Source organism: Neorhizobium sp. T25_27 (assembly GCF_002968565.1).
GTDB lineage: Bacteria > Pseudomonadota > Alphaproteobacteria > Rhizobiales > Rhizobiaceae > Neorhizobium > Neorhizobium tomejilense.
In genome coordinates this window covers 1-55685 of record NZ_PVBJ01000013.1, presented here as the reverse complement: position 1 = coordinate 55685, position 55685 = coordinate 1, and the positions used below count along the sequence as shown (strand labels likewise).

Below are 55685 nucleotides of genomic sequence, written 5' to 3'. Positions count from 1 at the left end.
CCATCAGCCAGCTTCGTGCGGACGGTGCCAGGATGGACCGCAACCAGCACGGCCTGTGGATGCGGGCGGACAAGTTCGAGAGAGGCCGTGCGAACAATCTGATTGATTGAGCGCCGATTTGCGCAAGTCTAGGCGCCGTCGCAGATCAAACCCTGGCCGAGCAGTTGAAATACCCTCCATGTCGCCCGGGTCAAAGGGACCGAAGCAACCCCACCGTCATCACGTTTTGAAATGAACAGAAACTCAAATGACTTCCTTTTTCCGCGCCGCCGCGGTCTTGTGACAATCAAAGGTCGCTCGAGTCTCGCTCGGCGACATGTAACCAAAGAGCGAACGTATGGAAAACCCGGTCGCATTGAACCACCTGTCCGAAAATACCGTCTTCCGAAAGGGCGACGTTTTCGTCCTATTCGGTGAGCTTTTCGGACGCGGATATGCCACAGGCTTGCTGGACGAAGCCCGCAAGGCTGGCATGGACATCGTCGGCATGACCGTTGGACGGCGCGACGAGAACAACTTCTTGCGTCCGCTTAACGCCGAGGAGTTGTCAGCGGCCGAGTCCCGGCTGGGTGGCAGGATCATCAACATTCCCTTGATGGCAGGTTTCGATCTCGACGCGCCCGAAGGCGGTCCGACGCCGACCGATCTGCTTGCTGCAATGACGCTCGAGAACTGGCAGCAGGAAAAGCTTGACGGGGATTACGTCTCGCAATGCCGGGCGATTGCCACCAAGCGGTTCACAACACCACTTTTCGAGGTCATGGCCATCCTCGATGGCATGATTGTGGGCGGCCGGAATGTATTCTTTGCCCACACGATGGCTGGAGGCATCCCGAAGGCGAAGATATTTCTCGTCGTCGCCAATCGAATCTACAAGGGACGCGGAAGCCGTCATATCTCGTCGCAGGCGCTGCTCGACAGCGATATGGGCAAGCTCATCCTCAGAATTTCGATGACGTCTCCGCAAACACCTACCGACACCTCATCGACTTTAGTGCGGCCATCCGTGAGCGTGTCGAGGCATCAGGTGGGCAGGTCCGGTATACGGCCTACGGCTACCACGGATCGGCAGTTCTCATCGACGGGAGCTATCGCTGGCAGACCTACACGAATTATACCCAGGGCTACGCCAAGATGGCGCTTGAGCGTATCGCGGAGGATGCGTGGGCCACGGGTGTAAAGGCTACGGTCTATAGCTGTCCCGAAATCCGCACGAATTCCTCCGACGTATTCACCGGGATTGAGCTGCCGCTGATCCCGCTGCTGCTTGCGTTAAGGAAGGAGAACGGCGGGCGATGGGCAGAGGAGCAGTGGCTGGCATGCCAGCGCCTTCTGGCGGACGGCGTCACCATGGATGATGTCTTCCGCAAAATCACCGCCATGCAGGCCAGCGACGTCATGCGCCCGTTTTACGATTTCTCGGCGTGGCCGATGGCAAATAGCCAGGCACAGGCCGATCTGACTATCGGCACGTCCAATGAAATCACCGCGATGCACCGTGGCACCAAGGTAATGATCAGCGACCATTTGAGCGGCCTCGTGGTCGAGGCGACCGGGCAGCTTATTTTTGGCGAATCCTCGAACCCATCGGGGCCTGTCCAGTGAGGACGCGTGTGGAGCGATGGGGCCGGAGAATGCGGCAGCAGCGATTGCTTGCATTCTGGAAAGAGCGAATTTCATCAATTCTGCTGGAGGGTATCTAAGAGATCTGACGCGGCGTACCGAGCTCGGGGAGTTCTCGCTTGGTCCGATGATAATGGCATTGCTGAAGGTAAACGGCCAGGTTGGCCTAAAGGCTGGATAGCCGTTTGAGCTCTGATTAAAGGGCGGCATCTCGGGCAAGTCGCTTTAAATCTGCTCAAGCGCTGAGTGGTCAGCTGACCACGGAGCTAACTAGCTGAAAAGGAACGATTATTGACAGACGAAGCTTTTATCTCCAGCCCGGAACCAAGGGAGGAGGTAGAGCTAGTGCAGGTCCCCGGGATTTGTTTGGAATGATGCGAAAACTCATTGACCTGGCAAACGCGCTGCTCGGGCACGGCAGAAGATAGGAGCCGCCCTTGCCTTGACCAGCAAGGATACTCCAGCTTCGTCAGTTGGAATGGCATCTTTTTTTCCTTTAAAGAGGGCCTGCCGGAGATTGGCCCGACCGCCGCGGATGAAAGCGCGGCCGGTCCATGCCCCGGACTGCCGTGCCACTTTTTTCGAATACAGCGAGGGCCGTACCCGAACCTTGATCAGTTGAAAGAGTGAGGTCAGTCTGTAATAACCGAAAGATGACCATAGCAATGCGAGCGTACGGCAGCGGCAACATCGTCCTTAGTGCTCGAACCAGCCCGGCCCAAGTGATTGGAACCATCTGGGGGCCATGTCATCGGGCGCGGTGGGGTAGGGGCTAGCACAGGATAGCTCCAGCTTTCTTGTCGCGACAGAAAATCGTCTTTCTCCGGTCCTTGCGTGAGGCGTTCCGTGTCATCCTATTTCTTGAAACAGCCCAATGGGAACCTTGCCGTTTTTACGACGGATGGGAGCAGATTTACGTTTTGCGGTATGACCGAAGCGGAAGCACTGGACTATGGTTTGAGCCGTTGGGGTACCGAAGCTGCACCGATGATCGCATCAGGCCTTGAAGATCGGTCTGTTACAGGATCTGACGACGCGGGCGATGGGCTTTCCCGATGGCGCTCGGCGCTGACGGATATCGCCGCGAAACACGGCATTGATGGCGTTCGGAACGCCTTGGCGCACGTAGGGATGCCTGAAGCCGACATCCCTCAGTCAGCACTCGATGCAGCGCTTGAAGCGGCGAGGCCATCAAGCCCATAACAGAAGTCCACAGCCAAGCCTTGGCTTGTCCAGTCCTCTTCTCAACGCCAGCAAATTGGCAGACGTTGCACCACGCGTTGAAGAGTTCTCCGGGATTAGGAGCGTCGAGGCTCTGGCGCCAGATCTTTGGGTCGGGCCGTGATCAGCTTGAAGCACCTCAGGATGGCAACCATTGCCGTCTGAGCGGCGTTCGAGATGCAGGCAATGGAGGACGCTTACGACGAGTGAGAAACGCAGGCGAACGAGAATCCATTTTGGGAGTTGGATAAAACAGGACGAAGGAACCCTAAATGTGCCGTCCGCGCTCACGAAGCCGTAGGAAGGCACGCATTTGGTCTAGCTTCGGTTCCTTGGGTCGAACCGACCTTGTTCGGCTTTATGAACGTACTCGGCGGTTCACCAGCCCGCCCTTTAGGGGCCTGAGAAACTGCCACGCGGAAATGGCGGTTTGGGAATCCCGGAGATGACGGCATAGTCGATGCAAGCCGATCAATTGCGGCTCCTGACAGTGCTATCTCTCTGGAGCCTAGTTGACCGCGACCGGTGAGGTGTATTTGCGACCGTCGTCGCCTGCTTGGTTGGAAGGCGATCAAGCCATGGCTCGCTGTTGGCGCCCTGATGGGGCCTTGATCACCCACCAGCGCTGGCAGGCTGTTCGGAGGTGCCGGTCGCTTTCCCGGGCGCTGACCTTAAATCCGCCAGCCGTTTACGGGCGGCGCCACGCGAAGCCTCGACGCCTTTTGGAAAGCCGCTGCGGTCTTCATAGTTGCGAACCTGGCGCTGTCGCCTGGTATGGCGGGCGTAGCTTACGCCCGTTGCGATGATGTCGAGAAAGGTGACACCGGCGACCATAGCCAGCGCCAACGCGGCGTTGTCCCGCTTGCGGTTGTCAGGCCGCAGAGCCGTGGCCAGGGTTGCGATGTCCAGTGCGTCCCCGGCTATCCGGCTTGCAAGCCCTGCCTGCTTGTCCACCGACAGCGTCATAAAGCCAGAGCCGATTTCACGCGCGCCGAAGGCTCGAACAAGGTTTTCCTTGCCGCGCATTCCGAGTGCAGTCGTGATCTTTCCAGCCGCAAAGATCTCGGCCAGGCCGAGACCGATGCTGAACCAGCCAAGATTGCGCGCCAGCCGATCGGAGGAGCTGAGCGAACTGCGGCCTGGGCGCAGCACCTTCGGATCACCTTCCGAGCGGATCATGTTGGTGAGAAAAGACATGTTCAAACCCTACCGTTACGGTTTCAGAACAACCTTGATGCAGCTGTCCTGCTTGTCGCGGAACACCTTGTACATTTCCGGACCCTCTTCGAGCCCGACGGTGTGGGTGATGACGAAGGACGGATCGATCTGGCCGTCCTCGATGCGGCGCAACAGGTCGTCGGTCCAGCGCTTCACATGGGTCTGGCCCATGCGGAAGGTAAGGCCCTTGTTCATGGCCATGCCCATCGGAATCTTGTCCACGAGACCGCTATAGACGCCTGGAACCGAGATGATGCCGCCCGGGCGGCAGACATAGATCATCTCGCGCAGAACATGCGGACGGTCGTTCTCCAACATCACGACCTGCTTGGCGCGATCCAGGAGGGTATCAGGCTGACGCATCGAGACATGGCTTTCGAGCCCCACCGCATCGATGCATTTTTCCGGTCCTTTGCCATCGGTCAGCTCGTTCAACCGCTCGACGACGCTTTCGTCCTTGAAGTTGATGGTGATCGCGCCGCCAGCTTCTGTCATGGAAAGACGCTCGGGAATGCAATCGATCGCAACCACCTGCCTGGCACCCAGAAGCACGGCGCTGCGGATCGTCATCTGCCCGACCGGACCGCAGCCCCAGACAACCACCGTGTCCGTGGGCTCGATGTCGCACTGGGCAGCAGCCTGCCAGCCTGTCGGGAAAATATCGCCGAGGAAAAGCACTTGCTCATCTGTGAGGCTGTCGGGAACCTTGATATGCGTCTTGTCCGCGAACGGCACCCTCAGATATTCGGCCTGACCGCCAGGGTAGCCGCCGGTCAGATGCGTGTAGCCGAAGAGGCCGGCGGTGGTGTGGCCGAACGCCTTGTCGGCCAAATCCTTCTTGCGGTTAGTGCGCTCGCAGACAGAAAAGTTGCCGCGCTTGCACTGGTCGCATTCGCCGCAGGTGATGGTGAAGGGGACGACGATCCGATCGCCCTTCTTGAGGCTGCCGTTGATCTCCGAGCCCGTCTCGACCACTTCGCCCATCATCTCGTGCCCCATGATGTCACCCGGCATCATGGCCGGGATGAAATTGTGAAACAGGTGAAGGTCGGAGCCGCAGATTGCGCAGCTCGTCACCTTCATGATCGCATCGCGCGGATGCTCGATTTCGGGGTCAGATACGGTATCGCACCGGATGTCTTCCTTTCCGTGCCAGACTAAAGCGCGCATCGGTCTCTCCTATCTGCAGTCCTTCTTCAGCAAGTGAAGCGGCCCCGGATGATTGCGAGAGTGAATCCAGTACTGGGCTGCTCTCCGCCGGATCAGCGAACAAGACACGGCCGCGAAGGTTCCGCGGCGGGCGGTGATTGTGGGAAGGCCCCCGACGGAGAGACGACATCCTCGTGCCGTTTATGGCTGCTGCGGTGGTCGTGAGGTCGATGCTGAATATAGTAAAACCCTGACAGCTGTCAGGGTTTTGGCGATGAACACTGCTTGAGGTGGCTGATGTCGAAGCAATCCTATTCCGGTCGAATGCCGCTGATACTCTGCAAATAAAGGAGGCGGACGTAAAGGTAGGAGCGTCTTGCGACGTCAGAGTCCGCGAAGGTCCAACGCGAGCGGCGATCCATCCTGGCCAAGCCCGTTGCCGGGTCCGACGTCTCAATAAGGCAGATACCTCAGAGGATCTTTATTAGAGCTGCGGCTTGGTTAAAAGCACCGGCTCGCGACGCCGTCCATCGTGAGGCGGTGATCCCGTCAAACCGCTCGCGCAAGATCATCATTCCACACGATGAGCTCGCCTACATCAATCGCAACCGCATCGAGCGCTGCTTCAACAGAATGAGCACTTCCGCCGCTTCGCGACGCGCTACGACCGCAGAACCATTCACTTCCAAGGATTCGTCTATCTCGTCGCAACTATAATTTGGTTGCGATGACTGTCGGTTCGTCCTAGTGCCCGAGAAGGGGAGTGGCTTCACCTCCGCAGCAGGAAAGCGTGGTCGTCCTAGGACTGGTGACGTCAGCCCGGAAGCTCCGTATAGCACCTGAATACGGCAGGTCGCCACCGACATATTCGGAGCGAATGCCTGTAAATCTTTGCCAGCAGATTTGATCGAGCAAGGAACCCCACGAGCGGTTCTTGTGGCCGATCTGCCCAAACCGGCCTTGCAAAGGTCTGACGCCTGCCTTGCGGCACGGACGTATCGATCGTATCGCAGATCGACCGCAAATGGCTCGGGTCACACCGATCAACCTCGACAGAGATCATGTGAGGGGGCCGTCGCGAGACGTTCGGCAGCCGCACGCTAACAGGAGAGGGCAGGGGTGAATGCGCGCCGCAAATCGGGGGGCCTGGTGCGGTGGAGGATCACGCTGTTCGCCGGACGAGCATCCTGCTATCGGTCAAGCAAAAGGCGGCCGGCGGCCGAGAGCGACATCGCGGTCACGTCGTTTGGGAGAGGAAAGGCCTCTCCACCGGGATAGACAACGATGCGTTTTTGCGGCTGGAGATCTTCGCAAGCGAGGTAAAAACCCTTTTCGAGCTTGGGCGACAGACTTCGCTTGATCTCTATTGCCCAGGGCCTTTGGCCTGGAGGGGTCAGCAGCAGATCGATTTCGGCGCCGGCCGCTGTACGGTAGAAGTTGGCCGCTGTGCCGTCTGGCGATGTGGCGATCAGTGTTTCGATCACGAAGCCTTCCCAACTGGAGCCGACGATTGGATGTCCGAGCAATTGTTCGGCGCTTCCAAGTCCAAGAAGCGCATGAGCAATGCCGCTGTCCCTTACATAGACTTTTGGTGATTTGACCAGCCGCTTACCAACATTGGCATGCCAAGGTTCGAGGCGGCGCACGAGAAGCAGGTCGACGAGTAGATCGAGATAGGAAGCAACGGTCTTGCCATCGACTCCAAGGGAACGGGCGAGTTCGGCTGCGTTGAGGAGTCCGGACTGGTGGTGTGACAGCATGGTCCAGAACCGTCTCAGCGTTTCGGCGGGAATGCGCGGCCCCAGAAGCGGAATATCTCGTTCGAGATAGGTGCGAATGAAATCCTGCCTCCAGCGCATGCTCCCACGGTCACTGGAAGCAAGGAAACTATCGGGAAAGCCGCCTCGCAGCCAAAGCGTATCGAGGGCGTCTGCCGACACTTCCAATGCGTCGACAGGCTGCATTTCAAGATAGGCTATGCGGCCGGCGAGCGTCTCACCAGACTGTTTCAGAAGATCGATGGAAGCCGAACCGAGCAGCAGGAACTGGCCAGCGCGGCGTCCGGCCCTCCGGTTGCGATCGATCAAGCCACGTAGGGCTTGGAATACGTTCGGCAAACGGTGAACCTCATCGAGAATGACTAGCTTGTCGTCATGACTTGCTAGGTAAAGCTCCGGTTCCGACAGCTTAGCTCGATCGGTCTCCGATTCCAAATCGAGATAGATGGAGGGGCGAGTTTTGCCGATATCGATGGCCAGCGTCGTCTTACCGACCTGACGAGGGCCGAGCAGGGCGACAGCAGCGCTGTCGTCAAGGAGATCCAGAAGTTTGGTTTCAATTCTGCGTTCAATCATCCTTGCAATTATGGATCTGCGCTCCAGAATTGCAAGGGATTTTTCACCAGTGGGATAAACCGCGTTGCCCTGCCGCTACGCCGTGTTGCGTTGTTGCAGTACCTAATGCTTGCTGCACCGAGCGATGCCGTGACGGCTCCATCACCTCAGGGAGCGGAATGCCCCGATTGGCGGCTTCCGTGAAGCGTATGGCGGGAGTCGTCGATGGCCAGAATGCCGGCGACCCGCTCTACATCCCGATGGCCAGGGATTTCGACGGTTCCGTCGCCTTCCAGGCCGCGCTCGATCTGGTGCTCAAGGGGCGCGAGCAGCCAAACGGTTATACCGAGCCGGTCCTGCATTGCCGCCGGATCGAGCTGAAACCTAGAACTGCCGAGTAGTAGATCTTAACAACGGCAGACGAGACCGGAAAAAGCAACATCTGCAGGGAGCCGCGCCTCTACAACGGGTCTTGAAAAAACGAGCGGTGGCACGCTCGTTCCACATCGTGAAAAATCTGGATCGACCATCTGCACGCAAAGCAATCTACGGAATAATGACGAACTCCCAATCTTGTTCACTTGCAAGATGCGCGGCCGATTGGTCGAAGGTTGAGCGGACCTAGCGGAATAGCTGTAGAACCTTCCTTCAAGCGTGCCCGCTCTATCGAAGCCGGTCTTTAACTACCCGCTCCCTGGAGGACGAATTATGCTGAGGATCAACCGAGTGAGCCTGGACGACGCCCGCGTCCTTATCGCTGGCGCACGGGCAAAAGCGGAGCAGATCAGGGTGCCGATGTGCATAGCGGTCACTGACGAATCGGGACAACTCGTTGCCTTTGAGCGAATGGATGGAGGCAAGGTTGCCAGCACGGTCATCGCGCAGGACAAGGCCTTCACGGCAGCAGGCGCCAGAAGAACAACTGAAAGTTACGGATTTGCCAGTCAGCCCGGAACTCCCGCTTATGGCATTAATTCGGCAATTGGCGGTCGTCTTGTCGTGGTGGCCGGCGGCCTTCCAATAATCGTCGGCGGCGAAGTTGTGGGCGGCATCGGCCTGAGTTCCGGCACACCTGCGGAAGATAGCGCGTGCGCGCAAGCTGGTGTCGATTTATTTGAGAAGCTGACCAAATCGTTTGCTTTCGACCAGTTGTCACTCTGATGTGCCGACAAAGCGCGCTCAGCGGAACCTCAATGGCGCGCACGACACGGAGATCGCCACCCAACGTTAGGATGCCAAACACGCGCTATTTTTGCGCTTGGGTCGCGCAAAAAGTTCCATAATATCTCTTACGCGACTTTGCATAGCTCACGATGTATCGCTGGCTATATTCTTCTTTGGCTTGGCACCCGCTGGGCTCCTGGTGACCGGCTAAGTCCGGGGCCGACCGGAGGATATCACTTCACCTCTCCGGCCCTCTCGTGAATCCAAAGCTATTTCTATCGGTATCGACCGCGCGCATCAGACGCGCGGTCAGCGGTCTTCGGGCTTGAAGCTGAGTCCAGTCTCACCATTGGGGCCGGAGGTAAAATGTACTCCCGCTCTTTCAAAAGCAGATCTAATTGCCCTGAGGTTTGCCGACGTTATCGATGGGATGCCGTTGTGGGTCTCCGCTCGGCTGATTGTAGCGACTCCGAGCCCTGAGGCCATCGCGAGCTCTTTCGCACTCCAGCGAGTGAACGCGCGGGCAGCTCTAATCTGCGCCCCGGTGATTTCTATTTTATCATCTGATTTCAAATTGATCATCTTCAGTTTTGGTGGTATCTAGAAGACGCGTGCCGGAAGGCACGCGGCTTGCGGCTGCACTCGGTGCTCTAACACTAAGTGCAGCCTGACCACGTCTAGCTGTCGGGAGCTTGGATCATGGCTGATTCTGAGAATAGCAGAACTTTGTCTGCAATCACCCGCCGAAAATTACCCTGGGCAGAACTGCGGGCGATCCTCACGGACTTCGTTTTGATCGGAGGCGGCCCCAATGGCCTCTTCCGGGAATAGGGATGCCTCCCCCGAGACCACGCGCAGAAACTTCCTTGCACGCGCTGCGGCTTCGATCGCAGCCGCGCCCGCCCCGGCAGGTGCAATGGTGCGGACGGAGAGATCGGAGCAAGGCGATCCGGTGGTATCACTTTGGAGAGATTGGATGGCCGCTCATAGGCTTTGCGGGGAAGCCTGCCGCCGGCAGCAAAAGCTCGAGAGTGAGTTGCTCCGGCAATTCAGAAGTTTCCCCCGCACGAAAGTCCCGTTCTCCGAAGACTGTGGTTTCATCTGGGCCTATTCCGGTCGGGAGATCAACCGTCTCCTGCCGAACGCGGATCAGGATGAAATGCGGCGGCAAGCAAGGACCGCATTGGCGGCCCGCCGGAGCGAATGGAAGAAGGCGGACAAGCGGGTCGGATATACGAGAGCAAAGAAAGCCGAGGAGGAAATCGCTGATGTCGAGGAGGCTTTGGCAAAGGAATTGTGGAATGCGGTGCCTCAATCTGTCGCCGGCGTCGCGGTGAAGCTGCATTCCCTCCTGGAAATGGAGGATCCAGGCTCTGCCCTCCAGGAAGCGCCGTGGCCGGAGCTTCGCACGATCCTGGCCGATCTTGTGCGGATTTGTACAGGTCCGAATGCGATCTGAGTTTGCGCTGGCCAGCTCACAAACGACCTCTCAATCCTGTCGATATATCGGCTATAGCCGTCAGATGATCTCGGAGGAAGCTGCGAGCGGAGGCAAGGGCTGGTCGAGGTCGCGGCGCTTGGTTAAGCGACTTAAGTGCTCATATCAGGGTTTGCGGCGAATATAGGCTTAATCGCCGCAGAACATGCGGCGATTAGCGTTGTGTCACGCGGCGCGGGATTGGCCACATATATCCATGAGCGAAAGGACTGGCCGCAGTTGCGTTGGGACGAGGCGCGCCTTGCGAGATTACTCGGCGAGGCCAGGCACCGGCAGGGCCGGTTTATCGGGCGCATGGAAGCGCTTGGGTTCGATCTGTGAACGGAGGCGGTCCTTGCGACGCTTACGCAGGATGTTCTCAAATCCAGCGAGATTGAAGGTGAAATCCTCGACAAAGAGCAGGTTCGATCATCCATCGCGCGCCGCCTCGGGATCGACATCTGCGGGCTCGCACCCACGACCGCAACGTTGAAGGCGTGGTCGAGCTGATGCTTGATGCCACGCAAAACTTCGCGAAACCCTTGACCGATGATCGGATATTCGCGTGGCATGCAGCGCTCTTCCCGACAGGCCGGAGCGGCATGACAAAGATCGTTGTCGGCGCGTGGAGGGACGAGCGTGCTGGGCGCTATGCAGGTGATCTCAGGCCCGATCGGGCGCGAGCGCGTTCAATTCGAAGCGCCCGGTGCGGGGAGACTCGATGCAGAGATGGCAGGATTTCTTGAATGGTTCGAGAAAGACACGCCGCTCGATCCCGTCGTGAAAGCAGCACTCGCCCACCTCTGGTTCGTCACGATCCACCCGTTCGAAGACGGCAACGGCCGAATCGCACGCGCGATCGCGGACTTGGCACTAGGGCGCTCCGAGCGAAGTCCTCAGCGCTTCTACAGCATGTCCGCGCAAATTCGCGTCGAACGCAAAGCGTACTACGACATTCTGGAGGTGACCCAGAAAGGCGATCTCGACATCACACCTTGGCTAGAATGGTTCCTGGCTTGCCTGGGCCGCGCGATCGGCGGCGCGGAAGACGTGCTCGCAAATATTCTAGGAAAGGCGCGCTTGTGGGAGGCGATCAGGGGCGAGACGCTGAACGAACGGCAACGCCTTGTGCTCAACAAGCTTCTGGATGGCTTTGGAGGCAAGCTCACTTCATCAAAGTGGGCCAAGGTCACCAATTCCTCACCCGACACAGCGCTTCGCGACATAAGCGATCTCCTCCGCCGTGGCATCCTGGTACGGGACGAGGCAGGCGGACGCAGCACAAGCTATTCGCTAAGGCCGATCGAGTAGGGACGTTCGGGCCCCCCAAAAAACTCCCGTATCCGCTCAGCGAGTGTGGCTCTGTGTGGGCGATGGTTTTCCATCATGGTTTTGCCTTGCCGTGGATGTACGAGGTGGCTGGTATAGTCATCGGCGATCACTCCTTTGCCGGGCCAGATCGACTGGAAATAGGAGGCAGGCCGTCTCCTGACCGAGGCTGGCCCAGACGTCAGTAAAAACGTGTCTTAGGCCATGAGGACCTCACGCGGCAGGCGTTGCGATCGGGGCGCTTACGACGGCTTCGTTCGCAATATTGTCTGCAAGCGGAGCAGCAAGGGTCAGCTACCGTACGCAGGGTCGGGGACCGGAACTTAAGGAAAGAAGCCAGTGTTAGACAGGCCGAATGTTAACGCGCCATTGCCGTTCCTTAGAGGACGAAGACTCAGCAATGACCAGGCTTCGTCAATAAAAAAAGGCTCGCTGCGAACGAGCCTGTTTTGAGTTGGGCATCTCGGCTAGGGGTAGAACCGTTATTGATGCTCTAGCAATCCAAAGCGACAACTGAAGAGAATGTTCCTTCTCTTTCAGGAACGTCCCCGTTTGTCCCGAAGCTGCCCCACGGTGCGACCCTCTGCGTATGTCGGATGCTCAAAGCGACTGCTAACACGCGGCGAACAACTTATGGATATCCGCAGAACACACACTGTAGGATAGGAAGCCTTCGATGGGCCGGTCCACTTGATATGCTGGAAGGTGAGCGCTTCACGAGCGCCGACCACAAGACCGACATCAGGTCGATGCTTTGTCAATCCGCCATCCGTGTTTTCTGATGGCCAAGCGCAAGGTCGGTCCGGCCGCGCTTCCTTCACTCAGTTCGTCGCCTTCTTCCGCGGTGCGAGTTCGCTCTCGATCAGGATCGTCACCTCATCGCTGACCACCGGCACGTGAAGGCTGAGGCCCCATTCGCTGCGTTTGATCCTGGCAATAGCGGAAAAGCCGAGCTTCGGTACCTTGTCCATCGGGTGTTCGGCCATTGAGCCATTGAACGTCACGTCGAGCGTCGCCGGTCGGGTCTGGCCGCGAAAGGTGAGGTTGCCGGTCACCTGCCCCTTATTCTCGGCAGTCACTTTAACCTCAGTCGATACGAAACTGATCGGCTGCGCCGCCAGAAAGTTCACGTCGCTGCCGATCTTCTTGTCGAAATCCTCCACGTGGGGAAACGGGAAATCGGTGCTTACCGAGGTCGGATCGATACTGGCCGACACCTTTGAAGCCGCAGGGTTCTCCGCATCCCAGAGGAGCTCGGCGCTCATCTTGGTGAACCTTGCGTATAGTTCGACAGCCCAAAATGACCGACTTTCCAGGTGACGCTCGAATGGGCAGGGTCGGACACGTAGGTTCCGGAAGGCGCAGGTGCCTGCTTGCTCTCTGGAAAGGCAGGCGTGGTGAGCAACGCCGAAAGCGCGAGAAGATACAGGTATTTCATAAGGATGGCCTTTCTTGTTGAAGGAGGTGATTCGATGGTTGAAGTATTCAAGCCGCCGCCTGAACCGGGCTAAGCTTGAGGAGCTGGCGGATCCCCTCCTCCTCGGCGGTGAAATCGCCGGTCGTGATCGCCCCGAAGGCTACCGCCGCAGCCTCCGTCTTCGCCGGCGCATGCGGCAGGGCGTCCGCCCCTTGCAGACGGAAGGAGATCGGCGAGAGCGGTCCGAACAGCAGCGCCCGTTCGAGATCCGGCCAGATCGTCAGGTCCGGCTCCACACCGGCATTGCGGGCGAAGGTGAGTGCTGCCACATGCATCGGCAGGCTGAGCGGTCCCGAGCGGGTGGCGCGGCAACGTTCGACCCCGGCAAGCATCGCCGCCCGCGCCGGGAGCGGCTGCTTGCTTTCGAAGCACTGAGCAACCCAGCGCGCCTGCAATTCGAGAACCGGAAAGACAGGCCCGACCAGATCGAACAGGCCGAGGAAGGCGAGCCCCGGCAGGTCCGGGTGAAAAGTGTGATCGTGAAGATCGGCACCATAGCCGTCGAGACGGATCGTCCGGATGATATCCTCCGAAAGCCAGGGCATCGACAGGCGGTAGCCCGTGCCGAACAATATGGCGTCCACATTGGCGCTCGTCCCGTCGCGGAACCAGGCGGTGTGACCGTCAATCCGCTCGATCCAGGGCTTCACATCGATGCGCCCCTCTGCCACCGCCGGCAGAAAACCCTGTGACTGGGAGATGCCCGCCACAAAGGCATTGCCTTCCGGCCTTCGTGCGCCGAATTGTTCGGGAGAACCGGCTACTTTCAGGACCTTCACGGTCAGCCCTTCGGCCAGCATGTCAGGCGGTAACACGCTTTCCATCAGCACGGCAGCCCGATTGAACATCACGTGGTCCGTCGGCACCCCGGCAATGATCTTCGGCAGGATATAGCGTTGCCGGCGGCTGGTGGAGACCACCTGCGCCGCACCACCGAGCGCGATGTCAGAGGCAATCTCCAGCGCACTGATCGAGCAGCCCGCGACGAGCACCCTGCGCCCACGATAACGCTCCGGGCCGTTATACTGGGCGGTATGGGCGGCGCCGAGAGTTCCGGCGAAACCATCGAGCCCCGGTACGGCTGGCAGGTCGGGCACGTTCTGCCGTCCGGTCGCGATGACAACCCGCTGGAAGATCTCGCAACGTTCCTCGCCATCTTCTGCCGAACGGATCAGCCAGCCATTGCCAGCCCGCTCCAGCCGCTCGACCCGCGTCTTCAGTCTCAGATGCGGCAGCAGGCCAAAGGTGAACGCATATCGCTCAAGGTAATCGAGCATCTCCTCCTGCCGCAGATAGGCAGCGCTTCCGGAGGCGTGGTCGAGATCGGAAAAGGCGGTCATCACGCGGCTGGTATTGGTGCGCATGCCGGGCCAGATGGCGCTGGCCGCCGAGGCGGAATTCCATTGGCCACCGAGGCGGGACGAGGCCTCGAAGATGACGGGTACCAGCCCGCGGGCAATGAGGAAGCGCGCGGCGACGAGGCCGGCGGGACCGGCGCCAATCACGGCGACGGCGTTTTCAGGCGTTTTGACATGGTTCTTGGTGGACATCGGCTTGCTCCTTGTTCGATGGGAGCGCTTTAGCCAGTTCCGCGAATGTCGTTTCCTAAAAGCTCATTAAGTCGCGCGGGGGGAATCCTAAAATCTGCCTAACTGCGCTATGAACCTGTCCAAGGGGGAAACGCTCGATGTTCGGGGACGAAATCGCAGGCTTCATAGAAAGCCCGGTGATGCAGATCATCGGCAGTTCGAACGCTGCCCGCCGGCCGGAGATCGGCCGAGCCGTAGGCGCCTGGGTGTCCTCCGGCGGCGATACGATCGGCCTCGTGACCTCAGCCTGGCAATGGCCCGAAACCGTCGCCAATCTGCGCGAAAACGGGCGAATTGCCGTCACTTTCGCCCGGCCTTCGGATTACGTGTCCTATCAACTGAAGGGACAGGCCACCATTCGTCCCGCCGAACCGGACGAGGTGGAGCGTTCTTCCCAGTACATCGTCGCGATCGTCTCGGCCCAGATGAGACTTGGCCTGTTGCCGGAACTGATCATGCCGGTGCTTTCGAACCGCGATCCGATGCTGATCACGATGCGCGTCGCCTCGGTCTTCGTCCAGACGCCCGGCTCGCGCGCCGGGGAACGTATCTGGAGCACGACCCCATGACGCCGACGTCGACCAGGCTGACCTTGGCTGATCTCGAAGCCTGTTTCGAGGGCGTGATCCCCTCGATCATCTCGACGGCGGATGCCGACGGGCTGCCGAACATTTCCTATCTCTCGCATGTCGCCCTGGTCGACGATCGGCATGTGGCACTCTCCAACCAGTTCTTCGCCAAGACCGCCGCCAACATCCGCCTGAACCCGCATGCGATGCTGCTTCTGGTGGATGCACGCAATTCTGCGCAATACCGGCTGGAACTGGTCTTCGCCCATACCCTCGAAGCAGGATCGCTGTTCGAGCACGTCGCGCTGCAGATCGACGCCAGCAGCGCCCAGGTCGGCATGGCGGGCATCATGAAGCTGCGCAATCTTGATGTCTTCCGGGTCGTGAGCATTGAGGCGATCCCCTCCCAGGTCCAGACCGCCGAACTCCCACAGTCAAAACGGAACCGGTTGATTGGCGCTGCCAGGATTGCCGAGGCGATCGCCGCGGAAACCGACGCGGACGGCATCATCGATGCCATGCTTGAGGGCCTGCGTACGGAGTTCGGTTTCGAGCATGGCTTGTTGCTGCAACTTTATGAAGAGCGCAACCAGCTCATTACCATCGGTAGCATGGGCTATGTCCCGTCCGGCATCGGCTCGGATATTCCTGTCGACGAAGGTGTGATCGGCGCAGCCGCCGCCGGTGGGCGCCTCGTCAAGCTGAGCGACATGAGCCGCATCCGCCGCTTCGGCGCCGCAGTGCGCGGCTCCTCCGCCGACGAAAACCGCACGCGGGCAATCCCGCTCCCCGGCATGCCGGACGCGATGAGCCAGATCGCCGTGCCGCTCGTCGCCGCCGGCTCGGTGCGCGGCGTCCTCTTCCTCGAAAGCCGCGACCGCATCGCCTTCACCAGTGACGACGAGGCGGCTCTTTCGATGATTGCCAGGCAGGCAGCCATGGCACTGGCCCTGAGCGAAAAGCTCTCGCTCGAAACCGAACCGCAAGGCTCGGTCCGGATCCAATCGCCGGCGTCTGAAAAGGCGGTTCAGGTCGTCCACCATCGCTTCGATGACAGCGTTTTCATCGACGGCGATTACGTCATCAAGGGGGTCGCGGGCAGGCTGCTCGCCTCGATGCTGGAACAGCACCAGCAAAGCGGTCGGCTGGAATTCACCAACCGCGAAATCCGGCTCGATGCGGCACTGAAACTGCCCGACTTCAAGGATAATCTGGAAACGCGGCTGCTGCTTCTCCGCCGGCGGTTGGAGGAGAAGCGGCTTCCAATCCGGCTGACCCGCCTCGGCCGCGGCCGCATAGGCCTTCTCATCGAAGGTCGGCTACGGTTGAGCAAAGACGTTGTATGAAGGGCTTGGAGGATTGAAAGTTCGACCTCTCCCTGCCTGCAGGAATTCGGGGATGGATCCAGAACGTCTCCGACGGCTGGCGTGCTGCGGGCGGCAGGCAAGTCACAGACCGCTGCCTCACGCTACTGAACAGTCCTGCCATTCTCATGGTGATCGGCGAGGTTGGCGCGATCACGGGACAACTCTGCGCGGCCGAGAATGAGATGATCTTCAGAACTCCCCGGCACTGCATTGAACCCGCCGTCGAGTTCATTCAAGCTGCCCCTCTCGGAGCTTCTTTGTCTCGGCTGCCCTACTGGTGCCGCTGGCGCGCCTGTTGTTCAGACTGTGTCTCAGCCGTCATGTTAGCCAAGATGATGATGTACTCATCCGCAGCGTCGGCGAGGATCAGTGCGATTTCTTGCCGGCTGAGCCCCTCCTGCTGAAGGCGCTCGATCATCTCCAGCATCGCGGCTTCGACCCTGAAGCGGTGCGCAGGTGGAGGTTCGTATGGTTCATCGGGTGTCTGAGTTCGCATGTCCATGATCTTTTCCCCATGTCAGGGGAGCATCGCACACCGTTCGTTGTCCGCAAGCATATGCTTAAGTAACAGTTAACGCGAACGCCCGGAGGCTGCCCAAGTCTGACCAGACTTGATCTGTACCTGGATCGGGCGTTTCCGGAAGACCAGCGAGGAGGAGACCTCGTGGAGTGGCTCACTGGTGAACGGTGACGGGCGTCCTCCTTGGTGGGTAGCCACGAAAGCTGCCTTGACGATGCGATCTCCTGTCACACTTAGAAGGGCCGGGGATCGCACGATAGCAAGCAATCCTGAGCAAAGACCTCCTCTTGAGGAACATCGCACTCCTCTCCCGGTTGATGGTGTGGAGGAACCACGATGATCAGGACACTCGACAGTCACCCGCTTCCCTCGGTCGAATTTTGGGGTTCGGACACAGTGACTAGCCTTCCGGTGACGACCTTTCGCGGGCTGATCTGGCCGCTCCCACGGCGGTCCTGATGTGAACGAAACGGTCGAGACGGCGCTTTTAGTCACGGTCGTCCTCGCCATGCTCGCCTACGGCGCATGGTGGCGATAAGAGCGGCCACCGCCAGCTTTGACATTCACCAGGTTCATCCTTTGATCGCCAGCTGCATATTGATGATTTTCAGGCTTCCGGCTGACCAGGAAACTGATTTGGGCATATACAAGCACATCTCCCAGGAGATGTGGCAAACCCAAGGCCCGGCATGCATCGATTGGCCGGGCTTCTTTCGCGTTACCGCCCTTCATAAGCAGGCGGAACAAGCAGCGCACGTACACAGCATATCCACAGAACATACCCTCCTTTCCATGACAGCCTGTGAATAATGCGGCCCATTCACCGGGGACGCTGGCGCAGTGAATTGGGCGATGGGTCTAGGCCGACACTCCCGTCCCATTCCAACGCCACTGTCTTCGATATCGTGGCTGATCTGCCGGAACCTCTGCCGATGATCGCAGTTCTTCATCTCGCCAAATGATGGAGTTTCCATGGACATCTCTAGCACCCACAGCATCATATCGGACAGACCCGCGCAGTCCGCCGGGAGCCTCCTCAGCGCCCGACTGTCAAAAGGTTACAGCGTGAGCAAACTCGCTATCGCGACCGGCCTGACCGAGACCGAGATCAGGCTCGCGGAAGAAGGGCGAATGCAGAAGCCCGACTACATCCGCCGTATCAAATCGGCGCTCGCGTAGAGCGCGGAGTATCAATGGACGACTTTCGCTCGGAATTCTTCGATACGATCCAGGACCTCTGCGATATCGCGGAAGGTGCCGCGCAATTTGACCAAGCTGTATGGAAAGCCGAGTACCTCACCCGATCTGGCCACTGGTACAATTATTATGGGATCGTCAGAGGCGGGAAGGCAGCGTCGATCGGTCACGACTACGATTGTCGTACGGGCATTTCGCATGACGCCGACGCTCACACTTTCGTATTCACGCTCCTCGACTTCGCGACCAATGACGCGATTGCCTCGTATTGCGGCGGACGCTATGCCGCGACGGACATTATGGAGGAGGTTGAGACCTCGGGACTGCGGTCGTCGGAGGTTCTCCGGATCGGCGTCGAGGTGCGCGAGCGGTTGGCATGTGGTCGCGCCGTGATGACGGTGACTGATTTCGCGTTCGTCGGTCTGCTCCAGGATATACGGGAAGGTCTCAAGCCGCGGTGCCTTTCATCGCGGGAACAGGTTTCGCCGAAATGGTGCCGGGGGCGGCGCTTCATCGGAAGCGCTCCTCAGTTCGTCGGCAATGGCTGAACCGGTAGTTCTAGTCGTGAACCTCCGCCCAGTGGGGATATGTCACGTAGGCCGTGAGCGCTCCCTCCCCCTCCGTCGTAATCGTCACCGCCTCCCCCTTGGGCATGTAGACGATCTCGCCCGGACCCGCCGTGACGGTGCCGGCTCCCGTCGAGACCACTAGCCGTCCTTCCAGAACGATCATGACGTCATCGACTGCTATGGTTTCTGTGAGGGTCTGACCCGGTGCGTACCGGCCGTAGCCGATGGTGATCGGCCCGCCGTTCTTCTCGTCGACCAGGTTTCCAACAAATATATCGGCATCCTGTCCTGGAGACCTCACCAGGTTCGCGTCCGCGACATTGAATTTTTGGACTTTCATCGCTTTCTCCCGTTTTTGACGGAGGTAGCGCGGCTGCCAAGGATGCCAAGACCGACACCAGCACGGAGACACGCATGTCGCCGAAGGGGTGCCTTGTTCCAACACCGGCCAGAGACGGTTTCATAGGGATCGGGGTAACGAGGACCATCCACGGCCTCTACAAGACGATCGACGACGTCATGTAACCCTCGAGCGAGATGGTTTCTGGTTCATCAGGATGCCTCATGCGGAACCACAGCCAAGATCGCTCGTTTATCGCCGAGATCAAGGAGACCAGACATGGCCAGCGGACCACTCAAAGCGCTTCTCGCCGTCCTCGCGGTTGCGGGATACCAGAACCGCGACCGGATCGCCGAAATCCTAAAAGGCGTTGCCGAGCGCCAACGGACGTCGTCGGGTGGAGCGAGACAGGGAAGCGCGGCGAATGCTGCCCCGGGATCGGATGGCGGCATCGAAGACATTCTTAGCAGGTTGCGGACAGGCGGACTTGGAAGCTTGGTCAGTGGCGGCAGCATCGGGTCGATACTTAACGGCGGCTTGAGCGACCTCCTCGACCAATTCCGTCAGGCCGGGCAGGAGAAGAAAGCTGAGTCGTGGGTCAAGCCCGGGGCGAACGATCCGATCAATAACAGCGAGCTCGCTTCAGCGCTGGGACCAGATGTCCTGCGAGACATCGCCACGCGAACCGGCATGTCGGAAGAGGAAATCTTAAAGCGCCTCTCCGAGAACCTGCCCAATGCAGTCGACGGCCTTACACCGGACGGAACGGTTCCGCCCGCGTCCGCTACTTGACCCTGACGTAGGTTCAGCAAACCAGTCTTGTCGGCGACTTCCTCAAGCGGCAGGAGCGAGGACCAGGTTATCGATCGGCACTTGCCGCCAGCCGCGTGGCGACCCACAATGCGAGCGCACAGAAGCTGAAGGTTCCTCCCAGCAAGCAGACTCCCAGCCAGCCGAACCATCCGTAGGCGGACGTACCCGCGATCGCCCCGATGGCGCTGCCGATGGAGTAGAAAATCATGTAGCCGCCGATCAGCTGACCGCTGCGTTTTTGATTCAGAGCCACGACGACGCTGAGATTGGTGACGTGGACGGCTTGGACTCCCAGGTCGAGCAACAGCACGCCTGCCAGCATCAGCGGAATGGAAGACGGAAGGAGAGCGATCAGCCCCCAGGATGCCAACAAGAGCACCAGAGAGACCCCGCTCGTCCATTTGCCATGGCCGCGATCAGCAAGTCTTCCGGCATAGGTCGCCGCAATCGCTCCGGCCAGTCCGACAAGGCCGAATAGACCAATCCTGGTATGCGAATAGGAAAACGGCGATGCACTGAGCGGCAGGACCAAGGCTGTCCAGAACGTGCTGAAGGACGCGAAGATGAGGAGCGCGAGGCCTCCTCTAAGAAGCAGGACCGGTTCGCGCAGGAACGTGCGCGGGATAGAGATCAGCGCGTCGACATAAGTTCCGGAACCTGGCCCTGCGGAATGCTTGGGCAGCACAGAATTCAGGACTCCGACCATGACGACCATGGATAGCGCAGAGGCCATATACACCGCCCGCCATCCGCCGACATCAGCAACCACACCGGCTACCGAACGCGCAGCCAGGATGCCGGTGACGACGCCGCTGGTGACCATGCCGACGACCCTGCCCCGCTGGGCCGCCGTAGCCAGGGCCGCCGCATGGGCGACAAGTATCTGCACCAGGACCGCCAGCAGCCCCACAACGGCCATGCCAAGGAGAAGGATCATTTTCGACCTTGCAGTCGCCACGACCACGAGAGCGATAGCCGCCAGCAGTCCTTGGACCTTGATGAGACTTCGCCGATCCACAAGGTCGCTGATCGGCACGATGAAGATCAAGCCCAACCCATAGCCGACCTGGGTCAGCGTCACGATGAGACCGATGGCGGCTGGCGAAATGGCAAGGTCCTTCGCCATGAGGTCAAGCAATGGCTGGGCATAATACACGTTGGCCACGCTGAGGCCCGCCGCCGCCGCCATGACGAGTGACTGTAATCCCGACAAGCCGTCTCTTTGCGTCTCTTGAGCAAAACGGGTTGACCTGGCCTCCATTGGGTTCCTCGTGTTCTCGTTCCAATTCCTTGTTGAGACCACTTGGCTTGGTTTGATTCCAGTTCTAAGTTAGAACCAGTTCACGTGGACGGAGATGGGCGATGGTGAAACGTGTCAGCCAGTGGAATGCTGGATGCCCGGTAGCCCGCACGCTCGATGTAATCGGCGACTGGTGGTCCCTGCTGATCATCCGGGACGCCTTCGACGGCTCGCGCCGGTTTGGCGAGTTTCAGTCAGGACTGGGCATAGGCAAAGCGGTGCTGGCGACCCGATTGCGCGACCTGGTGGAACGGGGGATTTTCGAAACCGCGCCAGCCTCAGATGGGACCGCCTATCGGGAATACGTTCTCACGGCGAAGGGGCGCGGCTTGTTCCCGGTGATCGTATCGCTCCGTCAATGGGGTGAGGACCACCTGTTCGCTCCTGACGAAAAGCGGTCTTTACTCGTGGACCGGGAGAAAGGCGCACCGATCGCACAGCTTGAAGTTCGATCGAGGGATGGTCGCTCTCTTGCTTGGTTCGACACTCAGGTGCTGGCGGAAAGCAGTTGTTTGCCGGGGAGCAGATGATCGCCTACAGCGCTATCCTGCCATGACGACTTACGGCCAAAACGGGCATCGAGATTCGCCTTGGGGAACGGCTGCTTTGGGCCTCCTTGTCAGCCAGATGATGCATCTCCCTCGCAGGAAAGTCCCTTACTCGGAACACTGTGGTTTCCTTTGGGCCTATTGCGGTCGGGAGATCGACCGTCTTTTGGCGAGCTGATCAGGATGAAATGCGGCGGCAAGCAAGGGCTGCACTGGCGGCCCGCCGGAGCGAATGGAAGACGGCGGACAAGCGGGTGGGATATACCAGGGCGAAAAAAGCCGAGGAGGAAATCGCAGATGTCGAGGAGGCGTTGGCAAAGGAATTATGGAGCACGGCTCCTCAATCTGTCGCTGGCGTCGCGGTGAAGCTGCATTCCCTCCTGGAAATGGAGGATCCACGCTCTGCCCAAGAGGAAGCGCCGTGGCCGGAGCTTCGTACGATCCTTGCCGATCTTGTGCGTATTTGTGCAGATCCGCATCCGATCTGAGCGGGCGCACGCCAACTCCCAACCGTGCTCTCGGCCACTCGATATATCGTCTCTACATCATTGATATCGTTTGCTATATGTCCGTTCTGCGCTCACCCTTCCTTGATATTGGGAGGGCACAATGACGAAAGACAGTCGGACCTCTGTAGCCAAGCCACGATCGATGCGGAATACCCAACGTATGATCGAAAGCGCCGACCCTATCTTTGCTCTTGCGTTTGATGCAGGTGTGATTGGATTGAGCGCGAAGTCGGTTGAACGACGCCTCGTTCATGTTAAGGACCGGCAGGGCGGCACCCGCGAAGTCGTCGACTTTGTCCGCTGTTCGTACCTCGGTCTGGACAATCACCCAGCCATCATCGCAGGGGCCATCGAAGCGATCGCGGATTATGGCTCTCTCCACTGGTCCTGCGCACGCACGCGCCTCAATTTTGGGCTGCTCTCGGACCTTGAGGAAAACCTTTCCGATCTGTTTCAGGCGCATGTCATCACGTTCTCGACAGTGCTTGCCGCCAATCTGAGTGCCATGCCGATCCTGGCTTCCGGATACCTGACCGGAGGTGAGAAACCGCTTGTCGTCTTCGACCGGCTGGTCCACGCGACGCTGGCGGTCCACAAGCCGCTCGTCGCTGCCGAGACCACGGTGCTCACCATCGATCACAATGATGTCGATATGCTCGAGCAGATCTGTCGGGCAAACCCGATCGTGGCCTTTGTCTGCGATGGTCTCTATTCCATGGGAGGCGCAGCCCCGATCGAGGAACTGCTCAGGCTGCAACGGCAATACGGATTATTCCTCTACATCGATGATGCCCACGGCATATCGCTTTTCGGTTTCCGAGGGGAAGGCTATGCCCGATTGTCCATCGGCGAGGAATTTGGCGATCGCACCATCATTGCCGCGTCGCTTGGCAAGGGTTTTGGCGCCTCAGGCGCACTGCTCATGCTCGGGTCGCAACGCCAGGAAGACCTCTTTCGGCGGTTCGCGCTGGCATTCGCCTTTTCGGTCCCCGTTAATCTTGCCGGCGTCGGGGGCGCGATCGCATCGGCCAATCTTCACCGCACCCAGGAGCTCCTCGATCGCCAGATTGCATTGGGAGAGCGGATCAAACAGTTCGATGCCATGATCGAAACCGAGCAGACTTCCCTGCCCTTTCCGATCCGCACCATCATGCTCGGAGACGAGCGTGCAGCTATTTCAGCGGCGCACCAGTTGCTCGACCGTGGCCTCTATACGTCCGCGATCTTTTTCCCGACGGTGGCCGAGGGAAGAGCGGGTCTACGCGTTTGCCCGACGGCCAGCCATCTTGCCGCAGAAGTCGATTGGTTAGGCCGCGAACTTAGGTCCATTATCGACGGACCTGCGGCCGACGGATCGGGACCGCGTCCATGCTGATCACCGACGTCTCCGCGGCAGCAAACCGGCGGGCGCGACGCGTCATGCCCATGGGAAATACACGAAGCTCAGCATTTGCCACGCCATATCCTATCTATCTTGCATCAGGTGAGGGAGCCTATGTCACGGACGTGGATGGCAACCGCTATCTCGACTTCCAGAACAACTTCACCGCGCTGATCCACGGTTATGGTCATGCCGACGTTACAAGCGCATTGCTGGCGCAATCGATGAAGGGCTTGAGCTTTGCGAACCCAACATTTCCCGAGATCGAACTCGCGGAGCTTCTCTGCGACCGGGTAGCGCATTTCGAGCAAGTGCGCTTCACCAACACCGGTTCCGAAGCGGTGATGATGGCCATCAAGGCGGCAAGGGCTTTGACCGGCCGGACGCTGGTGGCAAAATGCGAGGGCGCGTATCACGGGAACTACGACGCAGTCGAAATCAACGTCTCCGCGCCGCCAATCCGCTGGACCGATGGCTGTGGGGGCTGCAGCCTTGAGCACGACGGAATAGCCGCTTCGGTCGCGCAGCAGACGGTCGTGATCCCATTCAACGACATCGAAAATTGCGATCGCATCCTCTCCGCTGTCGGATGCGATCTCGCTGCCGTGCTGATCGACCCCCTGCCCTCTCGTGCCGGCCTCGTTCAGATCACTCCGGAATATCTTGCCTATCTGAGACGATGGACGTCAGCCCGATCCGCTCTTCTGATCTCCGACGAGGTGTTGAGCTTCAGGCTCGGATACACCGGGGCCTTCGGCGAAAGCTCGATCAAGCCCGATATAACCGCCTTCGGCAAAATCATCGGCGGCGGTCTTCCCATCGGTGCGGTCGCGGGCGGCAGCGATGTGATGAAGGTCTTTGCGCCATTGGGCAAACGACCGCATGTGGCGCATTCAGGCACGTTCACGGCCAATCCGATGACCATGGTTGCGGGCCTGGCTGCGATGGCCGCGATGACGAAGGACGAGTTTCACCGCGTCAATCAACTCGGTGAGGACGCGCGACGCGTGCTCGCCGATGCGTTTCGAAGCGCGGGCGTGACCGGCGCGGTCACCGGCGCCGGATCGCTGTTTCGCATCTTCATCGGTGCCCGCGAAATCTCAAGTTATGCCGACGCCCATCTCGCCTCGCGCCATTCAGCTACGCTCGGCGACGTTATCACGCACATGCGCGATCGCGGCGTTCTGATTTCGCAAGTCGGCCTTGGGGCGATTTCGACTCCGATGACGGCGACGGACATCGGCATGCTTGCTGCAGTCTTCGCAGACGCCCTGCGCGCGGTGGTCGTGAGAGCCCATGCGAGAAAAGAGGCCGCAGCCGATGAACCTTGAAACCGAACGGCTGTTCATGCGGCCGGTGACCGCCCGCGATGGCGTCGCGCTACACCGCCTCCATACAGATCCGCTTGTCGTAAAACTTATCATGCAGGGCAAACCGCTGACGCGGACCGAATCCGACGCTCGTCTCGATCTCTATCTCGATGAGTGGAATCGCTATGGCTATGGCTTCTGGATGCTCTATCTCCGTGAACCGAACGGTGACCTGACCTTCGTTGGTCGCGCCGGACTGCGCCGATATGACGAAAGTGATGTCGAGGTTGGTGTCTGCCTGTTCGGGTTTTCCTCCGGTAAGGGGATCGCCGGAGAAAGTCTTGAAGCCGCGATCGAGTTCGGCTTTCGACGCCTTCCTTTGCGCCGGCTGGTTTGCGTCGTCAGGCCGACGAACATCCGGTCTCAGAAGGCCATGCTGCGGCTGGGATTTTCGTTCGTCGGCATGACTGAACATCTTGGGACGGTCTTTCGCTTCTATGAGCTGCAGCGACCCGGCGAGTTTCCGATGCCTTCATCTTAGCGGCATTGCTGCGGAGTTAATCAGCAGGTCAAAGGTTCGAACCCTCGGCCGCGCCGGAATGGCCACTTTCCTTCACTCCTCGCGCATCGCCCGAGACACCTGGTCGAGAAGCGGCTTGGTGAGATAAGAAAGCGCGCTGCGGTCGCCGGTCTGGATGAACGCTTCTACGGGCATGCCGGCAACGAGTGTGAGGCTGCCGAGGCGCCTGATCTCCTCTGCAGGTATACGGACCCGTGCCGTGTACCTGGACTTGCCTGCTAGCGGATTGTGGATCAGGTCCGCTGCGACATTCGCGATAGTTCACAAGCCTGCTGACTCCGATCGCGTTGGCAGCAGCACTGATCCTGTCAGCCGTGCTGCCTAAGTACCGATAGGTCCCGGGGAAATACGTAACAGCCACACTCAACCATTTCAATTCTATAGATTCTGCACGAGATAGTGCGACCAAAATGAACCGGCGACAGATATCAAGCATATAACTATATATCCATTGCGTGGATATCTTTTACTAAGTGAATACTTCCATAGTGATATCAAAACATACATAAAAACAACATATACGTGGGGCATAATGATAAACGAATAATCTATCGCTGCTTTTATCCTAGAATAAACCTCTAGCATCGCCGGCGTCAGATAGAATAGCAGGTAGGCGCTGATAAGGATAAACGCTACTGAGGCGGAGATCGACATCATCATAAGCCCCCGGTCCCGCATATGATAAGATCTTGCGATTGTCGCGATCGTAACGGCTGAACTGATCACTATGTATGGAAGATACCCCAGGGCTAGTATTGCGGATTCCATAAAGTCTCTCACTTGAGGCTTCAGCAGGTGGATAACACCTATTGGTGGCTTGTTAGCAATTTCACCCAAGTTGAAAAGCGATGGCCAATAGTTAGAGAAATCCTAGGAGCGTCCCGTAGTCCGATCGTTGCTTTTCGATGTTTGCAATGTGACTTTCTGCACTACGCGCTTTTTGGTCCCACTGCGCCAATCCTGCCAGCTAAGATCCGCTCACCATGGGATCCAAACTCCTTATATTAGCTGAGTTTTCGCATGCAAAATTCAGTGAGTGAAATCAAAATTATTACAGTTATTCCAGATGCTCCGAAGACTCGGCTGCACAATTTTGACTTCGTCCGAAGGAATTCTGGGCATTTCGGGTCGTTTACATCAATATTTACCCAATATACTCCTGACGACTTTACGCCATACTGCTTTGCTTCTTCAGAAAAGCTCGTGTTTTTCCACTTCAAGTATAGGCCGAAAGGGACCCAAATACCGAGAATTATAACTTGGATATTCGAAAGCGTCTCAGTGATCATTCGAGAACCCGATCGGAAATAAGGATCACTTTCGACTTTGACGGCGCAAACCGTCTTCGATATCGTCGCAAAACCGCTGGTCGCGTGACTTGTGCGACGTTGTTCTTGGATGAGTCGGCGTCTCTATCTCCTTGGATGCCATTTTTGAGCCTCATAATCTGGATTAGTTTTTGAAACTTACTTAGTACCGATAAGATATTCAACCGCAAATAGTAAGCAGACGGCGGTTATGCTCGCCCAAACTGTCATGAGTTGTGCGTGGCGAACCCTCTGCCGAAAGCTAGGGGGGCAACGCGGATCCATAATGTCGATGAAAAAGTAGCCACCGCCAAAGACCCTTATCCCATAACGCCTAGCCTCCGCCGCATGCTTGTAATTCCTAAGGATTACGAAGAATCCATAGGCCATCCATGAAAAAAATATGAACATAAACAGATACAAACCAATTGGCTGCATTCGAAATACAACTGTTTTTTACATAATTACTTATAGGTGTATCTACAATAGACCCTATATTCGAACAGATGGGCGCCCACAAGAAGCACGCCCGACGGAAATCGTATCATTACTGCTTGATGGGCATTTATAGTTTTCACGAGGTTTTCGGGACTCGCTCTGGGAGATTCAGCCAGCGGTGTGATAATGCAATGGTTTTTCCAGTCCTCGCAAGTGAAAGTTCGCAACTTTAAGGATTATTCGCTGAGAAGGATCGATGCGACACCCAGACGTTATTCGGTTTGGTATTGGCAGGGGGACCAAGACAATAATCTCTACAGGAAGAATAGGGCTTGGCGGATTACCCTAGCGTGAAGAGCTTCGGCATTGCCGCGATCTGCTTCTATAAATTCCCCACAGGTATTGGACCGTTGAGAAGCCGACGCCTCGGTTCGTCTAGCATTGCGTCATTGCAGACCGTCACGGAATGCTCCTGCTGGTCAGCACCCGGCCATAGACCTGCATCATGAACAGAGGGCCGACCAGCATCAAGAGATTGGTCACGGCACTGACTGCCGTCACACTGAGGGATGCCTTGCGGGCTTTACGCAAGGCTGCGGCGGCCAAAGGCCGGCGCGAGTTCGATGGATACCCCTTCGGGTCATTGACAAAATGATATCCGCTATCTGCGCAGCCAGTGACGACGATACTGCCGTCTTCTTGCTGTCCGGGTTTTGTCTTAAGAATACGCGGATCGTGAACAAAGCGGTCCCGTTCCACAGCACACTGTAATATGCCGTGTCTGCACCCGTTCCGAACGTCCGTAGAAGGTCGCCATTGAATCTCACGGCGCTGATAACAGAACCATCATCGAGAGTAGGCGGCGCGTCGAATGCCGCCCCTGTCGCCACTGGTCGGTCGGGTTCGACCCAGGCTGCGTCCGCGAGAGGAGAGCCCACGCCCCCTCCTCTCGCACTCTCTTCGCGCCCGATATGATGCAGAAAGCATCGGCGACATGGGTATAGCGGGCATTGGTCCGCGGAGAGACGCGTGCGGGGTCCGATGGTAGAAAGTGAGTCTGTCAAAGTTTGACATCTATTGCCATCTGTTGAAGCTTGTCCGATACTGGACGACAACGAAAGGAACCCCCATGCCGAACGTCGCGCTTGGAACTCACTACGAGGCATTTGTGAAAAAGCAGCTGGAATCCGGCCGCTATAACAACGCCAGTGAGGTTGTCCGCGCGGGTCTGCGGCTACTGGAAGACCATGAGACGGCGCGTGAGCGGTGGCTCAATGAAGAAATCCCGCGGCGTTATGAAGAGCTGATGCAGAATCCGTCCACAGGCATCCCGGCCAAAACCGTGCGTGCCCGATTTGAGGCCAAGCGTCGACAACATGCGGCGGAAGCCAAGTAGGACATGGCCTACCGGATTATCTACCATCCCAAGGCGGAAGCGTAACTCGACAAGCTTTAGGCCGATATAGCCGTGGACGCGGGTACACCCATCGCTGGAGAGTATGTCGACGCTGTGATCACATACATCGAAGGGCTCGAGACCTTTCCTGAGCGTGGCACCGTGCGGGAAAGCGCCATCCCCGGCCTGCGGATCATCGGCTACCGGCGCAACGTCAGCATTGCATTTTCGGTCCGCGGCGATGAGGTGGTCATTCTCGGCGTGTTCGCGCGCGGCCGTGACATCAATGACGAGATTCTTGAGGAACGTAATCAATAGCGGGGTCTGGTCGGCCAACCGAACAGCCCAGGCTACTTCTGCCCTGAAATTTGCCAAACCGCTGACGCGGGCCGAATCCGATCTTCGTCTCGCTAGAAGCGTACAGGCGGGGTCGAGTGGCATTCGGATGAAATGGAAGAACGAGCTGACGAATGTGGGACGAGCGGATTGTCACCCGTTTGGTCGCCCGGGCTCAACGCCGCCGGATCGGGATCCCCATATGGCGTTCATATTCCTGCTCTGGAACGCCATATGATCCACCAGCGATGTCCTCCAGCTTTAGCCGATCCAGGACTTTGATGTTGCCGCGCGTTGCCTTTATCGCGTGGACACCTTCCAGGATGTGAATTTGATCTGTGACGCCAGAGCGGCGTACCCCGAGCATTAGCGACAGGAACTCGTGGGTGAGCGGCAGATCGTCGTCTTGCACACGGTCGTGGCACATCAGGATCCAGCGTGCCAAACGCTCAGGCATGTTGTAACGGGCATTGGCAAGAGCGGAATGCGCGAGCTGCAATTCGCAACAATGGACATATCTGAGGAGCAGGTCGTTTGCAGAGGGAACCTGCTCGACTGCGGATAAAAGCGCAGATACCGGAACTGAGATTCCGCTTCCCTCGACCTGAATGAATGTCCTGTTCGGGGTCTGGTTCACCCTGAGAAGCACGTGCGCACCGGCCATGCCGTCATGCCCGATATGCCCGACTTCCACCGACTCATCGTCCGAGTTTGTCGCCACCAGCGACGCCAGCCCTCGCTCCAGGAAGTAAACCACTTCCGTTGGCACATCGGGCGCGATCATCTCAAACTTCAAGGGAAGCTCAACCGGCCGCATGTGGGGTTGCAGCATTTCGAACGCTTCAGGAGGAAACGCGCGAAGGAGAAGATTTCGAATTCTTGACTGCGAAAAGTCGAACATAGCCCAGCCTCCGGCGGGATAGAGCCCGACCTCATGCCGACCTGTGGCGAAGTGTCAGCAATAACAAGTTTATGCGCCAGACTGCCTTGTCCGGCCAAGAGCCGCAGGCCTTTTGTCCGTTTCTGACAATCTTAAGATGCGGCGGCCCTTGCTGTGGCTAGGCTTGCGTTGTCAATGATCTGAACGGCGGCCGAAAAGGAAAGAACGATGACCGTGAAACCGTCCTCATCCGTGACGTTCATGATCCACCCCGAAACGTCGGTTTCGGTCAGCATAGAACCCTTCAATCGTTCGGCGATGGTCTCGATCGCCTCACTCCGGGCACTCTGAAGATCAGGATGCTCGGAGCCGACATTGTCCGGCAAGTGAACGCCGTCATGGAGATTGAAGAAATACCGCGCCATTGTCGCTCCTGTGCAGGCAAGAGCGAAACGTGATCTCTCAGCCATCCGCGCCCGTGATCAATGGCGGATGATGTAGCGTTTATAACGACCAATAGTGCTTTAATAAAGGCTGGGCAAAGTGGGCGAACGAGCGGGCCGGCGAGAGAACAGCGGCTTGGGACCGTCCGGAGGTGGAGCATCTATGGACGAGGGTTCTTAGCTCTCTTTCCGACCCGCCACTCGGTCTGCGGCAGGCGCCGGATCTCAACCGACTAGACTATGCGAATGGATTCGAAAGCGCCTCGGTCGGAAATCGTACACAGCTACAGAGAATATGGCATATCCAACCCAGTTGCAGCATAAGCCGTGACCACGTCGGAACAGTGAGCTCGAGGCTCTTTTTATGCAGGAGGGATGATGGATTTGTCTTCTCAGGATCGAGTGCGGAATCTCTTGCTTCGTGCCGCTGATCCCGATGCTTTCGCCATCCTTGCTGCTCAGATGGCGCCAGTTGATCTGCCTCTCAGGTTGACGCTTGTCGAGAAGGACACCCCGAACGAGTTTGTCTATTTCCTGGAGCGAGGCTTGGCCTCCGTGGTTGCAATCACCTCTGACGAGGAAATGGTGGAGGTCGGACACATTGGTTACGAGGGCGCGGCCGGTTTACATACCGCATTGCACGTTGACCAGTCTCCATCGAAGACGTTTATGCAGGGTGAAGGTCATGGCTACAAAGTTCCAGTGGCCGCTGTGCGGTCCGCTCTCGCCATTGTTCCTTCCTTCCGGGCGCTCTTGCTGCGATATATCCATTGTTGCAACATTCAGCTTTCCTACACAGCACTCGCCAATGCCCGCTTCAGCATCTACGAACGCTTGGCCAGGTGGTTGTTGATGTGTCACGACCGGTTGGGAGACGATCTCGGACTGACGCACGAGTTCCTGTCAATCATGCTTGGCGTTCGCCGCTCTGGCATTACTGACCAACTTCACCTGCTGGAGGGAATTGGTGCGGTAAAGTCGACTCGAGGCAATATTCGCATCGTCGACCGTGGCAAGTTGCAAGAGATCGCAGGTGGTAGCTATGGCGTAGCGGAAGGCGAATACGAGCGCCTCATTGGATACCCAATCAGGATAAGCTAATTGTCACCAAAAGATCGTCGGAGGTCCACAATCGCAGGGGCCACTAGCCTTGCCGGCGGATCGTATCCGCGAAAGGCACGCGCAGTACGACGTCGCCGCGATCATCCCGGATCTGCACCACCTTGTGGGACACGTCTTCGCCTCGCAAGATTGCCTCGCTCATGAGATAGCGCGCATCGGACACCGCCTCCGAACGGGCCGTATCCAAGGATGGAAGGTCAGTGCCCTCTTCGTCGGCAACGATATTGCTGCCCGATACGACATCAAAAAAATATCTCGGCATTCTTGCCTTTATCCGATCGACGCTATCACAGAAGCTCTGCTTGCACTCCAGAGACGTTTGGCGGGACTTGCCCATCCTATACCGTTTCCGCCGATCGTGGCGAAAACCGTTCCTTACCTTTCTCGACAGCGCTGCTTCAAAAACACGATTACGACAAATTTCTGAAGCGTGGTAGGGTGCACGAAGTGAGAAATGTCAGAAACGGACATAACGGCATCCTCCGTAGCATTTCCTCCGGTGTTGCCACATAAGCTACCTATTGCCGCTCTCAGCAGTGGCATGAGCCCGGGCTCTCCCCCGACGGGACGAGCCGATGGTTTCGCCGCAGCAGACGGACATCCGAAATCGACTTCTGAGGGTTGTTGCTCAGGATACGTTTGCGAAGTTGATTCCGCATCTGGAATTTGTCGAGCTACCGGTCAAACACGTGCTCGTCGAAGCAGATGTGGCAAACTCTCATGTCTACTTCCTGGAGGGCGGTCTTGCGTCGGTCGTTGCCTCAACGGTTGACGACGAGGCGGTCGAGGTAGGGCATGTTGGCCACGAAGGTCTCGCCGGGCAGCACGTGCTGATGATGACGCAGCAGACACCCACTAAGACGTTCATGCAGGCGGCCGGGTCGGCTTACCAGGTGCCGGTGAGTGCTTTCCTCGCCCTAGCTACGGCGGATCTACCATTTCAGCATCTCTTGCTTCGCTACGTCCACAGCTGCGGGATCCAGCTTGCGCATTCCGCGCTGGCAAACGCCCGTTACAATGTCTACGAACGACTGGCTCGCTGGCTACTAATGTGCCATGATCGGTTGGGAGACGAACTTCCCCTCACGCACGAATTCCTGTCGATCATGCTTGGTGTGCGTCGGTCGGGAGTGACCGACCAGTTGCATCTGTTGGAAGGTACGCAGGCGATCAAGGCTCGCCGCGGCCATATTACAGTTCGTGACCGCTCTAGGCTCGAGGAGATCGCCAGCGGATGCTACGGGGTTCCGGAGCGCGAATATGAGCGACTAGTAGGGACAACGATCCGGCAGTAGATACGCGCTGCTGTCCAAAGCGACTGCTGGAATGACGCGGCAGTCACAGTAGCAACGGACGCGCCTCGAGGGGAAATGTCATGTCGCTTGGTGGTAAGGAAGGTCGGCCAGCCGCGTGCGGCCCCACGGCCGATTCAAGTGAAGAATCGTCTTGAGAGAAGTCGAAAGCCGGAACCCTCGGCCTCTTCCTCGGTTCGCTGTCTTGCACGAACCCGATGAAGGATGGCAGATGTCAAACGCCACGCAAGACGATGACCGCGATAGAAAAAATAGCGGTGCAAGCTCCAGCCATTTTGGTCGCTCCCTTGAAAGCGGCGCACAGAGGATGGATGCCGAGAAAATCGCATCCGCGACCGAAGAAGGAGAGATATTGAATGTCTATCGACTGGAGCCAGTAGCGCCCCCATATGATTACAGGTGGGACAATGCTCCTCCAGTGGGGAAGGTCGTGGTCGCCGCAAGAACGGCAGGTGATGCCCGCATCGTTGCGGCAGGTCACGAGCATGATTTTCTCGATGTTGCTTCGCTGCCCGGCGAAGATGTCACGACACGGCACGCCAGCGCGTTTCGAGATGAAAAAGCTTATACAGTCATCGAAATCCAGCACGCCAAAGCTGGCTTGACGCGTAGAGTGTTGCTGGGCCCGGCGTTCGGCGACACGATAAACTCGACCGAAAGCTGAGAGCTCGAACAGCGGCCCCCTCGAATGCTCCGGCGTCTCGAGAGTTCCGCCGGTCGCGCTACCTACAATGCGCGTTGCGATCAATATTGCTCTCAACCAAAGCCGGCTACCATCGCCGCCTCTGGGAAGATGAGCGCTGGAGGGCTTCCTCGCATCGGCGCAGCTTCCTGCCTTGATGTTGTGCGGGGACCTGCACGTCAAGAAGCCGTCGCCGGAAGGGTGCCTAATACACTCGCTGGTTCACGTTCCGCAACGGGTCAAGCGGGCGCCGTACGAGATCGTACGGAGCGCTTCCTTCAGGAACGTAAGATCTGGGCAGATGTTCCTCTGATGTAACAGGAGGAAGAAATGCACGACTGTGAGCATGAAACAGGCTTTACCGACGCAGAACTTCTCAAACATATTCCCGCAGTCCGGCAATTCGCGCGCCGCTTTCATGCCGCACCGACCGATGTGGACGATCTCGTCCAAGAGACATTGACAAAGGCGATTGCGAATTCAGCAAAGTTTCGGAGGGGGACCCAATTACGGTCTTGGCTATTTACGATCATGCGGAATAGCTTTTGCTCGAAATACAGCCTTGCCAAACGCGAGTCGGTCGGGCTAGCCGAGGATTCGGCAGCGTGGATCATTATCCAACCGTCCCAAGAGTGGAGCGTCCGCGGGCGAGAGCTTGAAAAAGCTGTCGCTGCTTTGCCAGAGCATTATCAAACTGCTTTGGAACTGATCGTGGTCGATGGCGAGACTTATGAAGATGCTGCACACCGGTGCGGATGCCCAGTGGGTACCATGAAAAGCCGGGTCAACCGCGCCCGCTTGCAGCTTTCCAAGCTTCTGATTGCCGACGCCATTTCGATTGATTAGCTGGCGTCGTTGCCGCTTTTTCAAAGATATTAACGGACACGGATGTAGCTTCCGGAGGACCTCGGACGGGACGGTGCCGCGGCAGCAGCAATGTCCTGAACGGATAAAACTGTGTCTCTTGAAAAGCCGGCCACCGCCACCGTCTGGGGCCGGAAGGATCTGCGTCTCGACGACAACGCGGCGCTGCACGCCGCGATCGAGGGCGGCGGCCCGGTCATCCCGGTCTATATGCGCGAGCCGGCACAGCTGAGCATCGGGCCGCTCGGTGCCGCAGGCCTGGTGCTGCACCATTCGCCTACCGCGCTCAAGGCATCGCTGAAGTCTCTGGGCAGCGACCTCATCCCTCATCCTCATTTCCGGAAGGGCCGGCGTGCTCGCCGATCTCGCCCGCAAGACCGATGCAAAAACGGTCTTCGTCAACCGCGCCTATGAGCGGACGCTTTTTCGATCGCGACATTCCCACCGCATTGAAGAAGCGCGGTCTCGCTATCAAAGCGTTTCACGGCCAACTCCTGCACGAGCCGAAATCCATCCGCACCGCTGCGGGAAACGCCTTCAAGGTGTTTGCGCCATTCTTGAACGCGCTGCAGAAGGCGGGCGAGCCGGTCGAACCCATCGACGCGCCAACGAAAGTCCCGTCGCCGGGCCTCTGCCGACGTGAACCTCGCTGACTGGGCTTTGCTGCCGCCGAAACCTGATTGGGCCGCGGGATCCGGAAAAACCTGGGCACCCGGTGAAGCAGGCGCACAGGAAGGGCTGCGCGACATCATTGATCGTAAGCTGTACGGTTACAAGCGCGGCCTCGATCTGCCGTCGACCGGTGCCGCACCGCTCCTGTCGCCTCACCTGGCGCATGGCGGAATCTCGCCGGCTCGCATCTGACATGCGCTACAGGGCCTGCCCGCCGCTTCTGAGGTTGTTGTCCATTTCCGCCGCGAACTCGCCCGGCGGGACTTCAGCCATAACCTGCTTATCGAGTTCCGAACTTCAACTGGGACGACAGGTCCCGTGGCCGCCGTCGCTCACTGCGGCAATGGATCACCGCCCCCAAAGGACCTGATCGCGCTAATAGCGGTGGACTGATCACGACCACCAAAAGCTCTACCGACATCAGCGTAGGCAAGGTAAAATTTCTGACGGACTTCCCACATGAGGAGACGACGTGCCGCGACGACGCTCTTCAAGGCGGAGCGCCCGACGATATCACGATAAGGAACACCTAATTCGGCACAGCGCTTTTTGATATAGGTCACCTCCGGTCGGACCAGCTTGTTCGCAAGATGGAACTGGTATGCACGGACGTGCGCGTCGAAGGAAATGGTCGACCTCTTCCACAGCGGCGGGCGGCTATTGCTCTCGATCCTATGCGTCTGCGCTGAGCCTGCTCGACGGACGGCAGACGCCAATCTGCTTTGTCGAAGCTTGTGCGCCTGCAGAAGCTGAGCCTGATAGGGGGTAGGCTTGGGATATTGGACGGTCATCTTATAATCGTAAGTCAGCATCGTCGGCGTTGGAGCCAACACCGAGGGGCACTATCTGAGAAGAAGAGTGGAAGGCACACGTCGGCGCGAGCCGACAGCCCGTTCCCCATGCTTCCATATTTGACGATCCAGCCGCAATGGAGCCAGAGACTCCTGATCGCACCGGCTAAGTGTAGATTCGGAACAGGTTTTTCAAGAGGTACAGCCGAGCGCCATCGTTGCGAACTGCAATATTGGGTGCCGCCGCGGGGTTTGCGAAAAGCCGTGTTGCCTAAGCGGCCGTCGCCTGCGCAGCAAGCAAGGGCGTGCGCGAAGTCCAGGTGGCGGCCGCTCACGAATCGGGCCTACGAAGTGCCATGTGCGAACTCATCGCCACGACCAGTCGGCGGCCGGAATTTCGCGTGGCGTTCGGCAAGTCTCGGCAAACCCTTCGAGAGATTAAGGAGCTGCTGGGCGACCGGGTGCACTACCTCCCCTTCACGCTGGGTCATGCCTTGATCGCAATCATCCTGGCGGGAAATAATCACTGGCCTAATGTATATTTACCGGTACTTGCGGAGGCTTGACGGGCTCGTTGCATGCGATGCGGGCATCTCTTCGTTCACCTACCCTCGACGCAACGAAGCTCAACCTACTCCCCTCAACGAAATACGCTCCTGCTTGGACGCACCCCACCAGTCGTTCCAAGATTGGTTCTTCGTGCCTCATCTCTATGGAACTAATCGCAGCAACACCCCCGCATATTCCGAGACCTCCGAAGGTTCCATAAAACCTTGGTCCGCCGCGGCCGCCAGACAGAGCAACATCGCGGCATCCCAAGTCGTGACCGCGCCGAGGTAGAATGAAGGGAATTTCCTCGCCCTCGGGAGGCTCGTCGCCGGAAACAGCAGCTTCGCGCTGAGCAGGAAACTACTGTGATGCAAGCCCATTTCGTCGACGCGTATACCGCAAAACTGTCCGAACTTCATGACCTACAGCAACCTCCAGGTTTCGCAATCATTGCGAGTGCCAAGGGCCGATGATCGGAATGTCAGCCTCTCGCGCGGCGGCAAGGAGAGCAAATCGTGCTTGTTCAGGATCCGCTTGCCCTTTGAGTGCGGCCAAGCACAAGCGGAGCGCGGCTTCACGGCGGCCGCGGTTCGGTGGCCACTCATCGGCAAGCACCCACGCGGCATCTTTTGCGCTCCCGGGGAAGCTCGATGGTGTGACCGACGGAGATAAGCAGGAACAAGGGCCGGCTTCGGCAGCCGTTGCCGTCGGTTTGCCGTGGTTGAAAACGTGACTTACATCTGTTCTTGTTGCGCTCCGCCACCCGGCTTGGCCGGACCGAGTACCGGTTTCTGCCCTAGAGCCGCCGTCATCGGCATTGGCCGGAACTGGCCCTTCCCATCCATGGAAGATCCCTGCGACCAACGACCGGCTACCGGATCGCTGCCATCCGCTTGGAAGCCGAGGAAGGCGTAGCTGAACTCCTGGTTTTCCTGCTCCTGCGAAAAACTGTTCGGAATCGGGAAGGCGCCGGTTGGGCCGCCGAGCTCTTCGAGCGCTGCCATCCACTGGTTCTGGTGCATCGTGTCGCGGGCGATTAGGAAAGACAGCATGTCCTTCATGCCGGGATCGCTGGTCATGTTGTAGAGGCGGACGGCAAGTACCCGGCCGGTTGACTCGGCGGTAACGTTGGCCGTCATGTCTGCGGCAATGTTGCCGCTCGCATAGATATGCGACATATCGAACGGCACGCCATCTGAATCGACCGGCATTGCTGACAGGCCAGCAGACAGCAGGTTCTTCAGGTTAATACCCCCTAGCACCGCGCCGCCGACCGGATCGGCTGCGACCTCTTCCCTAAGCTTAAGGGGAGCGCCCTCAAGGTTCATCGCAACTGCCGTCGCCAGCATCTCGATATGGCCGAGTTCCTCGGCCGCCGTGTTCATCAGCAGATCCCGGAACTTCGGATTCCCGCGGGCACCACATGCTTGGAAGAAATATTGCATGGCAACCCGGATTTCGCCTTCAACCCCGCCGATCGCCTGCTGCAGCGCTCGGGCGAACAAAGGATCGGGGGTCTCGACGCGAACTGGATACTGCAACTTGCCGTCGGTGTAGAACATGAAGATCTCCTTTTCTTGATGAGGAGCCGCTCGAACAGTCGAGGTCGGCCGGAGTTTCGTGGATGGCCCAATTTTTTTGTCGCCACGCGTCATCGGGGATGAAACTTCACGCAGCCGATCCTGTTTGCTGCACTTCGTTCAGGAGATAATCATGGTTGTCCAACTCTCGCTTGAAGACTGCGATCTTGCCCCCACAACCGAAGCTGGCTCCAGCACACTGGCCGTCAGTCACGACCTGTCCTATCTGCGCCTGTCGATTGTCAACGTTGTTTTTTACGGCGACCCGTCCGAGGGTAATCACTGGGTGCTGATCGACACGGGATTGCCGGCGTCTGAAAGCGCAATTATCGAGGCAGCCGAGCATCGTTTTGGCCGGGAAGCCCGCCCCGCCGCCATTCTCATGACCCACGGGCATTTCGACCATGCCGGCTCGTTGGAAAAGCTGGCGCGCCGATGGGACGTTCCAGTTTATGCCCACCCGCTGGAATTTCCCTATCTGAACGGGCGTTCGTCCTATCCGCCCGCCGACGCCCTTGTCGGCGGCGGCGCAATGGCTCTTCTTTCGCCGCTGTTTCCGCGATTGCCTGTGAACGTTGCGCACTGGCTTAAAATGCTCCCAGCCGACCAGAGCGTCCCGGAGATGCCGGGATGGAAATGGCTGCACACGCCTGGCCACACACCGGGGCATGTTTCGCTGTGGCGTGAGGAAGACCGCACGCTGGTCGCTGGAGATGCCATTGTGACCACCGGTCAAGAATCAGTCTACGAAACCCTCACCCAAAGGCCAGAGATGCACGGCCCGCCCCGCTATCTGACATCGGATTGGGAAGAGGCCGAACGGTCGGTCGCGCTCCTCGCCGCCTTGAAGCCGGAACTTCTGATCAGTGGACACGGGCGTCCCATGAAGGGCGCGCACATACGCCAGCGCCTGCACGAACTGTCGAGCAGTTTTGGAGAAATAGCGGTCCCCAAAGGACGCGCGTATGCGCGCGATCCGGCGAAACCCGGCAAGAGCAGCAATGACGCCTACAGATAGAAAGCAGACAACAAAAAAAGGAGGAGCGAATGGATGGGAGAAATGAGGCGATCCGGCTGCGCGCATACCCGTTTGGGAAGGCGGGGTGTCCTGAAGGTCGCGATGCGAATCACTGGCGACGGGCTCGGGAGCAGCTTGACGCCAGCTCGTCGCCGGTTCCCGCGGCCCGATGGAGAAAGGGGACGCCTTTGACCGTACGTCTCCGTACGGAAACTATCGTCGCGGCCGCGAGTTCGGGCAGCTTCGCGCCGAACAAGGAGAGGCTGATGCAAGTGTATTTTCTCCACCTCAACCTAGCGCAGGAACATGTGGTTGATACTGACGGAGTGAAGCTTTCCGATCTGGAGGCTGCCAAAAGTGAAGCTCGCGAGACCATCCGCGAACTCGCAGCGGAGTACATCAAAATGGGCAAGCCACTCACACTGTGGAGCATTCGTATCTGCGATTCGGACGACCGCCTTCTGGCCGAGGTCGCCACCGCAGAGGCGCTTCACGAATTCATTGCACCTGTTTTCGACGGACCGCAGGGCCTCGACAGTCACGCATAACTGGGCATTGGCGAACGCTCATGCGGTTGCGCCGGGAACAGCACGCTCCATGGAAGTTCGGGTTGCTCAACTCAAGGGAGAACCCACGAACGCACGGGCTCCGTCAGAGACCCTGAAGGTAGAGTTGCATCGCTGGATGTCGCTCATCATGAAGCCCATCGAGGATGCTCGGATCCTGGGCGAGAAGGTTGCCAAGGGCGAAATTGTCGCCACCCTTGCGCTCAAGCCGGTTGCCAGTTCCAGTGACGGACGCACAGATCCCAGCGGCTTGCCGTTTCCAAGGGGCCACCCTTGATGCAAGGTTATTTGGGGCTGCGTATGGATCCCACGATCTTGGGTAGTGAAGCAGACCTTAGCCCGTGGCCTCCCACGTGCTGCGCCAGAAGGCGGCGTCGAGGTGTGGACCTTCACCCGCTTGTTCACCAAGACACAATCCGGAGTCACGGAAACAAACTGCGCCTGATAAAGCTCTGCTACCGCAGTGGCCGTGTGGCCATACCCTCCTGCGGGAGAGGCCTTGCACGGCACCTCTGCCGTTGCGGGCCCGGCTGAGACTCTGGGATCGAGCTGCGAGCTGACCGCTCGGTGTCCTGTGATGTACTGTCGGGGCCTCCCACATGGCACAGCTGTAGCTGTCTCGCAGCTAATGAATGCAGTTCCTCCAGCAGCCCAAGACGCCGTGCGGGCGCGGACGGAATTGGGGAACCTTCCTTCTCCGTTCGTCTCAGCTGATTTGGTCCGATAACGCACTCAACCAGACACCTTAGCTCAACTGTGTATTGTGCTTCCACGTACTCCAGAGCTAGGAGAGACAGCTATGTCGGGTGATTATCCTTTATTTCCGCACGCAATGAACACGCACGATCTGAGAGCGATGCGAGATGCGGTGCGACGTGCCCTCGAACTAAGCGAGGAAACAGACGGCGCGAAGAAAGAACAGCTCGCAAAAATCGTCTACCGCTTCTATAGGCGCGGTCTGGCTGATCCGGAGAAATTGGCGGGCATGGCAGTGTTCTTGTCCAGTTCTCGCACATTTCGCCGAGAGACATCGCATACGGATGTTGAGGCCAAGATAGCCGCCGGGAACCCATCGTTGTCGTAGCGCAGGCTTGTTGGCTACAGTAAACGGTGACCTGGTTCACTCGGTTTTGGCATCGTGGTTTGGTCATGCCACAGGCACTCCGCCTTCGTCCAGACGCCGGCACCGCATGACCCGGCAACAGTGTCGTTGATATCTTCTTGGTCGGCTGGCGCCGCACCAGGCTCCAGACGTCATCTTCGACCGACGGCGAAACGGGGCACGGCTTCAGCCGTGATCGTGGGAGAGACCGCATTGGAAAACGGCTTGCCGATCTCCGTAGCACGCTCGCTGGGCAAGCTGGCGACGCAGCGGAAAGTGCGGTGACATACATCGCTCCTAAGGCTGGCCAGTTCGCACGGCAATTCCAAAAGGAAAGTTACGGTCTCGGCAAGGCTGCCCAAGGGAACCCTTCGGCAGCAACTGGAGCCATCGTCGGTGTCATGCTGCTTGGGGCGGCGGTAGCTTGGCTGTTAATGACGGGTGGCGGAGAGAGGGACGAGTGACTCTTTTCAGCTGTCCAAAATTCACCTTGCAAAAGGGATGGCGTTCCCAAGCGCCACCCCCAAACCTGCTGATCATGGCGAAATAGATCTGCCCCCAAACGCTTTTGTCTCGATGGCTTTGAGGTCGATGTCATGTTCCGGCCAAAACCGAGATTTTTCGTAACGGAAGATCCCCTTCCGGTAGTAGCCGACCCCGGGCGTCGACACGAGGAGCGGCGTCGCAATCCCCTTGAAATTCATCGTGAAGTGATAGCCCGACTTCACCACCACGAAATCGACGGACTTCAGATTAATGCCCTGGCTCGTGAACACGGCCGGGTCGTGACTAAAGGCAGGTTTGGTGGTGAGAATCACGAACACCCGTTCCTCGACCAGAACGACAGCTGCGCTCCCAAGGGAGCTTGCCTCCCCACCATGGAACGGCCCGGCGAGCGTATATGCGCCGTCGCTCAGGTGGATCACTTTCCCGGTGATCCTGCGCGACGATAGTCCCGGCGAAATCTGTCCGCCGACGTCGAGCGTGACCGTGGCGCCCAATCCAGCATCCTGTGCGTGTTTTACGCTGACGGCATCGGTGATGGTCAAGGCACCTCTAAGCTCAGCGAAATGGTCCAGCACCTCCGCCAGCAAAACGGTGCTGTCACCGGGCGCGCCGGCCAGGATCCGGTCACCCATGTCGGCCATGACATACGGGCGGTTGGCCGGTTGCGATCGCGCGATCTCGAAGGCATCCCGTATCTCGAAAAGATCATCGACGAAACGTTCCCGGTTGTCCCAGAACGCCCATGCGAGCTCCTTGGCCACCTCCAAGGCGAGCAAAACGGCTCCATCAGTCATGACCGTTACCACCTGCCCGATATTGTAGTCGTCCGCATAGCGGAAGACGTTGTAGATGGAGATATCGACAATGCCGCTTGTTCTGGCTGCAAGCTCTCTAGCCCTGTCGTGGATCTCGCCAAGCGGCCCAATCGCGGTTTCGCCGGCGCCTGGCAGGATCATCGGCACCCGGGCACTGATCACGACCGGTCGCAAGTCGCCTTTTAAAACCTGCAGGGTCAGCTCTGCGGCTCGCATGCCGCATTCGACGACGTCAGAATGCGGGTTTTCCTTACAGGCAATGCAGATGTTGGTGTTTTCCAGCATCGAGTCGGTCAGGTGCGCATGCAGGTCGAGACCGATTCCAATTGGCACTAAGGGGCCGACATGTCGCCTGAGATAGGCCAGCAGATCTCCCTCCAGGTCGGCGAGCTCGGTCGAAGCCGCCGCGCCGTGCAGATCAAGGATGATTGCATCAGGGTGCGACGCCTCGATCCGCTCGAGCAGTTCCTTGCGGATCGCTTGATAGAACTCGTGGTCGACGAGACCGCTTGGCGGGCCTGAAACGGAGATCAGCGGCAGGATCTCGACGTTCGCTTGCCTGAGGTACCGGATAATGCCTCCCAATGTCGAGCCGGCACATTCAAACACCGCTTCGCCCCGTTGTATCTCGAATTGGTCGGCGGTGGCCGGTTGCGGATTGAGGCGATTGGACTCGTGATATAGACGGCCGACGGCAATCCGTGGCCTCTGGCTGGGCACGTTCATATTTCCAGGCCTTCTGTTCGGTTGAGGGGCTAGATTAGAATTTGTCGGAGCGGAGTGAAACGCAGGGACGAGAAATTTGGAGGGGCCGCGCGGCCTTGAGCTGGCTTTGCCCGTCCGGCACAATCGGCCGATCTGAACAGACTGTTTTTTCTCGCGTGTGGCACCCATATTCGCCGTCGCCTCACGCGCGGCCGGAGCTGTTCGCATGAGGCGCTTTCTGCTCGATCGCACAGTCTGCGAAGAGGGTGAGGAAGGCATTCAAGACCAGCTAACCGATGCCTATCGTGGAAAGGTCCGTCCGCTTTGTCTCTGCTGCGAACCGCCGGTCCCGATGTATGTGGCCAATATCGGTGACCAGCTGGTGATCAAACGCATGCCGCTCTCGGGCGGCAAACACGATCCGGCCTGCCCTTCATACGAACCGCCCTACGAATTGTCAGGCCTTGGACCGTTGATGGGGGGCGCGATCAAGTTCGATCCGACTGCCGGCACCGCATCGCTAACGCTGGATTTCTCACTGTCGAAACGCGGCGCGGTCGCAAGATCAAACGAGAGCGCCGCGCCAGCCGACAGCGTGAGAAACGAGACCAAAAAATTGTCCCTGCGCGGGCTACTGCATTTCCTCTGGCATGAGAGCGGGCTGACGGAATGGACGTCGCATTGGACAGGCAAACGGCACTGGTGGCAGGTCTATCAGCATCTGAGCGAAGCCGCTCGGCTGATGGAGGTTCGTGGGCAGGTACTGGCCGACAGGCTGCTCATTCCCGAACCGTTCCGCGCCGGTGACAGGGCGGCGATCGAACAGCGCCGGGCCCAAAAGCTTACCGGCCTCTTCCAGGCAGCAGCCGGTTCGAAAAAGCTGATGGTGCTGGTTGGGGAGATCAAGGAGTTCGCGGGGGTGCGCAACGGCCGTCAGGTCGTGATCAAACACATGCCGGGCTTCCGGCTCTATCTCGAAGAGCCCGCTTGGCGGTCCCTGCAACGGCGGTTTGAAACGGAACTGATGCTGTGGCAGAGCACCGAGACATCGCATCTGATGGCGATCATGACGATCGGGGGCACGCCAGCCGGCATTGCCACCGTCAACGAGATTGCCCTGATGGCGGTGACCGAACACTGGCTGCCGATCGAGAGCGCCTATGAACAGCTGCTGGTCGGTCGCCTCGGCCGCCTGCGCTCCAAGTCGGTAAAGGGGTTGAGGTTCGATCTCCCGCGCATTCACCCGCTCGCAAATGCGATCCTGCCCGAAGCAAGGCCCCTGCCCTGCGCGCTTTATATCGTCCCACCGGATGCCGGCGATGACTTCCAGGCAGCCCTGGGCGAGATGATCGACGCGCGGCCGGATCTTGGATCCTGGATCTGGCGGGTCACCGAGGGTGACATGCCGCCGCTGCCGGCCTAGGCCGTCAGCCTATTCGTCCTCGGCACTGTCCAGCAACCCGTCATAGACCTCCAGGAGCGCATTGGTGATTGCCTGCCCGAGGGCGTTTCCCGCGTCACGAAGTTCTCCCTCGGTGCCGTCCCGCGCGGCTTTCGCCAGCTCGAACCCCTGTTCGCCGACGATCTGCTTGGCGGCCTCGATCGCCCATAGGCCGAAATCTCCGCGGTTGTCGATCGTGAATGCGTCGTCCATTGCCGTCTACCCGTTGATGGAAAGCGACTTCTATGGCGTCTCCTCAATGATCGCCAGCATTCATCAAAGTCGTGAATCGAAGCGCCTCCACCGATTCATAACTGTCGTTGGACGCGCTGGCGTCTCTTCGTCATCGTTCGCCCATGGCGACTTACCCCTTCCGGCTCTATTGCCAGCGCATCGACGCGACGAAAAACATGGCACGGTATTATGCCCTCTCCATGCAGCCGACCCTGTTCGGAGAGATCGCCGTGGTGCGCCGCTGGGGCCGGATCGGATCGCGCGGCGGCGAAAAGACCGAGGTGTTCGCAACCGAGCGTGAGGCTGCGATGCATTTCCTGGATCTCGCCCGCAGGGAACGTCAGAAAGGCTATCGACCGGTTGGAAACTGTGGAAATCCGGGGTTGCTGAACGCTTCTTCGCCATCGCGTCAATGACAGGCCGACATCCACCTGTCAGGGATTTCGGATCAACTTCGATGCGGAGAGAAAAAATGACGACGACAAACGAAATCGCCGACAAGATCGCAGGTGAGCACGGGCTAACCAAAGCACAGGGCAAGGCGATTGTCGAAGCGGTGATTGCTTCGATCACCGATGCAGCGATTGCCGGCAATGAAACGAGCCTTCCGGGGTTCGGCAAGTTTAAAATCAAAAACACGCCGGAACGCGAAGCTCGCAATCCGGCCACAGGCGCGACGATCAAGGTGGCGGCTGCTAAAAAGCTCGCCTTCACGCCGGCCAAGGCCCTCAAGGACGCGCTGAACAAGTGATCTTGTGAGCAGGCATAAAAATAGCCCGGCTTGTGGCCGGGCTGTTATGTTTCGAAATATGCGGCTCAGCAGGGAGCAGCATTGTTCAGCAGATCCTGAACGATCGTTTCACTGACCGGTCGGATTGCTTCACGGCTATGATCGTCCAGCAGCCGGTGAAAAATACCCGATGCGAGCGGCACGAAATCAAAGCCTTGACTGACAGCTGCAGCGCGCAAGGCTGCAAGCGTTTCGAATTCCTGAAATTCCGTACCAAGCCAAAGTTCGAGATCCTCGCCATCGGAAGTGGCGAAAGCCTGAAGAAAGAACGTCTGCAGAGGGCGGTCATAGCCGATAGTGGCGTCTGGGTCAGCGTGACGTGAAGCGATTTTCGTCACGGTGGTGGTATAGCGGCTCATGGGGAGATCCTTTGTTGCCGGTTGCTGGCTCGGAGAAGAAGCCGGCCCCGCTAGGAGGCCGGCAGTCCCAGTCAGGCCGGGCTGTTCCAGAGGATGACCTTCTTGCCGGGCTCGCCGCCGGGCGCCGGGGCGACGTTGCCGAAGATGACGCCGATCTCGGGCGCTTCGAGCTTCGTGGAGATGTATTCCTCGCCGGTCTGGCGGGAGATGCGGTTCCAGCCCGCGCCGATCTCAAAGCCGGTCTTGCGGTGGATGATGCGGTAGTCCGGGGCTTCTTCGCTCGCCTTGTTGGCGTTCGGGACGAGGGCGATGGGGGCGTTGACCCGGATGGTGGCGAAGACGCCTTCGAGAGTGCCGTCGGTCTTTTCGGTGAGAGTTGCGATCGTGGTAGCCATGGGATTGTCTCCTTCGTTGCATCGGGACCATTCCCGATGGCGCCCGAAGAAGGGGCCGCGCCGCAGGCGTCACCGCAGCGTAGCGAAGGGAAACCCCTCGCGGGTTGACGCTGATCGCGGCCGGTCCCTTAGAAAGGCGACAAAGAACGGGAATGGTCTTTGATTGCGACCTCGTCAGGAGACCTCGCCGTGGCGCCCGTTTGCTGCCGCGCGGATTGCCGCGCGCGTCGCATGCGTTGGTGGTGTTCGGGTCAACGGACGCTGGCCGTCAACCAGTCGGCACATCGCGAGAGATCGGCACAGTCCTGATCCCATCCTCATCGTCAAAGACGGCTTCGGTCGGCGTCGCGCTCGAACCGCAGGCTTCTTCTGACGCGACTGCAGTTCTGCGGAGCGCAATCGAGTGACAGACCTGATTTCAAGGGATGTCGCCCCAGCGCCCGGCGGGGATGCGGGAAGTCTCAGTCGAGGCGGTTGACCCGGCCGGTTCGGCCGCGCGCCTCGGCAAACAGTCTGGCGATCTTCACCATGAAGGCTTTGCTGAAGCGGCCGACAATGTCCTGACCGGGCTCAATATACCAGGAGCGCTCGACGATATCGTAATTGTATTCGTCGACCATGATCCAGCACTGCTTCAGATCGCTTAAGCCCGCGCGCTTGCGCTCGATGTCCGGGATCTCCAATGAGGCGCGACCAGTTTGCGGCGGTTGGGTGGTGATGGCGAGAAGCGCCAGATCGGTATTTCCATCGGCGGCATTGCGGATGGCGATGACGACGCAGACAGGACGCTGCTTGCGGCCTTCGGTCTCACCGCGCTGCTGCTGCCAAGCCCAGAGGTAGGGATAGGAGATGACCTCGCCGGGTCGGAATTCACGGCTCATCGTCGTAGCCTTCGCCATGCGCCAGCCGATCGAGCGCCTCGTCGAACAGTTCCGCATGCTCGGCGGGCATTTCCGAGATATGAAAGGCGCGGCGGGGGTCGCCACCGGTGCGCATGCGCTCATAGTGATCGTAGCTCATCAGCACGAAGCGAGGCTTCTTGTGGCGAGTCAGAACAACCGGCTCGCGGCTTGCCGCATCGGTAACGTCGCCGATCTGCTTGTTGAGGTCGCCTGTCGTGAACTGCTTCATCGCAAAGATCTCCACTTCGATTCCCATATAATCCATTTTCCCCATGTTTTCCATCTTTTCCATGCATCCGGCAAGACGGCGCTCATGCGCCGTCTCCTGAAGCCTCCCAGACCGGAATGCCGAGCCGGTGTGCCTTGTCGACGAGATTGCCTGTGATGCCGTTTCCGGGAAAGACGATCAATCCGGCGGGCATGACCGACAGCATATCGTCATTGCGCCGAAACGGGGCGGCCTTGGCGTGTTTCGTCCAGTTCGGCTTGAAGGTGATCTGCGTCACCTTGCGGGCTGCAGCCCAGCATGTAGCAATCCGTTCGGCGCCCTTCGGCGAGCCGCCGTGCAGCAGCACCATGTCGGCATGCTTGGCGTGGGCCTGATCGAGCTTGGCCCAGATTCGCTCATGATCATTGTAGTCCATGCCGCCGGCGAAGGCGATCTTGGTGCCGGCCGGGATTAGCACTTCGGTTTCGGCGCGGCGGCGGGCGGAGAGAAAGTCGCGGCTATCGATCATCGCCGCCGTCATGTTGGCATGATTGACCTTGGAGCCGGTGCGTGGCCGCCAGGACGAACCGGTCTGCGCCTCGAAGAGGTCGGCCGCGTAGTCGCGCATGAACTCGAAGGCGTTGCGCCGCTCCAGGAGCGTGATGCCTTCGGCAATGAGGCGTTCGAGCTCGACACTCTTCACCTCCGAGCCGTCCTGCTCACCCTGACCGGTGCGCTGCGCCTCCTCATTGCGGTCGAGCTCGCGCTGGATGCGCTCGCCGGCGCGATGGAAGAGATTGGGGATCGACCAGAACAGGTCTTCGAGATCGGGCTCCAAGCGTGTGTCGCCGAGCATCTCGGCGAGCGCGTCGAAGATCGTGGTGATCGATGACCGGACCTGCGGCTCCTCCGGCAATGGCCGCGGATCGGGCTCGTCCTGGAAGGGACGATAGCCGAAGACCTGCATCTCGTAGATGACGCGGTCGGTCGGGGAGGACGCGTGGTGGGGCTCGAAGCCGTCGTCGGCGTGAAGGATCAGGTCCATGTGTGGTCTCCGTTCGGTGGGCCGCGCCTCTCGCGGCCTGACGGCGAACCCGGTCACGCGGGCCGAGGCCGGAACCGCAAGCGAAGCGCAGCGGCCCAGCGAAGCGCCGGGCGGCGGAGGAAGGGTTTCTTGATCCGCGAGGAATGACGGGCCATCGCATCGGCCCGAAAAGTGGGAACCGTTTTTCGGGCCGATGCGCGAAAATGGCCCGGCAGGGGAAGAAACCCGACCGACCCGCTGAAGGTCCGGAGGCCCGCGTGGTAAGGGTCGCCTCTCGACAGGCCCGCGGGCGCGCATCCACAAGGGGGGCCGGCACCCGGACCGTCCTCTCGCCCACGCGGCTGGCGCCCCCGCCCCCTGATTCCTGCGAAGCTCATTAGGGCAGAAAGGCCATCGCGTCTTCCGGGATGAGTTGCGCCCGTAGACCGGCGGTCAGCCGGGCGGGGCCCAGCCAGCGAAGATCCTCGTTGAAGTCGCCGAGCTCAGGCGACAGCACCAGCGGCAGGATTCCCTCCTCCTGTGCCCGACGGCTCAATCCCTCGATCCCATGCCGGCCGGCGGCATCCGCGTCGGCCGCGATATAGATACGCCGGCATCCGGGTGGGAAGTTGAAGGCCGCGAGATGATTGGCCGTCAGGGCAGCGACCATCGGCATGCCTGGCATCACATGTGACAAGGACAGCATGGTCTCGATGCCCTCGCCCGCTGCCAGGACCGGTACAGGATCGGTGACGGGATAGCGGAAACGGACGCCATTACCGAGCAACCCACCGAGAGCACGGCGCGGATCATCCACCTTGGCCTTGCCGACGCCGCCTGGGTCGGGGCCCGAAGACAAATACGTGCGGTGGACACCGGTGATCGCTCCGGCGGCGTCCGTCACGGCTGCGACCAACGCCGGATGGCTGGCCGTCCGGCCGGTGACGAGATCGCGATAGTAGCACGACAGGTGGAAACGTAGCGCCGCATGGGTCGATGCCCGCAGAATACCGCGTTCGCGCAGATAGATGTCGGCGAGCGTACCCGCCAACGGCTGCGTCATTCGAAACAGCCGTCGTGCCCGCTCCGTCGCCGGCCGCTCGGCCGGAGGGCCATCACCGACGTTGCCTCTGAGGTCCGGCACCGGTTCGGGTTGGGGCAGACTGAGAAAATGGCGCGCCTCCTCGGCAACGTCACGGAAGTCCACGAGACCGCAGGCCTCGCGGACGAGATCGAGCAGGTCACCGAACTGGCCTGTTGCCGCATCAGTCCACCTGCCGGCGCGCGAGCCGGCCAGATGCACGTAGAGCGATCGGCCCGTGCTGTTGGCGACGTCGCCGACGAGCCAGTAGTTGCCGGCGCGGCGGCCGGCGGAAAGATAGTGGCGGCAGACCGCCTCGGCGTCTTGAGCGAGACGGCCCGCCAGATCAGCGGCGGACAGCATGGCGGGCCTCCGTCACGACCGGCGCGCGACATCGACGAGGCGGTGACGCTGCATCAGCTTCGATAGGATCTCCGCGCCCTCATCGGTCACCGGCACGAAGAAGCGCAGCTTCCAATTGATCATCTCGGAGAAGAGGCCGATCGACCGCAGCCAGTCGCGCATACCGTCGGTAAAGCCGGTCAATTCGACACGGTACTCGTTCATCACCCGCACGCGGCGGAGCGTCATGTCACCGGCAAGGCCGACGATCGAGGATCCGTCGACCAGCGCCGTCCAGGCTTGGTCGCCGGTCGGCACTTGCGTCTGATCGATCCCGAAGTTGCGGCAAAGGCCGGCGAGACGATCCGGCGCTATGACGCGGCCGACGATCCGCTCGCCGTCATCGGTCTGCAGACGCCGTACGCGGCAAAAGTCCTGCGGCAGCAATTTCCAGATCGGCAGCAACAACCCGCTGACGATGTGCATCATCGACGTCGAGAATTCCGGCACGGAAGCGACTTCGGTATTCCAGGCGAGGACGAAAGCCTGTTCGTCAGCCTCCTCCCAATTCGTCTCTTCGAGCTGCCGGACTTCGAAGCGGAGCTCGTCCATCGGCCGGATCAGCGACACGCGCGGCTGAATGGAGCCATCGTCCAGCATGATCGAGCGGGTCGGGACCATCACCGCCGGCCGGCCCGACTTGCCGTTGATCATCAGCTTCGCGCGCGGATCCTGCCTTACAAGACTCTGAACGTCCTTGAGCCGCGTCGGTGCATTGCGATCCCTGCGCTCGATGGTCAGGAGATGCGACTGCGCGCCGGTGACCGGATGCGTATAGATCAGCCGGCGCTCGGCGATTGTCATGCTGTCGGCGGTGATCGTCTCCAGGCCCTTGTCATAGATGCCGGCGGCAATAGCCCCCTCGATGCGGGCGGCCAGCAGCTGCTCGAAGGCCTCGAACAGCAGGTTCTGCATGGTGATCGTCAGTGCCAGCATGCGATTGAGGAAGGTCTGGATCGGCGGCAGTTCATCCTTCAGTCCGCCCTCCTCCGAGGTGAGCGACAAACCAGTAATGCTCTCAAACTTGTCCAACGAGCAGCCTTCGATCCTGCCGGCATGCAGCAGTCCGTAGAACTGCCGCAGCGCGTCGCGGGCATATTGGGATTCGAGATTGTCCTCGCTGCGAAACATGCCCTGTCCGCCGGTCTGGCGCTGGCCGCGGGTGATGGCGCCGAGCGTGTCGAGACGCCGGGCGATGGTCGAGAGGAAGCGCCGTTCGGCCTTGACGTTGGTGGTGATCATCCGGAACCGGGGCGGCTGCTTCTGATTGGTGCGATGGCTGCGCCCGAGGCCCTGGATCGCCACGTCGGCACGCCAGCCGGCTTCTAGGAGATTGTGCAGGCGCAGGCGCTGGTTCCGGGCGGCGAGATCGGCGTGGTAGGATCTACCGGTTCCGCCGGCGTCGCTGAAGACGAGAATGCCCTTCTCGTCGTCCATGAAAGCGCGGGCCTCGTCGAGATTGGCGCTGCCCGGCCGGTTCTGCACGGCATAGCGGGCAATGAAGCTGTTGTCCTCGCGACGGACGATGCGGCGCGAGCGGCCAGTGATCTCGGCGACCTGGCTGGTTCCGAATTGCTGGACGATCTGGTCGAGGGCAGTCGGGATCGCCGGAAGGCTACCCAGTGTTTCGACAAGTTCGTCGCGGCGGCGTTCCGCCTCCCGGCAGATCACCGGGTTCCCCTTTGCGTCATGGACGGGACGGGAACTGAGATTGCCCTCGGCGTCGGAAAATTCCTCGAAGAGCTGCACCGGGAAGGAATGCATCAGGTAGTCGATGACATATTCCCGCGGCGTGACGTCGACCTGGAGATCGCCCCATTCCTCGGCCGGGATCTGTGCCAGCCGGCGCTCGGTCAAAGCCGCGCCCGTCGAGACGAGCTGGACAATCGCAGCGTGACCCTCTTTCAGATCTGCAGCGGTCGCTTTGAGAAGGGCCGGCGTCTTCATCGAGGTCAGAAGATGATTGAAGAAGCGCTGCTTCGAGCTTTCGAAGGCCGAGCGTGCGGCGGCCTTAGCATTTTTGTTCAATGTCCCGCTTTTGCCGGTTATGCCGGACGCCTCCATGGCAGCGTCGAGATGGTTGTGGATGACCTGGAACGCCTCGGCATAGGCGTCGTAGATGCGGACCTGTTCCTCGGTGAGCTCGTGTTCGAGGATTTCGTATTCAACGCCTTCGAAGGAGAGCGACCGCGATGCGTAGAGGCCCATGGCCTTCAGGTCACGGGCCAGTACTTCCATCGCCGCAACACCGCCATCCTCGATCGCGGCAATGAACTCGGAGCGTGTGGGAAAGGGAAAGTCGCTGCTGCCCCAGAGACCGAGGCGCTCGGCATAGGCAAGGGATTCGACATTTGTTGCGCCGGTCGCCGATACATAGACGATACGGGCATCCGGAAGCGCGCGTTGCAGGCGAAGTCCCGCCCTGCCCTGCTGTGACGCTGACCTGTCGCCGCGCTCGGTCTTGCCGCCGGCGGCATTGGCCATGGCGTGGCCTTCATCGAAGACGATGACACCATCGAAGTCGGCGCCGAGCCAGTCGACGATCTGCTGAACCCGTGATCGCTTGCCCTCACGCTCGTCGCTGCGCAGCGTCGCAAAGGTGGTGAACAGGATGCCTTCTTTCAGGTTGATCGGCTTGCCGTGCCGGAAACGGGACAGGGGCGTCACAAGCAGCTTTTCTTGGCCCGACGCGCTCCAGTCACGCTGGGCGTCCTCGATCAGCTTGTCTGACTTGGAAATCCAGATGTGGCGACGACGGCCCTTCAGCCAGTTGTCGAGGATGATGCCGGCGGCCTGGCGGCCTTTTCCCGCGCCCGTGCCATCACCGAGAAACCAGCCGCGGCGAAAACGAACGGCATGCTCCGTGTCGGGTGAGACGGCCTTCAGATTGTCGAAGGAGGCGTCGACGATCCAATGACCGGCGAGGTAGCCGGAATGGGCTTCGCCCGCATAGACGACACTTTCGAGCTGGGCGTCGGAGAGATCACCGCTGGTGACGATGCGCTTCGGCAGGTGCGGGCGATAGCTCGGCTTCGGCGGTGCGACCGAGGCCATCGCAACCGATTCGACCAGCGTGTCGGGATGAGGTTTTGCCTTGGGAATGTAGATCGACTGCAGCCGGTAGGTCTCATAGATGCCATCCGCGCCACTGGTTTCCTCCTTCGGCTGAACGTCCCGCAGCTCGTAGGAGAGTTCGATGACCTCATCATCGACGGGTGCAGCGCGGGCCATTGGTGAAGGCTTCGCCTGGCCGCCGACCGCAGGGCGATGCGACGGTGCGGCAACCGCTGCTGGATGCATCGTGTCCGCGCCCAGGCTACCGATGGAGTTCGAACCGGCAGAGTTCGACGCCGTCGCGGGCGAGCGGGGTCGAATGCCCGTGATCCACGTGAGCAGTGTTTCCAGATCGTGCGCAGTACCGCTCGACGTCACCAGCTTCGAAGGATCGCCCGCCGGGATCTTGTCGATCACGATCAGGCGGGTTTCCATCGTCGTGCCGTGACGAGCGTAGATGCTGCCGTCGATCGCCGCGGTGAACAGCACAGTGCCCTGCCCCTGCAGCCGCACGAAGGCGTCGCGCCACGCGGGATTCTCCGGAGAGAGGCTCGCGCCGGTGATCGCGACGACCCGGCCGCCGGGGGCCAGACGAGCGAATGCGGAGGTCAGATGCCGCCAGGCGGCGTCGGCGACGCGACCTTCGACATGGACCCCGGCCGAGAAAGGCGGGTTCATCAGCACCACGGTCGGCCGAATTGAACGGTCGAGGTAATCGTCGATATGTGCGGCGTCGTGCTGCGATACCGGAACATGAGGGAAAAGCCGCTGCAGCAGCGAGTGCCGGACCACCGCATATTCGTTGAGCGCCAAGCGAGCGCCCGCGAGTTCCGCAAAGATCGCCATCATGCCGGTCCCAGCCGACGGCTCGAGCGCCACGTCTGCGGCTATGATGCCTGCAGCACGCGATGCGACGTACGCAAGAGGGATCGGAGTCGAGAATTGCTGCAGGGCCTGGCTCTCCTCGGACCGTCGGCTATGGGTCGGCAAGAGGTTTGCCAGCTTCGTCAGCATCGCGAGCATCGACTGGGGCGACTGGGTTCGGGATACGACCGCGCGAAATTTGCGCAGAAACAGCACCTGGGCGATTTCGGTCGCCTCAAAGGCATCCTTCCAGAGCCAGAGGCCCGCGGCGTCGCTGCCGCCGAAAACCTCCGTCATGATTTGCCGCAAGTCAGCGGCGGTGACAGTTTTACCCCGCTCCAAAAGAAACATGACTTGGGCAGCAGCGTCCATGAGGCCTTGAGCGCTGCTTCCGAAGTGAGACCGCGAAGTGGTGGAAATAGTCTGAGGATGCGAGCTGATGTTCATCGAAGGATGCTCCAAGAGAGAGAAAAGAACAGCGGAGCCCAGCGTCCTGCCGAAGGTTCGGAGGAGCGAAATCGGGGCAGCCAGGGAGGGATCGGGGATCATCAGCTAAAACTGTGCCGATCATCAGTGCTTAGGTTGCCGGGCTCCCCATGAAGCCGGTTGGATCGTCGGGATTGGGCGGTAGATAGGGGTCGTAAGGATTGCCGTCGGCAAGATGGCCAAACGGCGTGAAGTCGTATTCGCCGTCAGTGCCGCCGACGGCGCAAAGCACGTAACACGGCTCGCGTGTAGCCGCATCGACGCATTCCACGAGAGCAAGGTTGCCATCGGCTGCGGCGCGCAGCAGCGTGTCGAAGTTTGCGCGGACATGACCGGGGATAGCCATTGGGGTGCTCCAGACAAAATGAGGCCCGGCGCTTGACCGGGCTCTGGGATGACGACGATGGGGTTTGCAGACGCGGCCGGGCCTGAGCCCGGCGCGCATGAACATGTCAGGCAGCACTCTCCAGCAGCTTCTTCGCTTTGCCTTCGAGTTCCAGACGCGTGTCCTGATTGGTCTTGGTGCGCGCCAGCGCGGTGATGCCCTGCACGAAATCGAAGATCGACTCCGGCGGCCGCCCCTCCTCCGACAGCACCATCTCGATCACCTTGCCGGTCTCACTTTTTGAGAATCCGCGCCGGCGCAGGAAGGTTTCACGGTCATCGTCCTTGCGCGCGACGATCCGCTCCCGTGCCGCCTTTATGCCGGCGATAAATGGCGCCGGCGACGAATTGGCAAAGCTGGTCAGCGCGGGTGCTGCCTCGTGGGCGAAGCGCTGGGCGGCGAACTTCGAATGCCGGATGGTGATCTCCTCGAAATTTTGCGTACCCCAAAGGTTGCGGTTGGCGCAAACCGCGCGGAGATAAAAGGAGGCGATACCGAGCGTCTTCGATCCGACCTCGGAATTCCAGGCGTAGAAGCCGCGGAAGTAGAGATCCGGCTCGCCGTTCGGCAGACGTCCGGCTTCGATAGGATGGGTGTCGTCGACCAGGAACAGGAAGACGTCGCGATCACTGGCATAAAGGGTGGTCGCGTCCTTGGTGATGTCGACGAAGGGATTGTGGGTCATCGTCGCCCAGTCGAGAACACCTGGTACTTTCCACATCGTGTCACCGGTCCCGTTGCCGGCGATCTTCATGACCGACGAGACCAGTTCATGATCCCAGATCCGACCGTATTCCGGTCCGGTCACTGCGCGCAGTTTCAGCCGGCCGTCATCCATCTCAAGCGTCTTGACGAGCTCGGCACGATGGTTGAGCAGACCGTGCTGCAGGTTGATCGCGGCAAGCGGCGCCGGCAGTTGGCGCATATAGGTGGCGGGAGCGCCAACGAGGCTGCAAAGCTGGCCGTAGCTCCAGTGGGTCGGTGCGATCGCTTGGCGTTGACCTGGAACGAGAAGCGCAAGCCGCTCCGCATTGTCGCGCGTTGCTTCGACGCGGATCGCAGCACTCTCGATCGTTCGGGCATGGGCGCGCTCGGCGCGCGACCGGACGGTGTCGTAGAGCTCGGTCAGCGACAGGAAGCGTTCGTCGTCGGGGCGGGAAAACCATTCCGACGAAACGCGGGCGATCCGTTCGCCGCGGGAGATATCGACCTTGAAGGCGGAACGGTCGGATGAGTTGTTGGAGGTGAGAGCGGTCATAAGTTGTGAACCGCCCCGGGTTTGCCGGAGACCGTTTGGTTTAAGTTATGCGGCCATCGCTGGCGCGTCCAGCATGGCGTAGTATTGTTCTTCTGCCTCTGCAGGCGGAATGTTTCCGATTGGCTCCAGAAGA

General features: G+C 59.5%; 56 protein-coding genes and 5 pseudogenes. 34 read left to right on the top strand and 27 right to left on the bottom strand.

Annotated features, from left to right (window positions below):
* Window positions 1-337: 337 nt before the first annotated feature.
* The 3 genes and pseudogenes from C5J24_RS27195 to C5J24_RS32115 all read left to right on the top strand — a co-directional run bounded on the left by C5J24_RS27195 (window position 338) and on the right by C5J24_RS32115 (window position 2826).
* Window positions 338-1605, top strand: a pseudogene (locus C5J24_RS27195) (hypothetical protein).
* A pseudogene (repC, locus tag C5J24_RS27190) lies at window positions 1604-1804 on the top strand (replication initiation protein RepC); the annotation flags it as partial. The pseudogenes C5J24_RS27195 and repC, both read left to right, overlap by 2 nt.
* Before the next feature lie 665 nt (window positions 1805-2469).
* Entirely contained in the window at window positions 2470-2826 is a 357-nt protein-coding gene (locus tag C5J24_RS32115) for a hypothetical protein (protein ID WP_172724163.1), read from the top strand.
* 630 nt (window positions 2827-3456) lie between these two features.
* Here C5J24_RS32115 and C5J24_RS27180 read toward each other — a convergent pair.
* From C5J24_RS27180 to C5J24_RS27170, 3 genes are all read right to left on the bottom strand, one after another.
* Entirely contained in the window at window positions 3457-4041 is a 585-nt protein-coding gene (locus tag C5J24_RS27180) for a hypothetical protein (RefSeq protein WP_105422418.1), read from the bottom strand.
* Between the two features lie 15 nt (window positions 4042-4056).
* On the bottom strand, window positions 4057-5232 hold the full coding sequence (locus C5J24_RS27175; RefSeq protein ID WP_105422416.1) for a zinc-dependent alcohol dehydrogenase: 1176 nt from the start codon (window positions 5230-5232) through the stop codon (window positions 4057-4059).
* A 1169-nt stretch (window positions 5233-6401) separates the two neighbouring features.
* On the bottom strand, window positions 6402-7565 hold the full coding sequence (locus C5J24_RS27170; RefSeq protein WP_105422414.1) for an ATP-binding protein: 1164 nt from the start codon (window positions 7563-7565) through the stop codon (window positions 6402-6404).
* A 179-nt stretch (window positions 7566-7744) separates the two neighbouring features.
* On the opposite strand from C5J24_RS27170, the pseudogene C5J24_RS27165 reads away from it, so the two are divergent.
* From C5J24_RS27165 to C5J24_RS32770, 5 genes and pseudogenes are all read left to right on the top strand, one after another.
* Window positions 7745-7945, top strand: a pseudogene (locus C5J24_RS27165) (hypothetical protein); the annotation flags it as partial.
* 307 nt (window positions 7946-8252) lie between these two features.
* Window positions 8253-8705 (top strand): heme-binding protein, encoded by a 453-nt coding sequence (locus C5J24_RS27160; protein ID WP_105422412.1) that lies wholly within the window; start codon window positions 8253-8255, stop codon window positions 8703-8705.
* A gap of 979 nt (window positions 8706-9684) precedes the next feature.
* Entirely contained in the window at window positions 9685-10167 is a 483-nt protein-coding gene (locus C5J24_RS27150; RefSeq protein WP_105422408.1) for a hypothetical protein, read from the top strand.
* 135 nt (window positions 10168-10302) lie between these two features.
* Window positions 10303-10695 (top strand): annotated as a pseudogene (locus C5J24_RS32775) (DUF4172 domain-containing protein).
* A gap of 129 nt (window positions 10696-10824) precedes the next feature.
* Complete coding sequence (locus tag C5J24_RS32770; protein WP_371674839.1) at window positions 10825-11496, top strand: Fic family protein; 672 nt, start codon at window positions 10825-10827, stop codon at window positions 11494-11496.
* 839 nt (window positions 11497-12335) lie between these two features.
* On the opposite strand, the gene C5J24_RS27140 is transcribed toward C5J24_RS32770, so the two are convergent.
* From C5J24_RS27140 to C5J24_RS27135, 3 genes are read right to left on the bottom strand one after another with little or no spacing between them, the layout of a single operon-like run.
* Window positions 12336-12779 (bottom strand): YceI family protein, encoded by a 444-nt coding sequence (locus C5J24_RS27140; protein ID WP_105422406.1) that lies wholly within the window; start codon window positions 12777-12779, stop codon window positions 12336-12338.
* On the bottom strand, window positions 12776-13003 hold the full coding sequence (locus tag C5J24_RS32110; RefSeq protein ID WP_172724162.1) for a YceI family protein: 228 nt from the start codon (window positions 13001-13003) through the stop codon (window positions 12776-12778). The genes C5J24_RS27140 and C5J24_RS32110 overlap by 4 nt, the downstream gene beginning before the upstream one ends.
* Window positions 13000-14541, bottom strand: coding sequence for an NAD(P)/FAD-dependent oxidoreductase (locus C5J24_RS27135; RefSeq protein WP_105422404.1), 1542 nt, complete (start codon window positions 14539-14541; stop codon window positions 13000-13002). Before C5J24_RS27135 ends, C5J24_RS32110 begins: the two co-directional genes overlap by 4 nt.
* 137 nt (window positions 14542-14678) lie before the next feature.
* On the opposite strand from C5J24_RS27135, the gene C5J24_RS27130 reads away from it, so the two are divergent.
* Together C5J24_RS27130 and C5J24_RS27125 are read left to right on the top strand one after the other, a co-directional pair.
* Window positions 14679-15149: a pyridoxamine 5'-phosphate oxidase family protein gene (locus C5J24_RS27130; protein WP_105422402.1), complete on the top strand. Its 471-nt coding sequence runs from the start codon at window positions 14679-14681 to the stop codon at window positions 15147-15149.
* On the top strand, window positions 15146-16495 hold the full coding sequence (locus tag C5J24_RS27125; protein WP_105422400.1) for a GAF domain-containing protein: 1350 nt from the start codon (window positions 15146-15148) through the stop codon (window positions 16493-16495). Before C5J24_RS27130 ends, C5J24_RS27125 begins: the two co-directional genes overlap by 4 nt.
* A 292-nt stretch (window positions 16496-16787) precedes the next feature.
* Here C5J24_RS27125 and C5J24_RS27120 read toward each other — a convergent pair whose 3' ends face one another.
* A complete protein-coding gene (locus C5J24_RS27120; protein WP_105422398.1) occupies window positions 16788-17018 on the bottom strand; it encodes a hypothetical protein in 231 nt (76 codons plus the stop codon).
* A 1211-nt stretch (window positions 17019-18229) separates the two neighbouring features.
* Between C5J24_RS27120 and C5J24_RS27105 the strand changes: the two genes are divergently transcribed.
* On the top strand, window positions 18230-18781 hold the full coding sequence (locus C5J24_RS27105; protein ID WP_105422394.1) for a hypothetical protein: 552 nt from the start codon (window positions 18230-18232) through the stop codon (window positions 18779-18781).
* Between the two features lie 10 nt (window positions 18782-18791).
* Here C5J24_RS27105 and C5J24_RS27100 read toward each other — a convergent pair whose 3' ends face one another.
* Window positions 18792-19142: an AraC family ligand binding domain-containing protein gene (locus C5J24_RS27100; protein ID WP_105422392.1), complete on the bottom strand. Its 351-nt coding sequence runs from the start codon at window positions 19140-19142 to the stop codon at window positions 18792-18794.
* Window positions 19143-19421: 279 nt separating this feature from the next.
* Between C5J24_RS27100 and C5J24_RS27095 the strand changes: the two genes are divergently transcribed.
* Window positions 19422-19934 carry a YidB family protein gene (locus tag C5J24_RS27095; RefSeq protein WP_105422391.1) on the top strand — a complete coding sequence of 171 codons (513 nt, stop codon included), beginning with the start codon at window positions 19422-19424 and terminating at the stop codon, window positions 19932-19934.
* Window positions 19935-20001: 67 nt separating this feature from the next.
* Here C5J24_RS27095 and C5J24_RS27090 read toward each other — a convergent pair whose 3' ends face one another.
* Window positions 20002-21216 carry an MFS transporter gene (locus C5J24_RS27090; RefSeq protein ID WP_105422389.1) on the bottom strand — a complete coding sequence of 405 codons (1215 nt, stop codon included), beginning with the start codon at window positions 21214-21216 and terminating at the stop codon, window positions 20002-20004.
* A 101-nt stretch (window positions 21217-21317) separates the two neighbouring features.
* Between C5J24_RS27090 and C5J24_RS27085 the strand changes: the two genes are divergently transcribed.
* The 5 genes from C5J24_RS27085 (at window position 21318) to C5J24_RS27065 (ending at window position 25544) form a co-directional block, all read left to right on the top strand.
* The gene (locus C5J24_RS27085) at window positions 21318-21785 is read left to right on the top strand and encodes a helix-turn-helix domain-containing protein (protein WP_105422387.1); all 468 of its coding nucleotides are present in this window, start codon (window positions 21318-21320) and stop codon (window positions 21783-21785) included.
* Window positions 21786-21991: 206 nt separating this feature from the next.
* Complete coding sequence (locus C5J24_RS27080; protein WP_105422385.1) at window positions 21992-22291, top strand: hypothetical protein; 300 nt, start codon at window positions 21992-21994, stop codon at window positions 22289-22291.
* A gap of 121 nt (window positions 22292-22412) precedes the next feature.
* Window positions 22413-23687, top strand: a complete 1275-nt coding sequence (locus tag C5J24_RS27075) for an aminotransferase class I/II-fold pyridoxal phosphate-dependent enzyme (protein ID WP_105422383.1) — start codon at window positions 22413-22415, stop codon at window positions 23685-23687.
* Window positions 23681-25024, top strand: a complete 1344-nt coding sequence (locus C5J24_RS27070; RefSeq protein WP_105422381.1) for an aspartate aminotransferase family protein — start codon at window positions 23681-23683, stop codon at window positions 25022-25024. The genes C5J24_RS27075 and C5J24_RS27070 overlap by 7 nt, the downstream gene beginning before the upstream one ends.
* Window positions 25014-25544: a GNAT family N-acetyltransferase gene (locus C5J24_RS27065; RefSeq protein ID WP_105422379.1), complete on the top strand. Its 531-nt coding sequence runs from the start codon at window positions 25014-25016 to the stop codon at window positions 25542-25544. The genes C5J24_RS27070 and C5J24_RS27065 overlap by 11 nt, the downstream gene beginning before the upstream one ends.
* 2243 nt (window positions 25545-27787) lie before the next feature.
* Here the strand turns inward: C5J24_RS27065 and C5J24_RS32105 are convergent.
* On the bottom strand, window positions 27788-28087 hold the full coding sequence (locus C5J24_RS32105; protein ID WP_172724158.1) for a hypothetical protein: 300 nt from the start codon (window positions 28085-28087) through the stop codon (window positions 27788-27790).
* 370 nt (window positions 28088-28457) lie between these two features.
* On the opposite strand from C5J24_RS32105, the gene C5J24_RS27050 reads away from it, so the two are divergent.
* Complete coding sequence (locus C5J24_RS27050) at window positions 28458-28724, top strand: type II toxin-antitoxin system ParD family antitoxin (RefSeq protein WP_105422373.1); 267 nt, start codon at window positions 28458-28460, stop codon at window positions 28722-28724.
* Between the two features lie 66 nt (window positions 28725-28790).
* Window positions 28791-29042: a type II toxin-antitoxin system RelE/ParE family toxin gene (locus C5J24_RS27045; protein WP_371674843.1), complete on the top strand. Its 252-nt coding sequence runs from the start codon at window positions 28791-28793 to the stop codon at window positions 29040-29042.
* Window positions 29043-29235: 193 nt separating this feature from the next.
* Here the strand turns inward: C5J24_RS27045 and C5J24_RS27040 are convergent, their stop codons facing one another.
* Window positions 29236-29961 carry a Crp/Fnr family transcriptional regulator gene (locus C5J24_RS27040; RefSeq protein ID WP_105422371.1) on the bottom strand — a complete coding sequence of 242 codons (726 nt, stop codon included), beginning with the start codon at window positions 29959-29961 and terminating at the stop codon, window positions 29236-29238.
* A 131-nt stretch (window positions 29962-30092) separates the two neighbouring features.
* Window positions 30093-30365 carry a hypothetical protein gene (locus C5J24_RS27035; protein WP_105422369.1) on the bottom strand — a complete coding sequence of 91 codons (273 nt, stop codon included), beginning with the start codon at window positions 30363-30365 and terminating at the stop codon, window positions 30093-30095.
* Between the two features lie 396 nt (window positions 30366-30761).
* Here C5J24_RS27035 and C5J24_RS27030 point away from each other — a divergent pair, with 396 nt between their 5' ends.
* Window positions 30762-31484, top strand: a complete 723-nt coding sequence (locus tag C5J24_RS27030) for a Crp/Fnr family transcriptional regulator (protein ID WP_105422590.1) — start codon at window positions 30762-30764, stop codon at window positions 31482-31484.
* Between the two features lie 43 nt (window positions 31485-31527).
* Here the strand turns inward: C5J24_RS27030 and C5J24_RS27025 are convergent, their stop codons facing one another.
* Window positions 31528-31842: a hypothetical protein gene (locus tag C5J24_RS27025; RefSeq protein ID WP_245446807.1), complete on the bottom strand. Its 315-nt coding sequence runs from the start codon at window positions 31840-31842 to the stop codon at window positions 31528-31530.
* Window positions 31843-32080: 238 nt separating this feature from the next.
* Here C5J24_RS27025 and C5J24_RS27020 point away from each other — a divergent pair, with 238 nt between their 5' ends.
* The 6 genes from C5J24_RS27020 to C5J24_RS26995 all read left to right on the top strand — a co-directional run bounded on the left by C5J24_RS27020 (window position 32081) and on the right by C5J24_RS26995 (window position 35228).
* Window positions 32081-32800, top strand: a complete 720-nt coding sequence (locus C5J24_RS27020) for a Crp/Fnr family transcriptional regulator (RefSeq protein ID WP_105422364.1) — start codon at window positions 32081-32083, stop codon at window positions 32798-32800.
* A 229-nt stretch (window positions 32801-33029) separates the two neighbouring features.
* Window positions 33030-33482, top strand: a complete 453-nt coding sequence (locus C5J24_RS27015; RefSeq protein WP_105422362.1) for a hypothetical protein — start codon at window positions 33030-33032, stop codon at window positions 33480-33482.
* 348 nt (window positions 33483-33830) lie between these two features.
* Entirely contained in the window at window positions 33831-34346 is a 516-nt protein-coding gene (locus tag C5J24_RS27010; protein ID WP_105422360.1) for a sigma-70 family RNA polymerase sigma factor, read from the top strand.
* Window positions 34347-34457: 111 nt separating this feature from the next.
* Window positions 34458-34778, top strand: a complete 321-nt coding sequence (locus C5J24_RS32600; RefSeq protein ID WP_105422358.1) for a deoxyribodipyrimidine photo-lyase — start codon at window positions 34458-34460, stop codon at window positions 34776-34778.
* Window positions 34745-35017, top strand: coding sequence for a deoxyribodipyrimidine photo-lyase (locus C5J24_RS32765; protein ID WP_105422356.1), 273 nt, complete (start codon window positions 34745-34747; stop codon window positions 35015-35017). Before C5J24_RS32600 ends, C5J24_RS32765 begins: the two co-directional genes overlap by 34 nt.
* Window positions 35004-35228 carry a hypothetical protein gene (locus C5J24_RS26995; RefSeq protein ID WP_105422354.1) on the top strand — a complete coding sequence of 75 codons (225 nt, stop codon included), beginning with the start codon at window positions 35004-35006 and terminating at the stop codon, window positions 35226-35228. The genes C5J24_RS32765 and C5J24_RS26995 overlap by 14 nt, the downstream gene beginning before the upstream one ends.
* Before the next feature lie 140 nt (window positions 35229-35368).
* Here the strand turns inward: C5J24_RS26995 and C5J24_RS26990 are convergent, their stop codons facing one another.
* Window positions 35369-35827, bottom strand: a complete 459-nt coding sequence (locus C5J24_RS26990; RefSeq protein ID WP_172724160.1) for a helix-turn-helix domain-containing protein — start codon at window positions 35825-35827, stop codon at window positions 35369-35371.
* A 356-nt stretch (window positions 35828-36183) separates the two neighbouring features.
* On the opposite strand from C5J24_RS26990, the gene C5J24_RS32760 reads away from it, so the two are divergent.
* On the top strand, window positions 36184-36393 hold the full coding sequence (locus C5J24_RS32760) for a hypothetical protein (RefSeq protein ID WP_172724159.1): 210 nt from the start codon (window positions 36184-36186) through the stop codon (window positions 36391-36393).
* A gap of 430 nt (window positions 36394-36823) precedes the next feature.
* Here C5J24_RS32760 and C5J24_RS32755 read toward each other — a convergent pair whose 3' ends face one another.
* Together C5J24_RS32755 and C5J24_RS26975 are read right to left on the bottom strand one after the other, a co-directional pair.
* Window positions 36824-37228 carry a DUF982 domain-containing protein gene (locus C5J24_RS32755; RefSeq protein WP_371674842.1) on the bottom strand — a complete coding sequence of 135 codons (405 nt, stop codon included), beginning with the start codon at window positions 37226-37228 and terminating at the stop codon, window positions 36824-36826.
* Window positions 37111-37938, bottom strand: coding sequence for a manganese catalase family protein (locus C5J24_RS26975; RefSeq protein ID WP_105422346.1), 828 nt, complete (start codon window positions 37936-37938; stop codon window positions 37111-37113). Before C5J24_RS26975 ends, C5J24_RS32755 begins: the two co-directional genes overlap by 118 nt.
* Window positions 37939-38089: 151 nt before the next feature.
* Between C5J24_RS26975 and C5J24_RS26970 the strand changes: the two genes are divergently transcribed.
* The 4 genes and pseudogenes from C5J24_RS26970 to C5J24_RS26955 all read left to right on the top strand — a co-directional run bounded on the left by C5J24_RS26970 (window position 38090) and on the right by C5J24_RS26955 (window position 40624).
* Window positions 38090-38974, top strand: a complete 885-nt coding sequence (locus tag C5J24_RS26970) for an MBL fold metallo-hydrolase (RefSeq protein WP_105422344.1) — start codon at window positions 38090-38092, stop codon at window positions 38972-38974.
* 29 nt (window positions 38975-39003) lie between these two features.
* A pseudogene (locus C5J24_RS32750) lies at window positions 39004-39105 on the top strand (DUF2934 domain-containing protein); the annotation flags it as partial.
* Window positions 39106-39162: 57 nt separating this feature from the next.
* Complete coding sequence (locus C5J24_RS26965; RefSeq protein ID WP_245446805.1) at window positions 39163-39522, top strand: hypothetical protein; 360 nt, start codon at window positions 39163-39165, stop codon at window positions 39520-39522.
* An 817-nt stretch (window positions 39523-40339) separates the two neighbouring features.
* Window positions 40340-40624, top strand: a complete 285-nt coding sequence (locus C5J24_RS26955) for a hypothetical protein (protein ID WP_105422337.1) — start codon at window positions 40340-40342, stop codon at window positions 40622-40624.
* Between the two features lie 554 nt (window positions 40625-41178).
* Here C5J24_RS26955 and C5J24_RS26945 read toward each other — a convergent pair.
* Complete coding sequence (locus C5J24_RS26945) at window positions 41179-42690, bottom strand: M81 family metallopeptidase (RefSeq protein ID WP_105422333.1); 1512 nt, start codon at window positions 42688-42690, stop codon at window positions 41179-41181.
* 205 nt (window positions 42691-42895) lie between these two features.
* Here C5J24_RS26945 and C5J24_RS26940 point away from each other — a divergent pair, with 205 nt between their 5' ends.
* A complete protein-coding gene (locus tag C5J24_RS26940) occupies window positions 42896-44092 on the top strand; it encodes a DUF1173 domain-containing protein (protein WP_105422331.1) in 1197 nt (398 codons plus the stop codon).
* 9 nt (window positions 44093-44101) lie between these two features.
* Here C5J24_RS26940 and C5J24_RS26935 read toward each other — a convergent pair whose 3' ends face one another.
* Window positions 44102-44323: a hypothetical protein gene (locus tag C5J24_RS26935; RefSeq protein ID WP_105404750.1), complete on the bottom strand. Its 222-nt coding sequence runs from the start codon at window positions 44321-44323 to the stop codon at window positions 44102-44104.
* A gap of 143 nt (window positions 44324-44466) precedes the next feature.
* Here C5J24_RS26935 and C5J24_RS26930 point away from each other — a divergent pair, with 143 nt between their 5' ends.
* Window positions 44467-44760, top strand: coding sequence for a WGR domain-containing protein (locus C5J24_RS26930; protein WP_105422330.1), 294 nt, complete (start codon window positions 44467-44469; stop codon window positions 44758-44760).
* Window positions 44761-44816: 56 nt separating this feature from the next.
* On the top strand, window positions 44817-45095 hold the full coding sequence (locus C5J24_RS26925; RefSeq protein ID WP_105422328.1) for an HU family DNA-binding protein: 279 nt from the start codon (window positions 44817-44819) through the stop codon (window positions 45093-45095).
* A gap of 65 nt (window positions 45096-45160) precedes the next feature.
* Here the strand turns inward: C5J24_RS26925 and C5J24_RS26920 are convergent, their stop codons facing one another.
* The 9 genes from C5J24_RS26920 to C5J24_RS26880 form a co-directional block, all read right to left on the bottom strand.
* Window positions 45161-45493: a hypothetical protein gene (locus tag C5J24_RS26920; protein ID WP_105422326.1), complete on the bottom strand. Its 333-nt coding sequence runs from the start codon at window positions 45491-45493 to the stop codon at window positions 45161-45163.
* A 71-nt stretch (window positions 45494-45564) separates the two neighbouring features.
* A complete protein-coding gene (locus tag C5J24_RS26915; protein ID WP_037083672.1) occupies window positions 45565-45888 on the bottom strand; it encodes a DUF736 family protein in 324 nt (107 codons plus the stop codon).
* A 461-nt stretch (window positions 45889-46349) separates the two neighbouring features.
* Window positions 46350-46769, bottom strand: a complete 420-nt coding sequence (locus tag C5J24_RS26910) for a hypothetical protein (protein ID WP_105422324.1) — start codon at window positions 46767-46769, stop codon at window positions 46350-46352.
* Window positions 46759-47019, bottom strand: a complete 261-nt coding sequence (locus C5J24_RS26905) for a type II toxin-antitoxin system Phd/YefM family antitoxin (protein WP_027690650.1) — start codon at window positions 47017-47019, stop codon at window positions 46759-46761. The genes C5J24_RS26910 and C5J24_RS26905 overlap by 11 nt, the downstream gene beginning before the upstream one ends.
* An 82-nt stretch (window positions 47020-47101) precedes the next feature.
* Window positions 47102-48043: a DUF2493 domain-containing protein gene (locus C5J24_RS26900; protein WP_105422322.1), complete on the bottom strand. Its 942-nt coding sequence runs from the start codon at window positions 48041-48043 to the stop codon at window positions 47102-47104.
* Between the two features lie 376 nt (window positions 48044-48419).
* Window positions 48420-49466, bottom strand: coding sequence for a toprim domain-containing protein (locus C5J24_RS26895; protein ID WP_105422320.1), 1047 nt, complete (start codon window positions 49464-49466; stop codon window positions 48420-48422).
* Window positions 49467-49478: 12 nt separating this feature from the next.
* The gene (locus C5J24_RS26890) at window positions 49479-53870 is read right to left on the bottom strand and encodes a strawberry notch-like NTP hydrolase domain-containing protein (RefSeq protein WP_105422588.1); all 4392 of its coding nucleotides are present in this window, start codon (window positions 53868-53870) and stop codon (window positions 49479-49481) included.
* 130 nt (window positions 53871-54000) lie between these two features.
* Window positions 54001-54255, bottom strand: coding sequence for a DUF6117 family protein (locus C5J24_RS26885; protein ID WP_105422318.1), 255 nt, complete (start codon window positions 54253-54255; stop codon window positions 54001-54003).
* 106 nt (window positions 54256-54361) lie between these two features.
* Window positions 54362-55552, bottom strand: a complete 1191-nt coding sequence (locus tag C5J24_RS26880; protein ID WP_105422316.1) for a DUF932 domain-containing protein — start codon at window positions 55550-55552, stop codon at window positions 54362-54364.
* Between the last annotated feature and the right edge of the window lie 133 nt (window positions 55553-55685).

Bases quoted from the DNA above. Each gene is read 5' to 3' on its own strand.
- C5J24_RS26940 (WP_105422331.1), top strand. From the start codon at position 42,896: ATGAGGCGCTTTCTGCTCGATCGCACAGTCTGCGAAGAGGGTGAGGAA.
- C5J24_RS27160 (WP_105422412.1), top strand. From the start codon at position 8,253: ATGCTGAGGATCAACCGAGTGAGCCTGGACGACGCCCGCGTCCTTATC.
- C5J24_RS27075 (WP_105422383.1), top strand. From the start codon at position 22,413: ATGACGAAAGACAGTCGGACCTCTGTAGCCAAGCCACGATCGATGCGG.
- C5J24_RS32760 (WP_172724159.1), top strand. From the start codon at position 36,184: ATGTGCGAACTCATCGCCACGACCAGTCGGCGGCCGGAATTTCGCGTG.
- C5J24_RS26880 (WP_105422316.1), bottom strand. From the start codon at position 55,552: ATGACCGCTCTCACCTCCAACAACTCATCCGACCGTTCCGCCTTCAAG.
- C5J24_RS27150 (WP_105422408.1), top strand. From the start codon at position 9,685: ATGGCCGCTCATAGGCTTTGCGGGGAAGCCTGCCGCCGGCAGCAAAAG.
- C5J24_RS27180 (WP_105422418.1), bottom strand. From the start codon at position 4,041: ATGTCTTTTCTCACCAACATGATCCGCTCGGAAGGTGATCCGAAGGTG.
- C5J24_RS27050 (WP_105422373.1), top strand. From the start codon at position 28,458: ATGCCGAACGTCGCGCTTGGAACTCACTACGAGGCATTTGTGAAAAAG.
- C5J24_RS26885 (WP_105422318.1), bottom strand. From the start codon at position 54,255: ATGGCTATCCCCGGTCATGTCCGCGCAAACTTCGACACGCTGCTGCGC.
- C5J24_RS27100 (WP_105422392.1), bottom strand. From the start codon at position 19,142: ATGAAAGTCCAAAAATTCAATGTCGCGGACGCGAACCTGGTGAGGTCT.
- C5J24_RS27035 (WP_105422369.1), bottom strand. From the start codon at position 30,365: ATGGCGCGGTATTTCTTCAATCTCCATGACGGCGTTCACTTGCCGGAC.
- C5J24_RS27020 (WP_105422364.1), top strand. From the start codon at position 32,081: ATGGTTTCGCCGCAGCAGACGGACATCCGAAATCGACTTCTGAGGGTT.
- C5J24_RS27085 (WP_105422387.1), top strand. From the start codon at position 21,318: ATGGTGAAACGTGTCAGCCAGTGGAATGCTGGATGCCCGGTAGCCCGC.
- C5J24_RS26975 (WP_105422346.1), bottom strand. From the start codon at position 37,938: ATGTTCTACACCGACGGCAAGTTGCAGTATCCAGTTCGCGTCGAGACC.
- C5J24_RS27065 (WP_105422379.1), top strand. From the start codon at position 25,014: ATGAACCTTGAAACCGAACGGCTGTTCATGCGGCCGGTGACCGCCCGC.
- C5J24_RS26895 (WP_105422320.1), bottom strand. From the start codon at position 49,466: ATGCTGTCCGCCGCTGATCTGGCGGGCCGTCTCGCTCAAGACGCCGAG.
- C5J24_RS26930 (WP_105422330.1), top strand. From the start codon at position 44,467: ATGGCGACTTACCCCTTCCGGCTCTATTGCCAGCGCATCGACGCGACG.
- C5J24_RS26925 (WP_105422328.1), top strand. From the start codon at position 44,817: ATGACGACGACAAACGAAATCGCCGACAAGATCGCAGGTGAGCACGGG.
- C5J24_RS27105 (WP_105422394.1), top strand. From the start codon at position 18,230: ATGGACGACTTTCGCTCGGAATTCTTCGATACGATCCAGGACCTCTGC.
- C5J24_RS27015 (WP_105422362.1), top strand. From the start codon at position 33,030: ATGTCAAACGCCACGCAAGACGATGACCGCGATAGAAAAAATAGCGGT.
- C5J24_RS27125 (WP_105422400.1), top strand. From the start codon at position 15,146: ATGACGCCGACGTCGACCAGGCTGACCTTGGCTGATCTCGAAGCCTGT.
- C5J24_RS26905 (WP_027690650.1), bottom strand. From the start codon at position 47,019: ATGAAGCAGTTCACGACAGGCGACCTCAACAAGCAGATCGGCGACGTT.
- C5J24_RS26970 (WP_105422344.1), top strand. From the start codon at position 38,090: ATGGTTGTCCAACTCTCGCTTGAAGACTGCGATCTTGCCCCCACAACC.
- C5J24_RS27080 (WP_105422385.1), top strand. From the start codon at position 21,992: ATGCGGCGGCAAGCAAGGGCTGCACTGGCGGCCCGCCGGAGCGAATGG.
- C5J24_RS26990 (WP_172724160.1), bottom strand. From the start codon at position 35,827: ATGACCGTCCAATATCCCAAGCCTACCCCCTATCAGGCTCAGCTTCTG.
- C5J24_RS27135 (WP_105422404.1), bottom strand. From the start codon at position 14,541: ATGTCCACCAAGAACCATGTCAAAACGCCTGAAAACGCCGTCGCCGTG.
- C5J24_RS27030 (WP_105422590.1), top strand. From the start codon at position 30,762: ATGGATTTGTCTTCTCAGGATCGAGTGCGGAATCTCTTGCTTCGTGCC.
- C5J24_RS27040 (WP_105422371.1), bottom strand. From the start codon at position 29,961: ATGTTCGACTTTTCGCAGTCAAGAATTCGAAATCTTCTCCTTCGCGCG.
- C5J24_RS27130 (WP_105422402.1), top strand. From the start codon at position 14,679: ATGTTCGGGGACGAAATCGCAGGCTTCATAGAAAGCCCGGTGATGCAG.
- C5J24_RS26900 (WP_105422322.1), bottom strand. From the start codon at position 48,043: ATGGACCTGATCCTTCACGCCGACGACGGCTTCGAGCCCCACCACGCG.
- C5J24_RS27090 (WP_105422389.1), bottom strand. From the start codon at position 21,216: ATGGAGGCCAGGTCAACCCGTTTTGCTCAAGAGACGCAAAGAGACGGC.
- C5J24_RS26890 (WP_105422588.1), bottom strand. From the start codon at position 53,870: ATGAACATCAGCTCGCATCCTCAGACTATTTCCACCACTTCGCGGTCT.
- C5J24_RS27120 (WP_105422398.1), bottom strand. From the start codon at position 17,018: ATGGACATGCGAACTCAGACACCCGATGAACCATACGAACCTCCACCT.
- C5J24_RS27095 (WP_105422391.1), top strand. From the start codon at position 19,422: ATGGCCAGCGGACCACTCAAAGCGCTTCTCGCCGTCCTCGCGGTTGCG.
- C5J24_RS26915 (WP_037083672.1), bottom strand. From the start codon at position 45,888: ATGGCTACCACGATCGCAACTCTCACCGAAAAGACCGACGGCACTCTC.
- C5J24_RS26955 (WP_105422337.1), top strand. From the start codon at position 40,340: ATGTCGGGTGATTATCCTTTATTTCCGCACGCAATGAACACGCACGAT.
- C5J24_RS26945 (WP_105422333.1), bottom strand. From the start codon at position 42,690: ATGAACGTGCCCAGCCAGAGGCCACGGATTGCCGTCGGCCGTCTATAT.
- C5J24_RS27070 (WP_105422381.1), top strand. From the start codon at position 23,681: ATGCTGATCACCGACGTCTCCGCGGCAGCAAACCGGCGGGCGCGACGC.
- C5J24_RS26910 (WP_105422324.1), bottom strand. From the start codon at position 46,769: ATGAGCCGTGAATTCCGACCCGGCGAGGTCATCTCCTATCCCTACCTC.
- C5J24_RS26920 (WP_105422326.1), bottom strand. From the start codon at position 45,493: ATGAGCCGCTATACCACCACCGTGACGAAAATCGCTTCACGTCACGCT.
- C5J24_RS32765 (WP_105422356.1), top strand. From the start codon at position 34,745: ATGCAAAAACGGTCTTCGTCAACCGCGCCTATGAGCGGACGCTTTTTC.
- C5J24_RS27010 (WP_105422360.1), top strand. From the start codon at position 33,831: ATGCACGACTGTGAGCATGAAACAGGCTTTACCGACGCAGAACTTCTC.
- C5J24_RS26935 (WP_105404750.1), bottom strand. From the start codon at position 44,323: ATGGACGACGCATTCACGATCGACAACCGCGGAGATTTCGGCCTATGG.
- C5J24_RS27140 (WP_105422406.1), bottom strand. From the start codon at position 12,779: ATGAGCGCCGAGCTCCTCTGGGATGCGGAGAACCCTGCGGCTTCAAAG.
- C5J24_RS27170 (WP_105422414.1), bottom strand. From the start codon at position 7,565: ATGATTGAACGCAGAATTGAAACCAAACTTCTGGATCTCCTTGACGAC.
- C5J24_RS27175 (WP_105422416.1), bottom strand. From the start codon at position 5,232: ATGCGCGCTTTAGTCTGGCACGGAAAGGAAGACATCCGGTGCGATACC.
- C5J24_RS27025 (WP_245446807.1), bottom strand. From the start codon at position 31,842: ATGGGCAAGTCCCGCCAAACGTCTCTGGAGTGCAAGCAGAGCTTCTGT.